Source organism: Alteromonas sp. CyTr2 (assembly GCF_947311905.1).
Classification (GTDB): Bacteria; Pseudomonadota; Gammaproteobacteria; order Enterobacterales; family Alteromonadaceae; genus Alteromonas; species Alteromonas macleodii.
The window spans coordinates 1-55053 of sequence record NZ_CAMZMZ010000029.1 but is presented as its reverse complement, the minus strand read 5'-3'; the positions used below and the strand labels follow the sequence as shown (position 1 = coordinate 55053).

General features: G+C 42.3%; 53 protein-coding genes and 1 pseudogene. 46 read left to right on the top strand and 8 right to left on the bottom strand.

Features of this window, described 5'->3' with window-relative positions:
* The 4 genes from QME20_RS14670 to QME20_RS14655 all read left to right on the top strand — a co-directional run.
* Window positions 1-681 (top strand): Tn3 family transposase (locus QME20_RS14670; protein ID WP_281716157.1); only part of this gene is annotated, 681 nt, incomplete at its 5' end.
* Between the two features lie 150 nt (window positions 682-831).
* On the top strand, window positions 832-2613 hold the full coding sequence (locus tag QME20_RS14665) for a TonB-dependent receptor (protein ID WP_281716156.1): 1782 nt from the start codon (window positions 832-834) through the stop codon (window positions 2611-2613).
* A 232-nt stretch (window positions 2614-2845) separates the two neighbouring features.
* Window positions 2846-3094 (top strand): ribbon-helix-helix protein, CopG family, encoded by a 249-nt coding sequence (locus tag QME20_RS14660; RefSeq protein WP_281716155.1) that lies wholly within the window; start codon window positions 2846-2848, stop codon window positions 3092-3094.
* The gene (locus QME20_RS14655) at window positions 3075-3371 is read left to right on the top strand and encodes a type II toxin-antitoxin system RelE/ParE family toxin (protein WP_076011161.1); all 297 of its coding nucleotides are present in this window, start codon (window positions 3075-3077) and stop codon (window positions 3369-3371) included. Before QME20_RS14660 ends, QME20_RS14655 begins: the two co-directional genes overlap by 20 nt.
* Window positions 3372-3496: 125 nt before the next feature.
* On the opposite strand, the gene QME20_RS14650 is transcribed toward QME20_RS14655, so the two are convergent.
* The gene (locus QME20_RS14650) at window positions 3497-5215 is read right to left on the bottom strand and encodes an alkaline phosphatase D family protein (protein WP_281716154.1); all 1719 of its coding nucleotides are present in this window, start codon (window positions 5213-5215) and stop codon (window positions 3497-3499) included.
* Window positions 5216-5522: 307 nt separating this feature from the next.
* On the opposite strand from QME20_RS14650, the gene rnr reads away from it, so the two are divergent.
* The 30 genes from rnr to QME20_RS14500 all read left to right on the top strand — a co-directional run bounded on the left by rnr (window position 5523) and on the right by QME20_RS14500 (window position 32639).
* Complete coding sequence (gene rnr, locus QME20_RS14645) at window positions 5523-7940, top strand: ribonuclease R (protein ID WP_281716153.1); 2418 nt, start codon at window positions 5523-5525, stop codon at window positions 7938-7940.
* The gene (gene rlmB / locus QME20_RS14640) at window positions 7941-8681 is read left to right on the top strand and encodes a 23S rRNA (guanosine(2251)-2'-O)-methyltransferase RlmB (protein ID WP_014950916.1); all 741 of its coding nucleotides are present in this window, start codon (window positions 7941-7943) and stop codon (window positions 8679-8681) included.
* A 512-nt stretch (window positions 8682-9193) separates the two neighbouring features.
* On the top strand, window positions 9194-10864 hold the full coding sequence (locus tag QME20_RS14635) for a S8 family serine peptidase (protein ID WP_281716152.1): 1671 nt from the start codon (window positions 9194-9196) through the stop codon (window positions 10862-10864).
* Window positions 10865-11175: 311 nt separating this feature from the next.
* A complete protein-coding gene (locus QME20_RS14630) occupies window positions 11176-12570 on the top strand; it encodes a DUF4397 domain-containing protein (protein ID WP_281716151.1) in 1395 nt (464 codons plus the stop codon).
* Window positions 12571-12702: 132 nt separating this feature from the next.
* Window positions 12703-13086, top strand: a complete 384-nt coding sequence (locus QME20_RS14625; RefSeq protein WP_281716150.1) for a response regulator — start codon at window positions 12703-12705, stop codon at window positions 13084-13086.
* A gap of 221 nt (window positions 13087-13307) precedes the next feature.
* The gene (gene rplN / locus QME20_RS14620) at window positions 13308-13676 is read left to right on the top strand and encodes a 50S ribosomal protein L14 (RefSeq protein ID WP_012519228.1); all 369 of its coding nucleotides are present in this window, start codon (window positions 13308-13310) and stop codon (window positions 13674-13676) included.
* Between the two features lie 12 nt (window positions 13677-13688).
* Entirely contained in the window at window positions 13689-14003 is a 315-nt protein-coding gene (gene rplX, locus QME20_RS14615) for a 50S ribosomal protein L24 (RefSeq protein WP_014950912.1), read from the top strand.
* 17 nt (window positions 14004-14020) lie between these two features.
* Window positions 14021-14560 (top strand): 50S ribosomal protein L5, encoded by a 540-nt coding sequence (gene rplE, locus QME20_RS14610; RefSeq protein ID WP_014950911.1) that lies wholly within the window; start codon window positions 14021-14023, stop codon window positions 14558-14560.
* A gap of 12 nt (window positions 14561-14572) precedes the next feature.
* Window positions 14573-14878: a 30S ribosomal protein S14 gene (rpsN, locus tag QME20_RS14605; RefSeq protein ID WP_014950910.1), complete on the top strand. Its 306-nt coding sequence runs from the start codon at window positions 14573-14575 to the stop codon at window positions 14876-14878.
* 13 nt (window positions 14879-14891) lie between these two features.
* Window positions 14892-15284: a 30S ribosomal protein S8 gene (rpsH, locus tag QME20_RS14600; protein WP_012519224.1), complete on the top strand. Its 393-nt coding sequence runs from the start codon at window positions 14892-14894 to the stop codon at window positions 15282-15284.
* 13 nt (window positions 15285-15297) lie between these two features.
* The gene (rplF, locus tag QME20_RS14595; protein WP_014950909.1) at window positions 15298-15831 is read left to right on the top strand and encodes a 50S ribosomal protein L6; all 534 of its coding nucleotides are present in this window, start codon (window positions 15298-15300) and stop codon (window positions 15829-15831) included.
* A 12-nt stretch (window positions 15832-15843) separates the two neighbouring features.
* Window positions 15844-16197, top strand: a complete 354-nt coding sequence (gene rplR / locus QME20_RS14590) for a 50S ribosomal protein L18 (RefSeq protein ID WP_014950908.1) — start codon at window positions 15844-15846, stop codon at window positions 16195-16197.
* 9 nt (window positions 16198-16206) lie between these two features.
* A complete protein-coding gene (rpsE, locus tag QME20_RS14585) occupies window positions 16207-16707 on the top strand; it encodes a 30S ribosomal protein S5 (RefSeq protein WP_012519221.1) in 501 nt (166 codons plus the stop codon).
* A gap of 6 nt (window positions 16708-16713) precedes the next feature.
* Window positions 16714-16893, top strand: coding sequence for a 50S ribosomal protein L30 (gene rpmD / locus QME20_RS14580; protein ID WP_014950907.1), 180 nt, complete (start codon window positions 16714-16716; stop codon window positions 16891-16893).
* Window positions 16894-16896: 3 nt separating this feature from the next.
* Window positions 16897-17331 carry a 50S ribosomal protein L15 gene (gene rplO / locus QME20_RS14575; RefSeq protein WP_281716149.1) on the top strand — a complete coding sequence of 145 codons (435 nt, stop codon included), beginning with the start codon at window positions 16897-16899 and terminating at the stop codon, window positions 17329-17331.
* Between the two features lie 5 nt (window positions 17332-17336).
* Entirely contained in the window at window positions 17337-18656 is a 1320-nt protein-coding gene (gene secY, locus QME20_RS14570; protein ID WP_014977524.1) for a preprotein translocase subunit SecY, read from the top strand.
* A gap of 38 nt (window positions 18657-18694) precedes the next feature.
* Complete coding sequence (gene rpmJ, locus QME20_RS14565; RefSeq protein WP_012519217.1) at window positions 18695-18811, top strand: 50S ribosomal protein L36; 117 nt, start codon at window positions 18695-18697, stop codon at window positions 18809-18811.
* Window positions 18812-18986: 175 nt separating this feature from the next.
* Window positions 18987-19343, top strand: coding sequence for a 30S ribosomal protein S13 (gene rpsM / locus QME20_RS14560; protein WP_012519216.1), 357 nt, complete (start codon window positions 18987-18989; stop codon window positions 19341-19343).
* Between the two features lie 14 nt (window positions 19344-19357).
* Window positions 19358-19750 (top strand): 30S ribosomal protein S11, encoded by a 393-nt coding sequence (gene rpsK, locus QME20_RS14555; RefSeq protein WP_012519215.1) that lies wholly within the window; start codon window positions 19358-19360, stop codon window positions 19748-19750.
* Between the two features lie 24 nt (window positions 19751-19774).
* A complete protein-coding gene (gene rpsD / locus QME20_RS14550; protein ID WP_012519214.1) occupies window positions 19775-20395 on the top strand; it encodes a 30S ribosomal protein S4 in 621 nt (206 codons plus the stop codon).
* A gap of 19 nt (window positions 20396-20414) precedes the next feature.
* The gene (rpoA, locus tag QME20_RS14545; protein WP_039226687.1) at window positions 20415-21404 is read left to right on the top strand and encodes a DNA-directed RNA polymerase subunit alpha; all 990 of its coding nucleotides are present in this window, start codon (window positions 20415-20417) and stop codon (window positions 21402-21404) included.
* A 41-nt stretch (window positions 21405-21445) separates the two neighbouring features.
* Window positions 21446-21847, top strand: coding sequence for a 50S ribosomal protein L17 (rplQ, locus tag QME20_RS14540; RefSeq protein ID WP_012519212.1), 402 nt, complete (start codon window positions 21446-21448; stop codon window positions 21845-21847).
* A 205-nt stretch (window positions 21848-22052) separates the two neighbouring features.
* Window positions 22053-23390, top strand: coding sequence for a flagellin (locus tag QME20_RS14535; protein ID WP_281716148.1), 1338 nt, complete (start codon window positions 22053-22055; stop codon window positions 23388-23390).
* Between the two features lie 176 nt (window positions 23391-23566).
* Window positions 23567-25318: a hypothetical protein gene (locus QME20_RS14530; protein WP_281716147.1), complete on the top strand. Its 1752-nt coding sequence runs from the start codon at window positions 23567-23569 to the stop codon at window positions 25316-25318.
* 6 nt (window positions 25319-25324) lie between these two features.
* A complete protein-coding gene (locus tag QME20_RS14525; protein ID WP_281716146.1) occupies window positions 25325-27067 on the top strand; it encodes a hypothetical protein in 1743 nt (580 codons plus the stop codon).
* On the top strand, window positions 27064-29067 hold the full coding sequence (locus QME20_RS14520) for a glycosyltransferase (protein WP_281716145.1): 2004 nt from the start codon (window positions 27064-27066) through the stop codon (window positions 29065-29067). Before QME20_RS14525 ends, QME20_RS14520 begins: the two co-directional genes overlap by 4 nt.
* On the top strand, window positions 29067-29960 hold the full coding sequence (locus tag QME20_RS14515; protein WP_281716144.1) for a glycosyltransferase family 2 protein: 894 nt from the start codon (window positions 29067-29069) through the stop codon (window positions 29958-29960). Before QME20_RS14520 ends, QME20_RS14515 begins: the two co-directional genes overlap by 1 nt.
* On the top strand, window positions 29957-30346 hold the full coding sequence (locus QME20_RS14510) for an HAD hydrolase family protein (RefSeq protein ID WP_281716143.1): 390 nt from the start codon (window positions 29957-29959) through the stop codon (window positions 30344-30346). Before QME20_RS14515 ends, QME20_RS14510 begins: the two co-directional genes overlap by 4 nt.
* Window positions 30343-31905, top strand: a complete 1563-nt coding sequence (locus tag QME20_RS14505) for a hypothetical protein (protein ID WP_281716142.1) — start codon at window positions 30343-30345, stop codon at window positions 31903-31905. Before QME20_RS14510 ends, QME20_RS14505 begins: the two co-directional genes overlap by 4 nt.
* Window positions 31906-31907: 2 nt before the next feature.
* Window positions 31908-32639 carry a glycosyltransferase family 2 protein gene (locus QME20_RS14500; RefSeq protein ID WP_281716141.1) on the top strand — a complete coding sequence of 244 codons (732 nt, stop codon included), beginning with the start codon at window positions 31908-31910 and terminating at the stop codon, window positions 32637-32639.
* A gap of 382 nt (window positions 32640-33021) precedes the next feature.
* Here the strand turns inward: QME20_RS14500 and QME20_RS14495 are convergent, their stop codons facing one another.
* The 3 genes from QME20_RS14495 to QME20_RS14485 all read right to left on the bottom strand — a co-directional run bounded on the left by QME20_RS14495 (window position 33022) and on the right by QME20_RS14485 (window position 35278).
* Entirely contained in the window at window positions 33022-34524 is a 1503-nt protein-coding gene (locus tag QME20_RS14495; protein ID WP_281716140.1) for an IS66 family transposase, read from the bottom strand.
* 86 nt (window positions 34525-34610) lie between these two features.
* On the bottom strand, window positions 34611-34961 hold the full coding sequence (gene tnpB, locus QME20_RS14490; RefSeq protein WP_281716139.1) for an IS66 family insertion sequence element accessory protein TnpB: 351 nt from the start codon (window positions 34959-34961) through the stop codon (window positions 34611-34613).
* Window positions 34958-35278 carry an IS66 family insertion sequence element accessory protein TnpB gene (locus QME20_RS14485; protein WP_281716138.1) on the bottom strand — a complete coding sequence of 107 codons (321 nt, stop codon included), beginning with the start codon at window positions 35276-35278 and terminating at the stop codon, window positions 34958-34960. Before QME20_RS14485 ends, tnpB begins: the two co-directional genes overlap by 4 nt.
* A gap of 77 nt (window positions 35279-35355) precedes the next feature.
* Here QME20_RS14485 and QME20_RS14480 point away from each other — a divergent pair.
* A pseudogene (locus tag QME20_RS14480) lies at window positions 35356-35595 on the top strand (integrase core domain-containing protein); the annotation flags it as partial.
* 103 nt (window positions 35596-35698) lie between these two features.
* Here the strand turns inward: QME20_RS14480 and QME20_RS14475 are convergent.
* From QME20_RS14475 to QME20_RS14460, 4 genes are all read right to left on the bottom strand, one after another.
* Window positions 35699-36382 (bottom strand): acyltransferase, encoded by a 684-nt coding sequence (locus tag QME20_RS14475; RefSeq protein ID WP_281716137.1) that lies wholly within the window; start codon window positions 36380-36382, stop codon window positions 35699-35701.
* 16 nt (window positions 36383-36398) lie between these two features.
* On the bottom strand, window positions 36399-37304 hold the full coding sequence (locus tag QME20_RS14470) for a glycosyltransferase (RefSeq protein WP_281716136.1): 906 nt from the start codon (window positions 37302-37304) through the stop codon (window positions 36399-36401).
* Between the two features lie 165 nt (window positions 37305-37469).
* Complete coding sequence (locus tag QME20_RS14465) at window positions 37470-38462, bottom strand: hypothetical protein (RefSeq protein ID WP_281716135.1); 993 nt, start codon at window positions 38460-38462, stop codon at window positions 37470-37472.
* Between the two features lie 53 nt (window positions 38463-38515).
* Complete coding sequence (locus tag QME20_RS14460; RefSeq protein WP_281716134.1) at window positions 38516-39622, bottom strand: alginate lyase family protein; 1107 nt, start codon at window positions 39620-39622, stop codon at window positions 38516-38518.
* 73 nt (window positions 39623-39695) lie between these two features.
* On the opposite strand from QME20_RS14460, the gene QME20_RS14455 reads away from it, so the two are divergent.
* The 11 genes from QME20_RS14455 to QME20_RS14405 all read left to right on the top strand — a co-directional run bounded on the left by QME20_RS14455 (window position 39696) and on the right by QME20_RS14405 (window position 54898).
* Window positions 39696-41759: a glycosyltransferase family 2 protein gene (locus QME20_RS14455; protein WP_281716133.1), complete on the top strand. Its 2064-nt coding sequence runs from the start codon at window positions 39696-39698 to the stop codon at window positions 41757-41759.
* 18 nt (window positions 41760-41777) lie between these two features.
* On the top strand, window positions 41778-44588 hold the full coding sequence (locus QME20_RS14450) for a glycosyltransferase (RefSeq protein ID WP_281716132.1): 2811 nt from the start codon (window positions 41778-41780) through the stop codon (window positions 44586-44588).
* 115 nt (window positions 44589-44703) lie between these two features.
* Window positions 44704-45423, top strand: coding sequence for a hypothetical protein (locus QME20_RS14445; protein ID WP_281716131.1), 720 nt, complete (start codon window positions 44704-44706; stop codon window positions 45421-45423).
* Window positions 45424-45444: 21 nt separating this feature from the next.
* Entirely contained in the window at window positions 45445-46761 is a 1317-nt protein-coding gene (locus tag QME20_RS14440; protein ID WP_281716130.1) for a hypothetical protein, read from the top strand.
* A gap of 139 nt (window positions 46762-46900) precedes the next feature.
* Complete coding sequence (gene glmM, locus QME20_RS14435) at window positions 46901-48241, top strand: phosphoglucosamine mutase (protein ID WP_281716129.1); 1341 nt, start codon at window positions 46901-46903, stop codon at window positions 48239-48241.
* 12 nt (window positions 48242-48253) lie between these two features.
* A complete protein-coding gene (gene rfbA, locus QME20_RS14430) occupies window positions 48254-49138 on the top strand; it encodes a glucose-1-phosphate thymidylyltransferase RfbA (protein WP_168479979.1) in 885 nt (294 codons plus the stop codon).
* A gap of 75 nt (window positions 49139-49213) precedes the next feature.
* Window positions 49214-49759: a dTDP-4-dehydrorhamnose 3,5-epimerase gene (gene rfbC / locus QME20_RS14425; protein ID WP_281716128.1), complete on the top strand. Its 546-nt coding sequence runs from the start codon at window positions 49214-49216 to the stop codon at window positions 49757-49759.
* 35 nt (window positions 49760-49794) lie between these two features.
* Window positions 49795-50664, top strand: coding sequence for a dTDP-4-dehydrorhamnose reductase (rfbD, locus tag QME20_RS14420; protein WP_281716127.1), 870 nt, complete (start codon window positions 49795-49797; stop codon window positions 50662-50664).
* A 37-nt stretch (window positions 50665-50701) separates the two neighbouring features.
* The gene (gene rfbB, locus QME20_RS14415) at window positions 50702-51784 is read left to right on the top strand and encodes a dTDP-glucose 4,6-dehydratase (protein ID WP_281716126.1); all 1083 of its coding nucleotides are present in this window, start codon (window positions 50702-50704) and stop codon (window positions 51782-51784) included.
* A gap of 101 nt (window positions 51785-51885) precedes the next feature.
* Complete coding sequence (locus QME20_RS14410; RefSeq protein WP_281716125.1) at window positions 51886-53547, top strand: glycosyltransferase; 1662 nt, start codon at window positions 51886-51888, stop codon at window positions 53545-53547.
* A gap of 163 nt (window positions 53548-53710) precedes the next feature.
* On the top strand, window positions 53711-54898 hold the full coding sequence (locus tag QME20_RS14405) for a nucleotide sugar dehydrogenase (RefSeq protein ID WP_281716124.1): 1188 nt from the start codon (window positions 53711-53713) through the stop codon (window positions 54896-54898).
* Window positions 54899-55053: the final 155 nt, after the last annotated feature.

Here is a 55053-nt window from a genome sequence, read left to right as displayed (position 1 = left end):
GCCTTACTGGATCTATGCGGTTACAGTTTTGCACCGCGATACGCGCAGTTCAGTAGTGTCATCAATGATCTGTTTGATGTGACTGAAAGTGAACAAGGCAGCACCATACTGGCGCTAAAGAAGCCTATCAGAACGAATGTTATTACAACGGGATGGCAAGATATCAGGCGTATTGTTCTGTCACTTCAGACAAAGCGGACGACACAAGCAATGCTGGTAAGAAAGTTGTCTGGTTACCCTTCTGGACACCCAATATTACAGGCTCTGACGGAGTATAATCGACTGGTTAAAGCGCAATATTTACTTGACTACATCGACGATGCCAGTTTGCGGCAGTATGTGCAACGTGCCCTGAACCGGGGAGAAGCATGGCACTTCCTTAGACGAGCCATTGCGTCGGTGAATGGTGATCAGTTCCGTGGCAAAAACGAGTCTGAAATCGCTATCTGGAATGAATGCGCAAGATTGCTTGCCAACGCGATCATCTACTTCAACTCCGCGATACTGAGTCATCTTCTGGGACACTTTGAAGCGAGAGGAGATGAAGAGAAAGCGGGTATCACTCGTGCTGTTTCGCCCGTTGCGTGGCAAAATATCAACTTAAGCGGAACGTATAACTTCACTAATACTGGGAAATTGCCCAATATTGGCGAAATAACAAGGCCGATAGTGGATGATTAGGCTCCAAGCTGAAAGTAAACCACCTCCGCAGCCATTTATTGGTGTGGTCTACAGAGGATTATGTCTTTTTAGAGGGGAAAATCCCTAGAACCCCAAGAAGGCAAGGTACAGGTTGGCTATAACTCAGAGCAAGGGCAAGAACTTGAATTCATGTATAACCAGCCTATTAACGACAACCACAGTTTTCGTATAGCAGGTCTTTATCGCGAAATGGACGGCATTGTAGAAAACAATGCCTGTAGCGCTGACTCCTATTACGGAAATGCAAATATGTACAACCATCTTGGTGAAGAAGTGCCGTGCAACAGCGAAGATCTTCAGGGTGTTTCAGTACAAGCACTACGTGCAACATGGCGAGCGAATTATGATCAGCTTGAAATCATTGCGCGCGCAGCCATGGAGTATAACGACCAGCCGGGCATTGTCTTCAAATCAGGCTCTATCGCCCCCAATGGCGGAGGTACTAGCCCTTTTACTGATGCCGAATTTAGTTTAGGCAGTGAACTAGGCATTGAACGAACGCTTCAAGCTTATGACTTAACCGTAAACTACGATTTCAACCAAATGCTCAGTCTGCATGCCGACGCATACTATAAAGATGTAGAGGTAAGCGAGGGATTTGACGCCGACGGTTCTGCTTTGCGTATTCAAGATGCCTATTTCGATAACGACGCTACGCTTAAAGGTGCGTCAATGCGTTTAGTGTATGACTCGGGTGATAAATTGGCCGCGTTTGTAGGTACGTCTATTACTCAAGACGATTCTATTTTGCCCTACTATGTGATGGTCGACCCATTTGTACGTGAAACCTTCGATGCGGTTAAAGCACAGCTTGAGGCCACCTCAAACATTCCGCTAAATCAGAATATCGCTACTGACGCATCGTTAGAAGAAATAGAAGCACTGCGTGCGATGTTAGTCTCGCAACTGTTTAATGAAGATGGCTCTCCTATTTCTAACCCTGCACTGCCGCCTATTCTGATACAAGGGCCGTTTATATTTGAAGCTGAACTTGATATAGCGTCTTATGTTGCTGAGGTGTCGTATTTTGTAACCGACGACATCAACATTACTGCTGGCATTCGCTATATCGACGAAACACGTTATACCCGTAATACTTATACTACTGCAGACGGTGCATTTACGTTCGATGCCGAGCGCGACTTTGACGATACCCTACCGCGATTTGCTGTAAGCTATGATGTTAATAACAACTGGAACGTATACGCGAACTACGCCAGGGGACGACGTTCACCAGTTGTGGATGCTAACGCAGGTGGCGTTAATGTGACTAAACCTGAAATAGTAGACAGTTACGATTTAGGTATTAAATACCAAAGCGCGAACTTCCTGTTCTCAGGTGCCATTTTCACCTACGAATACAGCGATTATCAGCAAAGCTTTACCGACGCAGAAACCTTACAGTCTATTACTGTAACGGTAGGCGACTCGACCATGTCGGGTATTGAAGGCATGGCGACCTATAACTACAGCGAGACGCTGACGCTAACAGCAAGCCTTGGTTTCCTTGACGCTGAATTTGCAGACAATACTGCTGATGGATCTGAGTTCCAATACGGTGGTAATAAGTTCCGCTTAGCGCCAGAAGTTAGCGGCGCGATAAACATCAACAAAGTATTCAATATGGACAGTTTTGACATTGATGTTAACTGGCTTACCAGTTTCCAGTCAGAAGTGTTTTTTGAAAGCAGCAATTACCCTGGTCTTTCTCAAGATACTTACTCACTGACTGATGTATCGCTGAAGCTGCTTCAAGACAACAGCAAGTTTGCCTATGAGCTTTACGTGAACAACCTGTTTGATAAAGAATTCTTGATTGATGCTGGTAATACGGGCGGTGGATTGGGTATACCTACCTTCGTACGCGGGATGCCACGCATTGCTGGTGTGCGTGTTTATTATGAGTTTTAGAAGTAAAGAATAAGAGAGTACCTATTCCCGTCAATATGCCCCTATCTTGATGGGAATAGGACGTAACTTAAATTGTATGGGTCACAAGAAGGAGTATCAGAGACTCTGATTTTATTCGGTGCGATTTAACTATAACGTCTTGCACTCTGTGGTTGGTGATGAAAAGCAAAAGAAGACATTTAATGCTAGTGCAGCTACAATAAAGATTCTCAAAGAACCTCGGAGAATCTACATGCCTTTAAAAGCTACCTCAGTAAGATTAGATGACGGAACACTTGCACGTGTAGGCGAAATGGCTAAGGCGATGGATAGACCTAGGGCGTGGCTGATGGCAGAAGCCATCAAGCAGTATGTTGCTCGCGAAGAGTGGTTTATCCAAGAGGTGGAAAAAGGAGTGAAAGCCGCTGATGAGGGACGTTTGACCGACCATACTGATGTCAAAGCCAAGTGGGAGGCTAAGCGTGCAGCTCAAATGGACTGATCTTGCAGGTACCGATTTAGAGAAAATTGAAGCTCATATTGCGCAAGAAAATAGCCCCTCTGTAGCTATCGACGTTGTCATGAACATTATTGATAGTTCGCACCTAGTCTTATCAGAACATCCTAGAGCAGGCCGTCATGGCCGATTGAAGAATACGCGTGAACTTGTAATTAATGGCCTGCCGTTTATCGTTATATATCGAGAAAACATCATTACAAATTGCATCGAAATACTACGTGTTCTTCATGATGCACAGCAATGGCCCAGCGCAGATTAAAAACACACTATTTGTGGAAAGCATTAAGCTCGTTGTCAGACTTGTAAGGTAGCGTTTGTAGCCTTTAACTTTATAAATAACGTGCATAGGCTAGAGCCTATACACGCTTATAAACTTGTAGAACGCTATGCCTTAATCTCATAGCTATGCGTGTTAACTACTTTTCCAGCTTTGGTTAAAATTGCATCCACATAGTGCCACGTGGCTTTTGCGCTGTCTTCGCTGACGGTCAATGTCATAAAGCCGCGCTGGTGGAGATTACAGTACTGCAAATCTTCAATTAGAAGCGGAAGATCGTTGGCAAGCGTTTCTGCCATGTCATCATCCATACTTAGGTAATGTTCCATACCGGGTGACGTCACGCCTGGTGTGGCAAGTTCAACCCCTACCTCTGTACCATCTTTAAGGGTTAATTTGTTGTGCCAAGCATTATGTGTATCACCTGCAAGGGCAATAACTGGCTTGGCGATGGACTTAAGCTGCATCAGCACCTGTTCCCGCTCAACAGGGTAGCCATCCCATGCGTCTAAGTTGTAAGGCATTACGGTATTGATAAGCGCAAGCTCTTGCTCACTAAGTGCGCCACCTTGCATTTGTTTGCGTTTAATATTCGCAAGTTTGTGTACATGGGCAGGTATTGCTTTGCGTTCAACGCCATTAAAAATAGATACAGGGAAAAGCATGCGGCCTATTAATAGCTGTTGCCCTAACACCTGCCATTTAGCCTGGCTTTGCTGCATAGATGAATGTAGCCAGTTGCGTTGGGTTTCACCGAGTAAACCGCGGTTCGGGTTGCCGATGTCTTTCATAAAGCGTGCTTGGTCAAACGTTTTAGTTTCAGCATCGCGATAGTTGGCGTATTCAAGCTGTTTGTCGCGTGCAAGAACGCGGGTGTCGAGCATGTATAAGTCAAGAAGTTTACCAAAAGTAAACTGACGATAAATTTCTAAGCGCTCGGTGCCAAAAGGTGGGCGAATGGGTAGCCACTCATAATAAGCTTGAACGGCAGCCGCACGACGTTCATAAAAATCACCTTCATCCTCTTGGTGATTTTCGGCACCATCTTTATAGGTGTCATTAGTAATTTCATGGTCATCCCACACAACTATAAAAGGCTTATTTTGATGTAGCGACAATAAGCCACTGTCTGTGCGGTATAGCGCATAGCGATTGCGATAGTCGGTTAGCGTATAAAGCTCGGTATCGTTATCAGGCGCATAGGTTCGGCCAATCTCTTTTGCGTGCTCAGTTGCGTATCCCTTTCCATCGTACTCATAAATGTAGTCACCAAGGTGCAATACATAATCGATGTTATCGTTTTTCGCTGCCTCCATGTATGGCGTGAAAAAGCCAGCAGGGTAGTTAGAACAGGAAAATATGCCGAACGTAACGTCAGACACATCGGCTTCAGGCAGCGTACGGGTTTCGCCCACAGGGCTTATATTATTGGCACTTTTAAAACGGTAAAAATAACGGTTAGCCGGACTAAGGCCTTTTACGTCTACCTTTACAGTAAAATCATGAGTGGCTTTCGCTTCAACAATACCGCTACTTATCACATTGGCAAAATCAGCATCGCTTGCCATTTCCCATAAAATATCGGCCTTGGCTAAACCTGATTTTGAGCCCGAGCCTGAGCCTAAATTTGCTGTGGGCACGGCGCGCGTCCAAATAATCACGGCGTCTTTTAATGGGTCTCCACTCGCCACACCATGGGTAAAGGTTGCGTCGGTTTGCGGTTGTCTGTTTGCTGAAGTGCTAACGGTACAGCCTGCTAGCCCTGTAGACACTGCTACGCTCGCGCCTGCGAGTGACGACAGCTTTATAAACGATCTTCTATCCATATGCCTGCTCTTTATAAGGTTTGTAAGGTATCCGGTGATGTCATTGTTTTGTTGAACGCTCATGCAACAAAAACGAAAACCCATTTTTATACTGAGTGTTTGTGACATAGAGATGTCAGGCTGAGAATCCATAATAACAGTCAATGTTTTACTGCAAATACTGTTATACTGTGCAGCAAATAACCACATGAACCAAAAATGGTTTGTGTGTCTAAACAATCATATTTATGTTTTCTACAGGGCTTTGAAGAACTAAGCCACAAACGAAAACACGTTGAACAAAATACGAAAGGTAAATTTAAAATACATGAGTGATGATCCGCATTATCAGCGCGAGAAAGAGAAGTACGAAAATCCGGTAGCCAGCCGCGAATATTTAATGAGTTTATTAAAAGAGCACGACAAGCCGTTGTCGTTTCTTGATATCTGTAACTTGGTGAACGCCTTCGACGAAGAAGCGCGAATTGGAATTCAGCGCCGACTACGTGCCATGGAGCGCGAAGGTCAGGTGCAATTTACCAAGCAGAAAAAATACATTCTCCAAAACCGTGATGAACTCATTAAAGGCAGAATTATTGGTCACCGTGATGGCTACGGCTTTTTGCGTCCTGAAGATAAAAGCGGTGATTTATTTATCAGTGCTGGGCAAATGAACCTGTTCCTTCACGACGATGTGGTAGAAGCACGTATTAGTGGTACCGATCGCCGTGGAAGAAAAGAAGCGTTTGTTACGCAAGTCATTGAGCCACGCAGCGAGCCAATAGTTGGCCGCTATTTTGTTGAGCAAGGTTTTGGCATGGTCGTGCCAGATGACAGTCGGTTGCAGCACGAAATTGTCATTCCACCAGAGAGCACACACGGTGCTCGAATGGGGCAGGTGGTTGTGGTAGAGCTTACCCAGCGTCCACGCCGTAAAATGAGTCCGGTGGGCAAAATTGTTGAAGTACTTGGTGAACATATGGCGCCAGGTATGGAAATAGAAATGGCACTTCGCACGTTTGATATTCCGCACCAGTGGCCAAATGGCGTAACCAAACAAGTGGAAAAGCTTACCGATCAGGTGCCCGATGAAGCCAAAAAAGGTCGCATCGATTTACGCCAGCTTCCGCTGGTCACCATCGATGGTGAAGACGCCCGCGACTTCGATGACGCAGTATATTGTGAACCGCTAGACGATGGCGGCTGGCAGCTGTGGGTAGCCATTGCCGATGTAAGTCACTATGTAAGAACAGGCTCAGCCCTTGATGATGAAGCGCAGCAGCGCGGTAACTCGGTTTACTTCCCTGACCAAGTAATTCCTATGCTACCGGAAGTGCTGTCAAACGGCTTGTGTTCATTAAACCCTGAAGTCGACCGCCTATGTATGGTGTGTGAAATGACCATCAGTGCAAATGGCAAACTAGAAGAATTCCAGTTTTACGAAGCGGTCATGAACTCGCACGCCCGTTTAACCTACACTAAAGTGTGGAATATTCTTCAGGGTGACAAAGAACTTCATCAGCGTTACGAGCCTCATGTACCTCATTTGCGCAATCTTCACGACTTGTACCGCGCGCTTAAAAAAGCCCGTGCTAAGCGTGGGGCGATTGAATTTGAAACCCAAGAAGTGAAGTTTGTTTTCAACGCCCAGCGCAAGATTGAAAATATTGTGCCGCTGGTGCGTAACGACGCGCACAAGCTAATTGAAGAGTGCATGATCATGGCAAACGTGAGTGCGGCTCTTATGCTTGAAAAGCATGAGGCGCCAGCGCTATACCGTGTGCACGACAAACCAGACGCCGACAGGCTTACCGCATTTACCAGTTACTTAAGTGAAATCGGTATTCCTCATCGCATAGTTGAAGACGCGGAGCCTGCCGCATTTACCGATGTGGTGCTTAAAACCCGCGGTCGAGTGGACGAAGAACTAATTCAAACCATGCTGCTGCGCTCAATGAAGCAAGCGGTTTACGACGGTGACAACGTAGGTCACTTTGGGTTGGCGCTAGAAGCTTACGCGCACTTCACGTCACCTATCCGTCGCTACCCAGACTTGGTCGTTCACCGTGCGCTAAAAGGCATTATTGCTAAACAGCAGGGCAAAAAAGCAGTCAGTGGCGCGAAAAACTACACCGTTGATGAAATTGAACAGTTAGGCGAGCAGTGTTCAATGACAGAGCGCCGCGCCGATGATGCCACCCGTGACGTGGCTGACTGGCTTAAGTGCGAGTTTATGCTCGACCACGTCGGCGACACTTTTGAAGGTGTGGTCAGCTCGGTTACAAACTTTGGCTTATTTATTCGTCTTACCGAATACCACATCGACGGCCTAGTACACATTACATCGCTAGATGATGACTATTATCACTATGACGACGTAAAACAAGCGCTGGTTGGTGAGTCGGGCCACCGCCAGTTCAGATTGGGTGATACGGTTGAAGTAACCGTAGCAGCGGTCAACCTTGATGAAAGAAAGATTGATTTATTACTCGATAAGTCTATGCTGCGCGGCACTAAGGGTAAGAAGGTAAAAGTGAGGTCTGCGAAAAAGGCTTCAGATAAACCTACTCGTTTTGATAACAAATCACGCTCTGATAAAGGCTCGCGTTCTGATAAAAAAGGGAACAAAGGCAAAGGCGGCTCAAGCTCGTCTAGTCGTAGCGGTGGAAAATCGTCAAGTCGCGGCAGCGCCAAAGGCGGTAGTAGCGGCAAAACACTGTCATTGAATAAAAGAGGTAAGCGTTAAATGGCGCAGCAAGAATGGTTATACGGTTTACATGCCATGCAGTCGGTACTTGAAAAAGAACCCGAGCGTGTAATGGAGGTGTTAGTGTTAAAAGGTCGCAATGACGAGCGCCTAACCAACATTGTTAACCAAGCCCGTCGTTTCGGTATTTCAGTTCAGTTTTGTCAGCGCAAAGCGCTAGATGACAAAGTAAGCGGTGAGCAACACCAAGGCGTGGTAGCAAGAGCGAAACCAGCCCGCGTGCTAGATGAAGCTGACTTAGACAAAATTTTAGAAAGCGAAGCGCAGCCCTTAATCTTGGTATTAGACGGTGTTACCGACCCGCATAATCTAGGTGCGTGCCTGCGTACTGCAGATGGAGCAGGGGTGCACGCGGTAGTAGTACCGAAAGATAAATCAGCAAGCTTAAACGGCACAGTAAGAAAAGTGGCCTGTGGTGCAGCTGAAGTGGTTCCACTTATTCAAATCACGAACCTGGCCAGAACCTTGAAGCACCTTCAAGATAAGGGCCTTTGGATTGTTGGCACAGCCGGTGAAACCGATAAGACCCTTTATGATGTAGACCTGAAAGGCCCAACTGCATTAGTAATGGGGGCTGAAGGTAAGGGCATGCGTAGGCTTACCAAAGAAACGTGCGATGAGTTAGTGAAGCTTCCTATGGCTGGCAGTGTGACAAGTTTAAATGTGTCGGTAGCAACCGGCGTGTGCTTATACGAGATCGTAAGACAGCGCAGTTTATGAGACTAAGTTGCTAGAATTGAGCCTCTAATGAGTTTTCAATTGGTTTTTAAAAAAGCGTGTACCTTTGGGTACACGCTTTTTTTATATTTAAGTAAAACTTATAAAGAGTTTAATATTTTGTTACATTTAAAATTGTAAAATTAATGTTAATTATAGTTTTTTATTCCTACCATGAATCTGCTCGTAATACACATTTGGCGCGCTCTTCATAAGTTGTGTTGTTTTTTTGTGCATTTTTAAAGGTATTAAAAATGCACACCAGGGTTAAGGCAACATACTCAACAGCCTGATTCGCCGCCTAATATGAGCTCTGTAAATAATTGGTAATACCGTTTATTTGCATACCTGACAAACGGGTAGGTCGTTGCAACGCAGTTGCGTCGGTTGTCATGGATGAGCTTTTCGTATGAGGTAATGGTTATACCTGTATGTCATTTAATAACAAATAGCTTCCAAAGCACGGAATAAAACAGTGTTGAAGTTAATAAGACAGATAAAACAGGAAATAAATTTTGAACTCAAAATTAAATAAGAAACACACATGTCTAACAGCAGCTGCTCTAGCTGTATCACTTGGCTTAATGGGTAATTCTGCAATGGCAGCAGGCGAAGGTCTGGTAAAAGTTAAAGAAAAGCCTCAAACCCTAAAACAAGCACTAGGTAAGCGATTGACTGTCGATCGTCTTGTCACCACTGACCAAGAGCGTTACATCATCAAGTTCAAAGATGAGATGACCAGTGAAACGGTTGAAGTGAGTGCATTAAAAGGTAAAGGTCAAATCTCAAGTGCCAAAGTAAAAGGTAAAAAGCCTTTCGATATCGCGTCTGCTAAATCAGAAGTTAGAAAAGCAGGTGGTGCAATTAAGAAAGAGCTTAAGAAGCATAAAATGGTAGCGGCTACGATGAGTAAGTCAGCGCTGAACAAGCTTCGTAAAAATCCAAACGTAGAAAGTATTGAAGTGGACGTTCGTCGTAAGCCTATGGCGCAGACCACGCCTTACGGCTACACCATGGTTCAGGCTAATCAATTTGCACAGTCAGATACTACGGCTCGCAAAGTATGTATCATCGATACAGGTTACAACCTGGGTCACCCAGATTTGCCTGGAACAAACGATGGCGTTACAGGTCAGGCAAACAATAGTGCTGTAGGTAACTGGTATAACGATGGTAACGGTCACGGTACCCACGTAGCGGGCACCATTGCAGCATACGATAATAACGAAGGTGTAGTTGGTGTGTATCCTGGCGTGGATATGCATATCGTTAAAATCTTTAACGACAACGGCCAATGGACTTACGCATCTGACCTTATCGATGCTATCACCCAATGTCAGGATGCCGGCTCGAACGTTGTTAACATGAGCTTAGGTGGCGGCAGTTCGTCAACTACCGAGCGAAATGCAATGCAGAGCTTCACAGATGCAGGCATGTTGTTAGTTGCGGCGGCAGGTAACGATGGTAACAGTGCGAAGTCTTACCCAGCGTCATATGATGCAGTAATGTCAGTTGCGGCAGTAGACTCAAACGAAAACCGTGCAAGCTACAGCCAATATAACGATCAGGTTGAAATTGCCGCGCCAGGTAGTGCAGTACAGTCTACCTATCCAACAAATACCTACGCTTCACTCAGCGGTACATCTATGGCGACGCCACACGTAGCTGGTGGTGCAGCATTAGTATGGAGTTATTTCCCGCAGTGTTCAAACAACCAAATTCGTAATGCACTTAATGCAACGGCAGAAGATAAAGGCAGTGCGGGTCGTGATAACTTCTACGGTTATGGTTTAATGCAGCTTGCTGACGCCTACAACTACCTTAATACCAACGGTTGTGCCGGTGGCGGTACTGGTGGCGGTGGCGGCTCTGAGCCTGGCGTAGAACCAGTATCAGGTCAGCTAACCGGCCTTTCTGGTACGCGCAGAAACTGGGACCGCTACACTTGGACGATTCCTGAAGGTGTAACGCAGATGACTATTCGTACCTCTGGTGGTTCAGGCGATGCCGATCTATACGTGAAGTTTGGCTCACAGCCAGAAACGAATAGCTATGATTGTCGTCCTTATCAAAATGGCAACAGCGAAGTATGTACATTCGATGCGCCTGCGTCAGGCACATGGCACATTGGTATTCGCGCTTACTCTTCATACAGCGGTGTGACACTATCATACTCATATGAGTAAGTAATCCCGTCTCCCTAAGACACAGTTAAAGCCTGCTTATGCAGGCTTTTTTTTGTTTCAGTTTTGTGCGCGGTTTGCTTACGTTTATTCGCACATCTATGCCTTTTAACAGCATTTTTAGAAGCTTGAATGTCAAGTTTCCATAAAGAAAGGTCAGCTTTGCAAAGTTGACGTAAAGCTGCGAACTAAGCCCTATTCACATAGCCATATCGCTGTATTGTGCGTGCCAAGATCAGCACTCTCTACATGTGCCTATTTGCTTTTACGCAGGCTTTATCCAACCAAGAACAACTTCAAAGGACATTCAATTTATGCAATTGACCTCTCAATCTTTGCTTCGTGGAACATGGTTCCAAACAGTGGCAATTGGGCTTATTGCACTGCTTGGGCTTACCGCTTGTGGTGGCTCAGGCAGCAGTAGCTCAGATTATTCGTATGCTTACATTCAGTTTTACAACGCTTCTCCTAACGGTGCCAATGTAGAAATGCGTGAAGTTGATGGCGATAGCTTTGGCTCTGCTCAATTTGGTGATACTACGTCAATGTACTCTATGGATGATGGAGAATTAGAACTCGAGTTCATTCGAACTGATTCAGACGACCAAGAAGTATTTATTGACGAGATTACCGTTAACTTAAAAACCGGTTATAAGACCATTGTTGTTATGAGTGGTGACTTTAGTAACCCCGTTTTTACCACCTATTCCTATAAGCGCGAAACATTGGAAGATCACTTCCGCCTATTCGCTTTGTCGGTAGCAGTAGATGAATCTTCTTATGATTTCTACATGAGTGAGTCTGGCGACCCGTTTGAAGCAGCCAACTTCCTTGGCACGGTTACAACGGGCGACATGATTGAATTTGACTTCTGGGATGCAGATGATGACAGTGAATACTTTGATGAGGGCGAGTACACGATTTATTTGACCGAACCAGGAAGTGACGATGTTGTCTTTGAATCACAAACCATCGATTTTGTATACGAAACTGAGTATCTAATGACACTGCGCGATGTCAGTGGCGCCATTCAAGAAGGGCTAGTTGTAGACACTATTCTTAACTCTTCATCAGTTACGGCGCTTACAGATGTAGAAGCAGATTCACAGTATCGTATTTACAACTCTACGAATCTGGATGCAGAGCTTCAGGTTACCTTTGGTGGAAACACTGATGAAGAGGACGTTAGTTTTACACTTGCGGCGGGCGAGTTGTCTGAGTTTAGTACTATCCGCTATGGCGATTATCGCGTTACCGTAACCGACCCATCAGGTACAGTGACGTCACTGAGCAACAAGCTAATTACGCTTAATCAGGGTGAGAGTAAGGCTATTCTTATCTACAACACCAACAATAAATTAGGCGCAGCAACCTTTGTAGAAAGTGGTTTGCCTCAGGCCTACGATAAGACAGTAAACTTCATCAACTTAGTTAGCGACTTTGATGACGTAGACTTCTACTTGGTAAGAAATGACGAAACCATTGATACTGCTGAGTACGATATACAGAATCTTGAATTTGCTGAAAGTACCAGTGAAGTGCTGCCGTCAGACTACTATGAAGTGATTGCCGTATACGAAGATGACAACGAGGAGCAGGTGCTGCTTGATAGAACCGCGCTGTTTGGCTTTACAGAGGAAGAAAACTACATAGTTACTGTTGAGTCAGCGGATACACCAACGGGATATGAAATTAACGTGCTTTATTAATCGGTTAGTACATTTATTATACTAATTGATAAGGGTGAAAACTTTCATCTGCGTGTATTTCACGTAAGTTTAAAAGGTCAACACTAAAAACGTTGGCCTTTTTACTTGCTGTCCGGAAGGGCCTAAATCCTCATGAGTATCATTAAAGAGCAACTAAAAGAGATAGGTATTACCGCCGATTTAGCAGAAAACGGTGAAGAGGCAGTAGAAAAAGTTAAAGGCGCATTAAAAGGAAAGTCACCCTACACAATCATTTTGATGGACTGCCATATGCCTGTAATGGATGGATTAGAGGCGACGAAGCTAATTAGGTCAATGGGAGACCAGGCACGGGACATCCCAATAATTGCATTAACCGCAAATGCGTTAACCGGCGACAAAGAAAAATGCTTGAAATCCGGCATGGATGACTTCATATCAAAACCTGTTGGTGTAAGCCGGTTGAAAGAGTGCCTTTACAGGCACTTGAGTAAGCAGCTTGTAAGTAATGAAAATCGCCTAAAAGATCCTGCTTGATAACCTATGACGTGGTTATCAGCCCCGACTTTTAGTCGGGGCTTTTTTATTGCTCACATAGTTTAAAAATAATTCAATTTACCGCTATCACTTCCAAATGTTTTCTGTTATTATTTCGCGCCCTTTTTATGGGGGTATGTACATAAAAGCAACGACATCCAGTTGTTTTTAGCAGCACTAACGACTCGGGAGAGTCTTAATTTTAAGAGCGGAGCACTAACATGATCCAAATGCAAACTAACCTGGACGTTGCAGACAACAGCGGCGCTCGCAGGGTTCAGTGTATTAAGGTTCTTGGTGGCTCGCATCGCCGTTATGCAGGTATCGGTGACATCATCAAAGTTACTGTTAAGGAAGCAATTCCTCGCGGTAAAGTTAAAAAAGGTGACGTACTGAATGCAGTGGTGGTGCGTACTAGAAAAGGCGTTCGTCGTGCAGATGGTTCTACCATCCGTTTTGACGGTAACGCGGCTGTTATGCTTAATGCAAACAAGCAACCAATTGGTACGCGTATCTTTGGCCCGGTTACCCGTGAGTTGAGAAGTGAAAACTTCATGAAAATCATCTCATTGGCCCCAGAGGTACTATAAGGAGTCACGATAATGGCTAATAAAATTCGTCGTGATGATGAAGTAGTCGTATTAGCGGGTAAAGACAAAGGCAAACAAGGCAAAGTCCTTAAAGTGCTTATTGCTGATAACCGTGTAATTGTAGAAGGTGTAAATCTTGTCAAGAAGCACACTAAGCCAAACCCACAATTGGGTGTAGCTGGTGGCATCGTTGAGAAAGAAGCTTCTATTCACGTTTCTAATGTTGCGATTGTTAACCCGGCAACGGGCAAAGCAGATCGCGTTGGTTTCCGTTTCGAAGATGAGAAGAAAGTACGTTTCTTCAAGTCTAACGGCGAACTTGTTTAATTATATTGGAGAGTACGATGGCGAAACTGCATGATTTCTATAAAGAAACAGTAGTAGCTGAACTTGCTAAGCAGTTCGGATACAAAAGCGTCATGCAAGTCCCTCGGATTGAAAAAATCACTCTAAACATGGGTTTAGGTGAAGCAGTTGCTGACAAAAAGGTACTTGAGAATGCTCAAGCTGACATGACGGCTATCGCCGGTCAGAAGCCTGTTGTTACAGTTGCTAGAAAATCAGTAGCGGGTTTTAAAATCCGTGAAGGTTATCCGATTGGCTGTAAAGTAACCCTACGCGGCGAGCGTATGTGGGAATTCCTAGAGCGTTTGATTTCAATCGCTATCCCACGTGTTCGCGACTTCCGTGGTTTGAATCCTAAATCATTCGACGGACGTGGTAACTACAGCATGGGCGTGCGTGAGCAAATCATTTTCCCTGAAATCGATTTCGATAAAGTGGATAAGGTTCGCGGTATGGATATCACTATCACTACCAGTGCGAATACAAATGAAGAAGCACGTGCTCTGCTGGACGCGTTTAACTTCCCATTCAAAAAGTAGGGGTGTAGGGTTATGGCAAAAGAATCAATGAAGGCACGTGAAGCTAAGCGTACTAAGCTAGTAGCTAAGTATGCTGAAAAGCGCGCCGCACTTAAAGCGATTATCAGCGATGTTAACGCTTCTGAAGATGAGCGTTGGGACGCTGTTCTGAAGCTACAACAACTGCCACGTGACTCTAGTAAGTCTCGTCAACGTAACCGTTGTCGTGTTACTGGTCGTCCACATGGTTACCTACGCAAATTCGGTCTTAGCCGTATTAAGCTTCGCGAAGCAGCGATGCGCGGTGAAGTCCCTGGCCTTAAGAAAGCCAGCTGGTAAGGAGTAGCTGATAATGAGCATGCAAGATCCTATCGCGGATATGTTTACCCGCATCCGTAACGGCCAGATGGCACAGAAAGTTTCTGTAACTATGCCTTCTTCAAAACTTCGCGTTGCAATCTGTGAAGTATTGAAAGCTGAAGGTTATATTACTGACTTCGCTGCTTCTGGTGACGTTAAGCCTGTTTTAGAAGTTACGCTTAAGTACTTCGAAGGCAAGCAAGTAATTGACACTATCGAACGTGTAAGCCGTCCTGGTCTGCGCATCTATAAGAAAAAAGATGAGCTTCCAAAGGTTATGGGTGGTTTAGGCGTAGCTATCGTGTCGACTTCTAAAGGTGTGATGACTGACCGTGCAGCGCGTAACGCTGGCATGGGCGGTGAGATCATCGGTTATGTAGCATAACGGAGGAGTTGAAATGTCACGTATAGCAAAAGCCCCAGTAGACGTTGTATCAGGTGTAGAAGTTTCTATCTCTGGTCAAGAAGTTACTGTTAAAGGTAGTAAAGGCACTTTGACCCGCGTTTTCAACGACGCTGTAGAAGTTGCACAGGAAGAGAACCAACTTAAAGCACTTCCACGTGAAGGCTTTGTTGACGGTTGGGCACAGGCTGGTACTGCGCGCTCTATCCTTAACGCAATGGTTCAAGGTGTTTCAGAAGGTTTTGAGAAAAAACTTCAGTTGTTAGGTGTTGGTTACCGTGCACAAGCACAAGGTAACAAACTAAACCTTACACTAGGTTTCTCTCACCCTGTAGCATACGAAATGCCTGAAGGCATTACGGTTGAAACTCCTAGCCAAACTGAAATCGTCGTTAAAGGCGCCGATAAGCAAGTGGTTGGTCAGGTTGCGGCGAACATTCGTGGTTACCGTCCACCAGAGCCTTACAAAGGTAAAGGTGTACGTTATGCTGACGAACACGTACGTCGTAAAGAAGCTAAGAAAAAGTAGGTGGGTGATACGATGGATAAGAAAACAGCTCGCATTCGTCGCGCAACTCGCGCACGAGCAAAAATTCGTGAACTGGCCGCGCATCGCTTGGTAGTTAACCGTACACCTCGCCACATCTACGCTCAGCTAATCGCTCCATGCGGTTCTGAAGTGTTGGCAGCGGCTTCAACTGTTGAGAAAGATCTTGCAAAAGATCTTAAGTCTACAGGTAACGCTGAAGCAGCGACGGTAGTCGGTAAAGCAATCGCAGAGCGCGCGCTTGAGAAAGGCATTAAAACAGTGGCTTTCGATCGCAGTGGTTTCCAATACCACGGTCGCGTTAAAGCATTAGCTGATGCAGCTCGCGAAGCTGGTCTTCAGTTCTAGGAGTTTATAATGGCTAAACAAGACGTTCAAAATGGTGAATTTCTAGAGAAATTGATCGCCGTAAACCGCGTATCTAAAGTGGTTAAAGGTGGTCGTATCTTTAGTTTCACTGCATTGACAGTAGTGGGTGACGGTAACGGTCGCGTTGGTTTTGGTTACGGTAAGGCACGTGAAGTACCTGCTGCAATCCAAAAAGCAATGGAAAAGGCACGTCGCAACATGGTTGACGTAGACCTTAACGGTCACACGTTACAGCACCCGATTAAAGGTCGTCACTCTGGCTCTAAAGTTTACATGCAGCCAGCATCTGAAGGTACCGGTATTATTGCCGGTGGTGCGATGCGTGCAGTACTTGAAGTAGCTGGTGTACAAAACGTACTTTCAAAATGTTACGGCTCTACAAACCCAATCAACGTTGTACGTGCAACAATCAACGCGCTGACAGAAATGAACAGCCCGGCGAAAGTTGCTGCGAAGCGTGGATTATCTGTAGAAGAAATTTTGGGGTAATCAGACATGGCAACGATTAAAGTAAAGCAAACTAAAAGTGCAATTGGCCGTCTGCCAAAGCACAAAGCTACGCTTAAAGGTTTAGGCCTTCGTAAAATCAACCATGTTCGTGAACTGGAAGATACCCCAGCCGTTCGTGGCATGATCAACCGTGTATATTACATGGTTGAGATAGTGGAGGAGTAAGACATGCGTTTAAATACAATTTCTCCAGCCGAAGGTTCAAAGCCTACTGGTAAGCGTTCTGGTCGTGGTATCGGCTCAGGTCTTGGTAAAACAGGTGGCGTAGGTCACAAAGGTCAAAAAAGCCGTTCAGGTGGCCGTGTTAAGCCAGGATTCGAAGGTGGTCAGATGCCTATCCAGCGTCGTCTTCCTAAGTTCGGTTTCACTTCACGCAAGAGCTTTGTTACTGATCAAGTAACTCTTGCTGAAATCGCGAAGATTGATGGTGATACTGCGTCTCTTGAGACTTTAAAAGCAGCTGGTATCGTTAAGAAAGAAATCCAGTTCGTTAAAGTTGTTAAGAGCGGTGAAGTTTCACGCGCTGTTACAGTAAGCGGGTTAAAGGTTACTAAAGGCGCTAAAGAAGCGATTGAAGCTGCTGGCGGTAAAGTAGAGGAATAAGCTAGATGGCTAAACCAGGATTGGATTCAGGCGCTAAAAGCGGCTTGAGTGAGCTTAAGGCAAGATTGTTGTTCGTACTTGGTGCGATTGTTGTATTCAGACTAGGTTCTTATGTTCCTATCCCTGGCATCGATCCAGCTGTACTTGCTGACTTGTTCGAGCAACAAAAAGGCACCATTGTAGAAATGTTTAACATGTTCTCTGGTGGTGCGCTTGAGCGTGCATCCGTTCTGGCTTTGGGCATTATGCCATACATTACTGCATCCATTATCATGCAGTTGCTCTCGGTGGTTCACCCACCGATGGTGGAGCTTAAAAAAGAAGGCGAAGCAGGCCGTCGTAAAATTAGTCAGTACACGCGTTATCTAACGCTTGTATTGGCTATCTTCCAATCAATTGGAATTTCGACTGGTTTGCCTAACCTGATTAATGGATTGGTGATAAACCCTGGCTTCGGATTCTACTTTACGGCAGTAGTGAGCCTAGTCACAGGAACTATGTTCCTTATGTGGTTGGGTGAGCAAATTACCGAACGAGGTATTGGTAACGGTATCTCTATATTGATTTTTGCTGGTATTGTTGCCGGTCTGCCAACAGCGATAGGTCAGACTGCGGAACAAGCAAGGCAGGGCGACATTAACTTGTTGTTCCTACTGTTGATTGGCGTGATTGTTATCGCTCTTACATACCTAGTTGTATTTGTAGAGCGCGGACAGCGCAGAATTGTGGTAAACTACGCAAAACGTCAGCAAGGCCGTCAGGTTTTTGCTGCGCAAAGCACCCATTTACCGCTGAAAGTCAACATTGCTGGTGTAATCCCACCAATCTTTGCTTCTAGCATTATTCTGTTCCCGGGTACCATCGCAGGATGGTTCGGACAGAATGAATCAACAGCGTGGTTGCAAGATGTAGCGCTTATGCTATCTCCTGGTCAACCGCTGTACGTGATGTTATACGCAGCTGCGATTATCTTCTTCTGCTTCTTCTACACGGCGTTGGTTTTCAACCCGCGTGATACAGCAGATAACTTGAAGAAGTCTGGCGCGTTCATCCCAGGCATCCGCCCGGGTGAGCAAACGTCACGATACATTGACAAGGTAATGACTCGCCTTACACTGGCTGGCGCACTGTACATAACCTTTATTTGTTTAGTGCCTGAATTCATGCTAATTGCTTGGAATGTGCCGTTCTACTTCGGTGGTACGTCGCTTCTCATTATCGTAGTAGTTATCATGGACTTTATGGCACAAGTACAGACACATTTGATGTCTAGTCAATATGAGTCTGTGCTGAAGAAAGCTAACCTTAAAGGCTACGGCCGATAAGTTAGCCCCTTAATATTGATAGAAAGGGGAAAGATGTAATGAAAGTTCGTGCATCAGTAAAAAAGATTTGCCGTAACTGTAAAGTTATCAAGCGCAACGGTGTTGTGCGTGTAATTTGCAGTTCTGACCCAAAGCATAAGCAGCGTCAGGGCTAATCTAAGCGGAACAAGATATTCGCAAAGCTAAGTAAGCAGAACCTAGATAGTACTTGTCTGGTTCTGCTAGTTTTGTTTTAAAGTATTTTGAACCTTAATTTGCAATTTAGTCGACGGGTAAGTATCCTATCGGGCTTTTTAGGTCGTCGACAAATAAACAAGAGGAGTGCTGTTAATGGCCCGTATCGCTGGCATTAACATTCCTGAGCACAAGCATGCTGTAATCGCTATCCAAGCGATCTATGGCGTTGGTCCCACACGTGCGAAAAGCATTTGTGCGGGTGCTGGTGTTGCAGAAAATACAAAAATCAAAGAGCTAGACGAAGCTACTATTGATAAGCTTCGTGACGAAGTGGCTAAATTCACCGTTGAAGGTGACCTACGCCGTGAAGTCTCTATGAGCATCAAACGTTTGATGGACCTGGGTTGCTTCCGTGGTATTCGCCACCGTCGTAGCTTGCCTCTACGTGGTCAGCGCACTAAAACTAATGCGCGTACCCGTAAAGGTCCTCGTAAGCCAATTAAGAAGTAAACGGGGAGTAAGTTATGGCTAAAGCACCAGCTCGTAGCACGCGTAAGCGCGCTAAACGTCAGGTTGCAGACGGTATGGCTCATATCCATGCGTCTTTCAACAACACAATTGTGACTATTACAGACCGTTCAGGCAATGCACTAGCATGGGCGACATCTGGTGGTTCAGGTTTCCGTGGTTCACGTAAATCTACCCCATTTGCTGCACAGGTAGCTGCTGAGCGTGCAGGTGTTGCTGCACAAGAATACGGTCTTAAGAACCTTGAAGTTTTCGTTAAAGGTCCAGGTCCAGGCCGTGAGTCTGCGATCCGTGCTCTTAACGCTACAGGTTATAAGATCACAAACATTACCGATGTGACCCCTATTCCTCACAACGGTTGTCGTCCACCGAAAAAACGTCGCGTTTAATCGACGGACAGTTGGAGAAAGATCATGGCAAGATATTTGGGTCCAAAACTCAAACTTAGCCGTCGCGAAGGAACAGACCTGTTCCTAAAAAGCGGCGTTCGCGCAATCGATTCTAAATGTAAAATCGATACAGCGCCTGGTCAGCACGGTGCCCGTCGTGGCCGTCTGTCTGACTACGGTGTTCAGCTGCGTGAAAAACAAAAAGTTCGTCGTATGTACGGCGTTCTGGAAAAGCAATTCCGCAACTACTATAAAGAAGCTGCACGTCTAAAAGGCAACACAGGTGAAAACTTGCTACAGCTTTTAGAACAGCGTCTTGATAACGTAGTTTACCGTATGGGTTTCGCTAGCACTCGTGCAGAAGCACGTCAGCTAGTTAGCCACAAGGCGATCATGGTAAATGGTCAAGTTGTGAACATCCCATCGTTTAACGTTTCTGCCGAAGACGTGGTTTCTGTTCGTGAAAAGGCTAAGAAGCAAGCGCGTATCGTTGCTGCTTTGGAACTGGCTGACCAACGTGAGAAGCCAACCTGGATTGAAGTAGACAGCAGCAAAATGGAAGGCACTTTCAAGCGCGTTCCTGAAAGAACTGACCTGTCTGCGGAAATTAACGAACAGTTGATCGTCGAACTTTACTCTAAGTAAAGCTAACTAAAGAGGAAGCATTGTGGGTTCTGTGACTGAATTCCTAAAACCGAGATTAGTTGAGATCGAAAACGTTTCTCCTACTCGTGCCAAAGTAACTTTGGAACCACTAGAGCGCGGCTTTGGCCATACTCTAGGTAACGCCCTACGTCGTATTTTACTGTCATCTATGCCAGGATGTGCAGTTACCGAGGTAGAAATTGACGGCGTTCTTCACGAGTACAGCACCAAAGAAGGTGTTCAGGAAGACGTAATTGAAATCTTGCTAAATCTTAAAGGTTTAGCGGTTCGCCTTGAAGGTAAAACTGAGGCAACCCTAACTCTAGTGAAATCTGGCGCTGGCCCTGTTGTTGCTGGTGATATTCAGCATGATGGCGACGTAGAAATTACAAACCCTGACCACGTTATTTGTACTTTAACTGGCGAAGCTGAAATCAGCATGCGCATTAAAGTAGAAATGGGTCGCGGTTATGTACCAGCTTCTACCCGTCGCTCCTCTGAAGAAGATGATCGTCCAATTGGTCGTTTGTTAGTAGACGCTTCATACAGCCCAGTTGAACGTATTGCTTACAGTGTAGAGTCTGCTCGTGTTGAACAACGCACAGACCTAGACAAACTAATCATCGACATGGAGACGAACGGTACTTTGGATCCTGAAGAAGCGATCCGCCGTTCTGCTACTATCCTAGCTGAACAGCTAGATGCATTCGTAGACCTACGTGATGTGTCTGAGCCAGAAGCGAAAGAAGAGAAGCCAGAATTCGATCCGATTCTGCTTCGTCCAGTAGATGACCTAGAGCTGACAGTACGTTCTGCAAACTGTTTGAAAGCAGAAGCTATCCAGTACATTGGTGACCTGGTACAGCGCACTGAGGTTGAGCTACTTAAAACGCCAAACCTTGGTAAGAAATCGCTAACTGAAATCAAAGATGTTCTAGCATCTCGTGGTCTTTCTCTAGGTATGCGCCTAGAAAACTGGCCGCCAGAGAGCATCGCTGAAAAAGATTAATCAGGTTTTTATCAAACTGATTTGTAGAGAAGGATAAAACTATGCGCCATCGTAAGAGTGGTCGTCAGTTGAATCGCAACAGCAGCCATCGTCAAGCTATGTTCAAAAACATGGCCGGTTCTTTGGTCAAGCACGAAGTGATCAAAACTACGTTACCAAAAGCGAAAGAATTACGTCGCGTAATCGAGCCTCTAATCACTATGGCAAAAGAAGACAGCGTTGCAAACCGCCGTCTAGCTTTCGCCCGCACTGGTGACAAAGAGGTTGTAGGTAAACTATTCAACGAGCTTGGTCCTCGTTACGAAGCTCGTCCAGGCGGTTACACTCGCATTCTTAAATGCGGTTTCCGTGCTGGCGACAATGCCCCAATGGCATATGTTGAGCTAGTTGACCGTCCAGTTGTAGAAGCTGAAGAAGAAGCAGTAGAAGCAACTGAAGAGTAATTAATACTCGATTAGAAAAAGGGGCATGAGTGAAAACTCAGGCCCCTTTTTTTGTGTCTGTTGTTTTGTTCTCAATATTATCTATTCGTACCGTAATCATCATTTATTTGGCATGCTTATTGTAAACATTTACTTAGGGCAAGAACTTATTCAAAGCTAAGTTTATATCTGTATTAAACAAGGCGAAGAGCGTTAAGGAAAAAACGTGCTATCGGTTACAGGAAACTACCAGTCTTTAGGTCTTTCAACTTTACAAAATACAGCGCTATCAACGCGTCTAGAGCGTTTGAGCTCGGGGTTAAGAATAAACAGCGCTGCCGACGACAGTGCTGGCCTTCAAATATCCAATAGACTTGCCTCAGAGAAAAGAGCCTATACGCAACTTAACCGTAACTTGAATGACGGTATAAGCTATGCACAAATTGCAGAGGGTGGACTGCAAGAATCTGCCGCTATACTGCAACGAATGCGGCAGCTGGCAATACAATCGCAAAACGGCGTAAATGCGGTAAATGACCGTGCAGCCCTGGACAAAGAATTCCAACAACTTAAAAATGCACTTAATGGCATTGCCTACAACACGGAAGCTTTTAACCACCTGCCGCTGGTAGGTGACACTGATTTGCTTTCAGCGAACGTACCCTCAATTAGTGACACGTTTACTAACGGTGTGGCTCAAAGTATGACAAGTGGACTGCGATCTATTGCATACATACCGGCTGGCTCTTCAAACATTCAAATAGATTTACATGACAATGGCGCTAACGACGATATTCAGGTGTTTACTGTAGACGGAAAGCACCTAGCGGGTACGCCGCTTTCGGCAGCAACGTGGGGGGCTTACGGCGTAGTGAATTCATCAGCCATTGAGGGGACATTCTTTCTTCCGACAAACGGCTATAGCCCTTCGGCATCCTACGACGATAGTGATTTATTAACAGTCGGAAGCGCTACTATAGATGGCAATACCATTTCATTCACTGGGGATCAGAACGCCAGCGGTAACCTGAATGAAAACCTAACAATTACGAGCAATGCACAACCGCTCATTATTTCTGTTATCGGCACAGGCTCTTTTAGTGTAACAGCCTCGTGGACATCGCTTGGGGACGGAGACAGTCAAAATTTCAGCTTAGGGCCCGTTGATATTACTTCAACCAATCAATTAGGTGTTGGTACTGACTTCATTGAACTTACCAAAACCCCCGCTACATTAACGGACCTCGGGCTAGACGGCACTTCGTTGCAAAGTGAAAGTGAAGCTGAAAACGCGCTAACACAAATAGATAGTGCGCTTGAGATAGTCGGAGAAAGTAGAGCTTTCTACGGTGCTAAAATTAATCAGATGTCATCCGCTATTAGAAACAACGCAATTGGCCTTGAGAATATAAGCAACGCTCACTCTCAAATAACTGACGCTGACTTCGCTTCAGAAACTGCATTACTTACTCAAGCACAAATAGTTGAACAGGCGAGCATTTCTGTTCGAGCTCAAGCTAAGTCTAGTGATGAGCAGGTATTGGGGTTGTTGGATGCAATTTAAGATTAACTGCTAGGTTTATCTCTTCCATAACGAAACTACCTGTAACAGAAATTGCCTGTATAGGGTGTAAATAAGAGGCAAATCCAAATATAATTAAACATCCATAACTTACATACCAAACTCCTCACATTTGACTATTTGTGATAGGGAATCTTTATCAAGGACACTTCTTTAGTATGGCTATTATATGTACTGTAGAGAATAATGAAATTTGGAGCTATATCTTAAATGCTTTAGATAGCAAGCGACCTAAAGCCATAGCGGCAAGTCAGACAGGAAGTCATAATTACACTATTTTAACTACTCCTCTACGAACTTCAGAACTATTAGACTTGTGCTCTTCCGATGAAGATAAAGACATTTATGCTCTTTTCTCACCTCCGAGTTTAGTCATTTCTTCTGATAACTTTACAAGATTAGAGCTAGAGAAAGTTATCATAGAACGTACAAACGTATCTGAAGAGTTATTAGATTTATATTATAAGTTTAAGCATAAGCTTAAGTTAATTAATTCAACGTTTGCATTCGATAATTCAAATCGAGATATAGGGTTAAATGATAACTCATTCGATTTGGGAAGCGTAACGTTTCCAATTGGTCATAGAGATTTATTTTCGTACTTAGCTTTCAACAATCAAATAGAAAAAGCTCATAAAATAGAGAAGTTACTGAATGATGTAAGTCATGTGGCAGGGGCTGAGATAGATTCGCTTGTGAGTTTAGCTAGCGACAAGCTTGAGCTAGAAGCAGAGCGAGTCCAAGCTGAGTTGGCAAAGAGTAAGGAAGAAACTACTAGGTTAGTTGAAGAGTTGACTAGTAAATCCAATAGCTTTGACGCCGCTAGCGAAGAGTTATCGGATATTCGCAACAAATATAAAATATTAGAAAGAGAAAGGGCTCTTGAAAAAGACCGGCTGGAATTTACAGTATATAGTTTACAGACTAGTTTAGAAGAAAACACTAAAAGGCATAAAGCAGAGGTACTAGCAAATACTGAAAAGAATAGGAAGAGTTTGGAAGAAGCAGCTTTGGTTTACGAAGGAAAAATTAATGTATTAGAGGAAAAGGTTGCCTTTCTTTCAGGTGAATTGTCCGGCAGAAATGACTTATGTGATACTTATAAAAAGAAAAATATAGAATTAGAAAATGAAAATTTAAAGCTAGAAGAGTCACTATTTGTTACGCAAAAAACACTTGAGAACCATGTGCGGAAGTATGAAGCTAAGATCCAAATACTTAGTGATGAAATTCAAAAGCTTTTAACGCTGAATGAGCAGGAAGTATATAAAAGGGAGCAAGTTGAATCTCAATCACTCAAAATAAAAAATGACTACGATGAGCGATTGAAGTCAGTAAAAACTGATAAGCTTGAGTTAGCAAAAAGTGCAGAGCTTCAAGTTTCTGCGAAAAATAAAGAATTGGTAACGCTAAAGGTGACTAGCGAAAGAGCAATAGATAGGTTAGAGCGGGAAAACAAAAGTTTGCAAAAAGAATTAAAATCCTACCAAGCTCTTTACTATCAAATAAAAAATGACTTTGATGCGGTCAAAGAATCTACTACATGGAAGACGCTTAGTCCGGTCTTAAAGGTTAAAGATAAAGTCTTAGGGAAAAGTCAGAAACTTGACCAAGATGAGCTTATTTCAAATATCGGTTTGTTGTATACGAGTGATTTATTTGATGCTGATTGGTACTTGGCGACTTATAAAGATGTCGCTGAAAAAGGTTTAGACCCCGCAAAGCATTATTTATTACATGGGTTTAAGGAGGGAAGGCGTCCAAGCCTTAACTTCGACGGTAATTGGTATTTTAATTACTATAAGGATGTAAAGGCCGCTGGATTTAATCCTCTCGTACATTTCATTAAATATGGGAAAGCTGAAGGGCGTAAGACATCTCATAATCTTCTAATGAATTTAGATAGGTAAAGATATATGGATGAAAAACGTAAAGTTCTTTTATGGCTAGGTGGTTGTCAAGTAACAGAATTTAACATCAACTTTGAGAAATATGACGAAGTAGTTTTTATTGATGCACTCAAATATATTTGCTGGGAAGTAGAATCTTTTTTTTCACAAAAAGACATTAATGGGTTTGCTATAAACGCTGCAATTTCAGAAAACGCAATTACAGCAACTTTTAATGAAGCTTCTGATAGCGATTACTCATTTCTTGAAGGATATGAGGTAAAAAGGCCGAACAATATTAGCGTGGTCAATTCTTCCACAGTTCAAACTATGGGTTTTTCAGATGTGCTATCACTAGTTGACTTAGCCAGTTCTAGCCTATCTATTGTATGTGCTATTTCTAGTCTCTCTAGTATTCTCTGTGAGCATGTCTTATCCAACACTGATGATGGGAGTGTGGATGAATTCTATTTGTTGCAAAAAGATTATCAAACTAATGTTGCACTAGACGATGCGCTTTTTAAGCTGATGAGAAGCCGTTTTTACGTTCCGAAAGCACCTTTAAAATGCTCTAGCGGTAAGTATTTTTCCCATTACTTGTTTTCGAGCATTAAACTAAAAGCTGCGTTAAGAGATAAAGTTGAAGAAGCTCTCAAATTTGAAAACGAATCTCTAAAGAGCAAGCTCTCTCAAAAAGAAAAAGAGTATGAAATTCTGTCGACCAACTTTGAAAACTTTAAAAGTAAATTGACCTTGCAAATGGAGCGACTTCTTCAGCAAGCAGAGGTTATGCAAAGCACACAAGTCGATATTTTAACTAAGCTATCGGAAGAGTTTATTGAAAAAACTTCTTCTCTTGAGAGTCAAATCAATAAATTAGTTAAAGAGTCTAATACCTGCACTGAAGCAGCTATCGATGAGTTTATGACTAAAGTGTTAGAAAGGGTCGAGGTTGTGACGACGCAATTTAGCGACAATGTGATAAAGGCAGTAGATACTGCATCTTCACAATTGATAGACAAGCTAGATTCGACAGAAAAGAGAACAAAAGCATTAGTTAGCTCATCACATACTAATACAATTAAACAAATTGAAGATTATTCTTCTGTACGTAATTTTATCGATAGTGGCCAAAAACCTCTCAATTTTCATGGATGGCCTATTAGTCCTGATATAGCCGTTCGAATTGTGACAATGCTTTCCACAGCCCAGTATCATGGTGTTCTCGAGTTCGGAAGTGGTACCTCTACTGCCCTCATAGGACGAATTATAAAAAGACTGATACAGGACGGCGTTTATGAAAAAGCTATTCCGTTTTTCTCTTTCGACCACAATGAAATGTACTTTGAAAGAACAAAAGAGTTACTTAGGGCACATGAAGTTATGAAGTTCGTTACGCTCAATCACTGCGAGTTAGTTAAAGAGAAGTTTAATGATACGGATTTTCTTTACTACGATTGTCGTGACGTTATTAATAACTTTGGGCAATTGTTCAATAACATGAAGCCCAAATTATTAGTTTTGGTTGATGGGCCGCCAGGCTCAACAGATCCGCATGCAAGGTATCCAGCGTTCCCAATGATTTTACAGGAAATTAATCATAATGAATTTGACTTAGACTTTTTGGTCGACGATTACAACAGAAGAGAAGAGAAAGAAGTAGTCGAGAAATGGAAGCGGGATGCTGCGAATGCAGGGCTTAGTTCTGAAAATGAAGTGGTTACAAGTGAAAAAGGTTTTTCAATTTTTAGTGTTAGGTGTAAGAAATGAGTATTTTTAGTGAAGCAAGGAAGTTCTTTGAAAAAGGAGACTACACTAAAGCTTTAGAGCTATACGAAGAAGCGGGTAAAAGTTTTGGCAAAGAAGTTGTCAGCTATCATGTCCAAAGATGCAGAGAGCTGTTAGGCGACTCATATGGGCTAGATAAAATAACTCAAATACTTCTTTCTAACTCTGACAGCGACAAAAAAACATCTGATGAGCTTTTGGCCTTTTATAATGAGTTAACAAAACAAAAGTCGGAAGATGCGCAGGTTAAAACGGTAAAGCCTATTCCTGCTGCATGGCCAAGTGATTTATCTCTTGCTCCTTTGCCAGAATCAACGAATGACTTCGAATGGTATGGTGCAAAAAAAAATCATAATAGATATAAAGATGAAGACTACGGTCTTAGTATTATCATTCCTACTTTTAACAGGGCAAAGTTGCTAGACGTTACATTAGCTTGTTTAGTTAACCAAAAAACAAATTTTAATTTTGAAGTTATAGTCGCTGATGACGGAAGTAAAGAAGATCTTATTCCAACAATCAAGAACTTTGAAAGTCGCCTTCAAATAAAGTATGTACGTCAGCCAGACTATGGCTATCAGCTATGTGCCATTCGAAACCTAGGACTTCGTGCAGCGAAATATAAGTTCGTATCTATTTTAGATTGCGATATGGCACCAGATGTTACATGGGTCGAATCGTATCTGACAGAGTTAAAAAAGAACGATAATGTAGCGTTAATCGGGCCCAGGAAATATGTTGATACTTCGCATTTATCTTCTGAAGATATTTTAAATAACCCAACGCTAGTTGGTAGCCTACCAGAAGTTCTTACAACAGAAACATTAGGCCGTTCGAACACAGGTGAAAAATCTATAGATTGGCGACTTACTCACTTTGAAAAAACTGATTCTCTCAGGCTTTGTGACTCCCCATTTCGTTACTTTAGTGGTGGAAACGTTGCTTTTGCAAAGAAATGGTTAGATAAAGCTGGATGGTTTGATGAAGAGTTCACCCATTGGGGCGGAGAAGACAACGAATTTGGCTATAGACTCTACAGAGCTGGGTGCTTCTTTAAATCAGTAGATGGCGCACTAGCTTATCATCAAGAACCTCCTGGTGCTGAAAATGAAACGGATAGGGCTGCTGGAAAAGAAGTAACCATTAAAATAGTTCATCAAAAGGTGCCTTATTTCTATAGAAAATTGGAGCCTATTGAAAATGCAGTAATTAAACGAGTTCCTTTAGTTTCAATATACGTACCTGCCTATAATTGTGAAGACTCTATAGAACGATGTGTAAATAGTGCATTGAATCAAACTGTTACTGATCTAGAAGTTTGTATTTGTGATGACGGCTCGACAGACGGTACTTTAAATCTAATCCAAGAAAAATACGGTAAGAATCCGAGAGTTAGGTTTGTTACCCAGTCAAATGGTGGGATAGGTAAGGCCTCAAACACTGCGGTAAACTTGTGTAGGGGATACTATATTGGACAGCTTGACTCTGACGATTATTTGGAGCCCGATGCAGTTGAATTGTGTCTAACTGAGTTTTTCAAAAATAGGCAACTCGCGTGTGTTTACACTACTAACAGAAATGTAAACCCAGATGGCTCCTTAATACAAAATGGCTATAATTGGCCTGAGTACTCGCGAGAAATGTTAACAACAGCAATGATTTGCCATCATTTTAGAATGTTTACCATGAGAGCTTGGAATTTAGCTGGCGGGTTTGACGAGAAAATACTTAATGCGGTTGATTATGATATGTATCTAAAGTTAAGTGAAGTTGGACCGTTCAAGCATGTCAATAAAATTTCGTATAATCGCGTTCTCCATGGAGAAAATACTTCGATAAAAAAATTGAAAGAACAGAAGGAAAATCATTTTAAAGTCGTGAATAGCTCCTTATTTAGGCAAGGCATTGTTAGTCTTGAATACAAGGCTGCCGACAATGACGATTCTTCGAGAAAATATACGTTTATTAGAAAGGAAAAGTGATGGCTCTTAAATTTAGCGCAGTTATTAATTGTTTCAATGAAGAGGATTTCATTGAGTATGCAATCACCTCTATCAGTGAGCACTGCGATGAAATAGTCGTAGTTGACAATTGTTCAAAAGATAACACTGTCCTAAAAATTAAATCTTTATGTAAAAAAAATAAGAACATTAATGAAAAAGTTCAGCTGTTCGCCCTTAATAAGCCTAAACAACTTGCAGATGCGAGAAATTTCGGTATCGAACAAGCCACTAACGATTGGATTATTAAGTGGGATGGTGACTTTTGCGCCTACTCAGACTCAGATTCTATAAATGAAAAGATTAAACCATTTTCTGAGTTAATAAATTTGATAGAAAGAACCTACGAAAATTATGATATTTATCTGCTTCACTCACTAAATATATGTGGCGATTTATATCATTTTGATAAAACACGTAAATATTTAGGTTTGAGTGGTGATTCTTTCATTGGACGAAAAGACTGTATGTCTTATGGAGTAAACGAAAAATACGGAGATGTAGGAATTTTACGAAGGCCAGATGGCAGAACCCCAAGGTTCTTTAGACTTAACGATCCAGAGCGTGATCCAATGTTTTTCTTACATATTTATGGCGTCAAAAATGACGAATATCTTTTATATAGAAGGTTTTTGTCTGAATTCCAAGTATGGGTAGCTAATAACGCTCACATCGATTTTTGGGAATGGATGCGAGAGGTTAAAGATTACGATAAAGAATCAGGTGTAATCTACGTTCAAAAACAACTTCTTAGCAATATGGAAAAGCACGATTTACCACTCCCTAGTGTACTTGAACCTGCTATAGAATCTCCTAAGTATTTGATTGAGTATGATAACGGTATACCGGTCAATCGTCAGAGGTACATAAAGTGAGTAAACGTCTTATATTGGATATCGATGACACAATTTCATTTACCGCCTCTGGTGATTACAAAAATGCGTCTTTAAACCAAGAAATAGTTAATGTCATCAAACGCTATAAATCGCTTGGGTTCGAAATTGTATTCAGTACCGCCAGAAACATGCGTACATATAAAGGAAATGTAGGTAAAATAAATGCTAATACTCTACCGATAATAATTGACTGGCTAGAGGAAAATGGTATTCCCTACGATGAGGTTTACACAGGGAAGCCATGGTGCGGTTTTGAAGGCTTTTATGTAGATGATAAAGCAATTAGACCAAAAGAGTTTATTACAAATTCTTATGAAGAAATTATGGAATTACTTGAAAAGGATAAGTTGGAGCCAACCACGTGATTTTGATTAGTTCTGCGGCTTACGTCGAACAAGACTTAAGCGTTGAGGTTGGAAGGATACCTCCAGCTTTTTTACCAATAGGTAACAAGCGTCTTTATGAGTACCAGGTGGATTTACTTAAAAAATATGACTCAGAAATTTATTTGTCCCTGCCTGACACGTTTGAATTAGCAGCACATGATAAAAATGAACTAGAAGCTCTAGGTGTTCATTTAATTTTTGTACCAGAGGGGCTAACACTTGGTAATTCGATCGCTTTTAGTTGGTCATCCTCTGGCCGACAGTTTGATAACTTTACAATACTTCACGGCGACACTTTGTATCTTGAGCACAAACTACAACCTCTGGATTGTATTTTAGTTCATGAAAATGAAGGCGCTTACAGAAGAGGACAGGTCCAATTTGAAACTGCTTATGCTAACGAACATTATTCAAGCGATTTTGTTGATAATGAGAAGCTAGTTATTTCTGGTTTCTTTAGATTTAGCAATCCACCGAAGTTGATTCAAGGAATACTCGAAAACTCTGGTGATTTTGTGAAAGGCGTTCAGTCATATCACTCTACTGTCGGCTTAACGGACATTACTGACGGAGAGTGGCTCGATTTCGGCCATTTAAATAGCTTTTTCAACAGCCGCTCAAAAATGACTACACAGAGGTCTTTTAACGCTCTCCGTATTGATCCTAGGTGCGTGACTAAGCTTAGCGAAGATAAAGCTAAGATGCGGGCAGAATCAAATTGGTTTAACACTATTCCCATGCCAATGAGATTACATACGCCAGCTTTGATCTCTGACTATGAGGAAAAAAATGGCGTTGGACGCTATTCACTTGAATATTTGTATCTATTGCCGCTAAACGACTTAATGGTCTTCGGGCAACTACCTAATTCCACCTGGCGTAAAATAATAGAGTCTGCTGGCAAAATTATTGAGGACTTTTCGAATTATAAAACTTCTGAAATTAAACTAGAAGATCTCGATAATCTATATTTCGCCAAAACGAAGCAGCGTCTCACAGAAATTAATAGTTGGTCTTTTGTTAAGGTAAAGCCTGAACATTTTAACTTTGATAGTTCATTAGCTTTAGCAGAGCGAGCATCTTCATTCATTTCAAAGGTTAGTAGAAAGCAGGTGTGTATTGTTCATGGAGATTTTTGTTTTAGTAATTTGCTATATGATAGCCGTATACAATCTTTAAAATTAATCGATCCTAGAGGCTTAACTTTTGACCGGAAGTTGAGTATATACGGTGATAGAAGATATGATGTAGCGAAGTTTTTTCACTCTTTAGTTGCCAATTACGACTACATAATAGCGGGGAGATATGATCTTCAAGACGCAGAGTTAGTTTTTTTCAAAAATGAAAAGTCTGTATTTTTATATGAAGAATTCGAGCGTGTATTTTCTACAGAACTCGGTTTTGATATGAAGGAAATCATAGCAATAAATATTCACTTGTTTCTCTCAATGCTACCACTTCACTCAGATAGACCGGATAGACAGTGGGCGATGTTGTTAAATGCACATAGATTAGAAAAGCTTTATTTGAAGGATTAAAAATGATTGTTATACCTATGGCAGGGCTGTCCTCTCGATTTCGTAAAGCAGGCTTCGATAAACCAAAATACATGCTAGAAGCAAAAGGAATGACTCTTTTTGAGCATGCGCTTTTAAGCTTTAAGGAGTATTTTAAAAGCGAACCTTTTCTTTTTATCTTACTCGATGTTGAAGGTACCTTAGATTTCGTAAAGGCAAAAGCCAATTCTCTTGGGATTGGCAACATTGAAATTGTCACATTGGAAGCGCCAACAAGAGGACAGGCGGAAACGGTCTATCTGGGTCTCCAAGGCATAGAGATACTTGATGATTTATCTATTACAATTTTCAATATTGATACGTTTAGACCGGGATTTAAATATCCTACGTCGTTTAATACGAGCCAAGTTGATGGCTATCTAGAAACTTTTGTTGGCGAAGGAGCAAACTGGAGTAACGTACTTCCGGTGGAAGGTAGCACCGATAGAGTTGCACTGACTGCCGAAAAACAAGAGATCTCTCAATATTGCTGCACAGGTTTGTATTATTTTAAAAGCGCAGCCAAGTATATAAATCTTTTCGAAAAATATATCCAGCGTGATGTTGAAGAGTTGCAAGGTGGGGAGTTCTATATAGCGCCTATGTACAATGATTTGATTAATGCTGGTTTGGACATCAGATTCTCAGTTATTGATAAATCGGATGTTATATTTTGCGGTGTTCCTGATGAATATTATCAATTTATTGAATCTTAAATCATGAACGATAGAGAATATTGGTTCACTATTGCGAAAAATATAGTTGGTATACCATTTAATTCTTAAAAAAATGGATCATTCCTAGAGGGCTTACCCAGCATAAGTGAGCCCTCCGTTGAACGCTATAAAAGGACAACCTATTTAGAGTGTATTAGCCGAACTTTGGCGGTAGTTGCACCTTTAATTGAAGCTGGAAAATTTGAAGTTCTAGGTTTCAATAGCCATGCGCTAATCCAATCATTCAAAGCTCAATTCAACCCCATTTCTACGCTATACCTAAACTTCACAGAAGGTAATCAACCATAAGTTGACTATGCTTTTCTCCCCATGGCTTTTTTACGCGTCACCGCAAACGAACGTAAGCGTCCGCTAATCCCACCTAACGCTTAGCAAACTGCCATGGTAACAGTTGTTCGATGTTCGGTTCCGGTTTACTGAGTTCATTAAGGCAAGACATCACATACTCGAACACATTGAGGTCGTTGGCCTTTGCCGTTTCGATGATGCTATAGAGCACTGCACTGGCGCTTGCGCCCGTGGCGGTTTGACTAAACAGCCAGTTTTTTCTGCCTATGACGAACGGTTTAATCGCGCGCTCAGCGCGATTGTTATCGATACTTAGTTGGCCGTCGAGTGTATAGCTCTCGAGCTTTTCCCATTGGTTCAAGCAATATTGTATCGCTTCACCTAATTTGGTTTTCGGTAGCACTTGTTGTACTGATTTCATTAGCCATACGTGAAGCTGATTGAGCAACGGCAGGCTCTTTTCTTGTCTGGTAAGGTAGCGCACCTCCACCGTTTTATCTTTTAATTGAGTTTCGATGCGGTATAGCTTTTGGATATGGTTGAGCGCCCAATCCGCTTTGCCACTGCCTTTTTTACCTGCGCCTTTTTTGGCTTCCATGAACTTACGACGTGCATGTGCCCAACAACCAATGAGTGTCGCTTGCGTTTGCTCATAGCCTTGATAGCCATCTACTTGCAGGTAGCCGTTATAGCCTTGCAGGAACTCCACCGCACATTTCCCAGCCCGACTATTGTGATAGTCGTACAGCACGATATTAGGTATCTCTGCATCGGGTATATTACCGTTAGGAGAGTCTGCGCCACTGGCGTACAGCCACATATAGCTGTTCGCTTTTTCAGACTCAACCACTTTTAGCGTGGTTTCATCCGCCGCTAAAACAGGTTGCTTTAACAGGTGTTGATGAAGCTGCTCGTAAAGCGGTTTAAATAACTCAGCGCAGCGAATTATCCAATCAGCCATTGTCTTACGGCTTAATTCAATACCATGCTGTTTAAACATAGCCTCTTGACGATAAAGCGGTAAGCCATACTGATATTTGCTGGTAATGATTTGACTTAATAAGCTTGGCGTCGCATAACCTTTTGGGATAATGCTGTGAGGTACGGGCGCTTGTTTAATCGTGTTGCTGATACCGTCCTTTTCACAGGTACGGCACGCATATTTAGGGCGAATATGCTCAATCACTTTAACCTGGGCTGGGATAAACTGAAGCTTCTCTGACTTATCTTCACCTATGCGATGTAACTCACTGGCACAACAGTCACAGACTTTCTCTTCGTCGCTGATATCGTGAACAATAACTTCGCGAGGCAGGTCTTTCGGTAGCGGTTTACGTACAGGCTTTTTACGAGTGTAGCTAATCGCTTCTTCAGCTGTTTCAGTTTCAGCCTCAACAACCAGTTCTTCCGCTTCATTGAACAACTCACCTTGCCCAGGGTGGCCTTCGGTGCTTTTACCGAACTGCTTGTGCTGGGCAACGCGGAACTGTTCTTCTAAATAGGCTATCCGCGCGCTCTTCTCTTCAAGAAGCGCTTCAAGTTCAGCGATGCGGGATTGATATTCTTTCTCGTTCATACCATTATTATCCCGTATTAAGCCGCTGATTACCTTACATTATCAAGACTATTTCGTGATCGTTAATCGCTACTTATGATCACAGGTTATAAGCCCGATGCATTGTAGTGCAAGGGTTGATGACCTATAACATCGTAGCCCGATAACAGCCATTGTAGCTGTTGCTCACTAACGTGCAGCTGTTGCAATTCCGTTTCAACAGGCCACTTAAACCGATGCTTCTCGAGGCGCTTGTACCACAGTGCGAAGCCCGTTTTATCCCAATAGAGTATTTTGACCTTATCGCGCTTTTTGTTGCAGAAGACGAACAGTGCATCGCGAAACGGATTCAGGCCCATATCCTGCTCAACAACGACAATTAAACCATTAATCGATTTGCGGAAGTCGACGATATCCATGTACAGGTAAATGTCGGCAGGCTCTACGAACATTTTCATTCGGCCAATGCCTTTATCACAGTAGCAACCCAGTGAGGGTTAATAGTTGTTGGCACGGTAAGTTGAGCATTTCCAAGTTTCAGGAGAAGTTCGCCATCCATGGCTTCGGTGTACGATTCAACCTTCGTGACTTCACGTTTCACCTGAACGAACTTGCTACTTGTTCGCTGTAACCGAATATCACGACGCCTGGTGTAGTAAGTTTGAACATTAATCTGCTGTTGGCGACAAAACGCCACCGCGGTGAGTCCACTTTGCTTTTGTTGTTCAAATAGTTTGAGCCAGTCTTGGACGTCTCTTCGTTGATGTTGCTGCATGGTCATTCTCCTTAGCAAAAAAGAACACCATGCCGTAGCTAACTTATGAATTGAACGTGGGGATTACCGGACGGACACAAACGAACGGTATATGCGAGCGCTTCCACAAAACGATATTGAATGAGTTCTACCAAATTACGTTCCGTAAAAAGCTGTACACTTAGCTAGAAGAGCTTCAAAAAGATCTGGACGTGTGGATGGGTTACTACAACAATGAAAAGACTCATCAGGGTAAAATGTGATGTGGCTGAACGCCACTAGAAACATTAATCGATGGTAATCAGACTTGGGCGGATAAGAATCTAGCTCAAACCTAATCTGACAGCGGCACCTTGAAAATCGCGTAACTGTCATATCAAGTCTGAGCTAGTATATACCTTTGAAAATCACACTACTAAGCATTTTGAGCGCGTTCGTTTGTCAAACTAGAAGTGCAGAACTATACTCATCTAAATCGTTTTTTTCCCGACTCCAAGTTACATTAGTTCTGATGATTCGGGCCGGTGAGCCAACAACAACAACACTTTCTGGTATTACACCAGAAACAACGGAAGCTGTACCTGCTATAGATCCGTTGGCTATTTTGGTGCCAGCAACAAGGGTGCTACGTCGTCCCAACCAAACATGATCGCCAAGAGTCACTTCACTATAGTCTTGATTGATAATTTCGCCAGTGGTGAGATCAATAATTCCATGCTGGTCAGATGTTTGAATCAATACTTCACTAGAAAACATACAGTCCTTTCCACAGCTAAAGCCCGTATCATGAGTATAGATAGTAGTGCCATTTGAAGTGGTATTTTCACCAATTAAGATACTACTCTTACCCGTCATCCTTAGCACGTAGTGCCCTTTTGAGCCATCACCAAATTTGAGAGCTTGGTCATTACCGCCGCTAGAGATGTTTAATTCGCCTGATGTGGCGCCTATATAGGCACTGAACCTTTTTCGTGGTCGCCCTTTTCCATGTACCTTTAGCTTCACTATTAATGAGTTGTTTTCAATTGCTGATATCGCAGCCTCACTAAACTCAATGTAAGAGTCTTCGCAAAACTCACCTTTAACTCTTACAAACTTTTTGGCATTTTTTATGGTCAGTCTCATTCAAAACTTCTCTTGGTTATAGAATCTTTGCGGCAAGGTTTTTGTAATGGTGCCAAATTTTTATACTTGAAAGATTTTCGACTGGCTTTGAAGTTTCTAACCAAGGTTTTACTCCACCAGCATAGTGGATGATTGAGATATCTGCCAAGATATCTTTATATACTGAATCGCTTGCAAGACGGAGATAACTGTCTTGATAATTGTAACGAGATGAAGCCATACCAAGCATACTTTTGTTACTGGCAAAGTACTCACTTAATAACCCTTGTTCGTGAATTGAGACTCTCTCCGATGCGAACTTTGTAATTTCATCAAAAAACTCATCGTCTAGTAAATCGTTATTTACAAGCATCACGCCGGAGTTAATACGGTTCTTATGTTTATTATCGAACTCACCGTTAAGCATGTTTAGCAGTTGGGCATCGGTATTTTCAGTGCGAATAGATTGTTGAAATTGAGGGCATGTAACTAGAGATTTATCTGGAAACGCTTTTAAAAGGCCGTCCAGCGAATTCAGTGTTAGCATGTCTACATCTAAGAAAAGAAGTTTGCTCGTTTCTTGTTTTTCAAAAATGCACCACTTAAGAAACGTTCCTCTATTCCAGTCAGCCCGCTCTGGACGTTTAACATTGTCCTTAGCTAAAGTATAAAGACGACTCTTTCTTTCTCCTGAAAGTACACTAATTTTATCTGCAGCGGCTGCGATTATAGGGTCGTGTGTTAACTGTTCGTCGTCAGTGTAGATAACAATAGGGTTTTTACAGAGGACTCCGTTTTCAGCCATGCTAGCTAGCATAACTTTAAAACATTCCGCATAGCCACTGTCAAATGCAAAAGCAAGTGTTAGATCAGGTGAGACCGTTGAATGGCTTGTGTCCTTTATATCGAGAAGGCCTTTCTCCTGAAGGGAATTTATTGACATACTGTCCTACTTTTAAAATTATGGTTAGATGCGCCCTCAGCCCTATACGTTAAAGGACTGTATTGAGGGGATATTGCTCGCAATTTACCACTATAAGAGGTAATTTTCCAACTTAAGAGGCACGAATTAAATAGTTCCTTAAATAAGTTACTTTAACTAATAATTCTATTGTGAATCCCCCTTACTGAAAAGCTCGTCTACTTTACTTGCTAGAACCTCTGGAATAGTGGTTACAAAGCTTTCAGCAACTTGTTTAGCACGAGGAAATTTTTTTTCACCCGAAACTATATTAGCAACGTTGTAAAACTCTTCGAGTGGAAAATTCTCTATAAAAGAGTTTTTCTGCTCTGCACTATCCCATAATGATGGATGCCCTTCATCGAATGCAGCATCAATAAATTCCCTGTTGATTTTTAACCAGCTTTTAAAGTTTTCGTTTTCCGTTCTACCACTAATATATTTATTGGCGTAATTTTTTACTATAATTTGCGATACAGAAAGGCTTTGCCGTACTTTTTCTTCGTCAAAGCTAGCCTCTATATTAAAACCCATTTGTGTGAAAAAGTTCTGCACGAAGTTATCGCTATCGCGCAAGTTTTCATAGGTCAACACAATGACTGAACCAAAAACTTCTTTATAACGGAGTAAGTTCTCCGTGTACTTTAAATGGAATTTGGTTTTCGCCCAGTCAGTTAGATGCGGGAGTTGAGGAGCGGGTTTAGCAACAGTTTCTTTATAAAGGGACTCTATAAAGCTATCAGGTCTGCGAAAGACCAAAACTGGTATAATTTCAAAACCTTCAAAAAGGTTCTTAATACGTTGCAAATAGAGCTTTCTAGGGTCAGTTTCTTTTGATTTAATAAAGTGCCTGAAAATAGACTCGGCGCTGAATAGTATGTCGCAGTTCTTTCGTAGAGCGTCATCATGCCATTTTGATGATAATTTTTTACATTCATCAAAAGTTAATTGAGAATCTTTTCCTGCGACCGCATGAGTGAATTGCATGTGGCCATTTATTTTCATTTCCGCAAAAGGTTCATAGTTTGGGTAATATAACCGATGACTTTCCAAGATTTCTTTGTTATTTTTTGCCCATTTTTGAATGGCAGATGTCCCAGTTTTGTGCATACCTGCATGTAAATAAATCCGTGGTTGCATTTTTGTCCTTAAAACATTGTTTTTAACTGACGGTGAAAGCATATAGTAAATTACTAATCGCCATCTATCACTGCCTGTGAGTGCGTAACTCTATCCCACATCATAAATAGTGGTGATGTTTTGCTTGGGTTCCAATTGTCTTGGAACGAATTTGTCCACGCTTCATTGCTTTTCTGCTTCCCGTAATAAGATAACGCAATTTGGTAGCTTTGCTTATTGTTATGCGCGCCCTTGTAGTTCCCTTTTTTCAGTCCTTTAGGGTTATCTATTTCGCCTAAAAATAAACTTTTAAAGTGAAGTAAAATTGCTTCTAGTCTAGGCATACTTTCGTCATCAATTATAACGTCAAAGAGTATGTCTCCCTGATTTGAAGCTATTTCAGCCGTTTGGATGAGTCCAATTATTGTATATTGTGGATGCCAAGGGTCTGACAAGTAGTCTGCGTTCAAAGAGCCATCTTTATTTGACAAGGTTTTTAGATAGTAGGTGAAGTTTTGGACTTGTTGTTCATAAAGAGTTTCATTTTTAAGATACACCGCTAAAGACATTTCTGCCAGCATTGCAGATGTGCCCCAATTGTTATCTCTGTGAGCTTCTTTAGCATACGAATGAAGTTTTTTAATGAAACGCCTAAACTCACGTTCATCTGCAGATGTCCAATCTGTAAGGTCAATCTGAATCATATCTAAAGCGGAAATCCATATTGGTAAGATCCAAGCGCTCTCTAGGTACATCTGCGGTTTGTAACCTTTGACTACCTTAAAGTCTTCAAACGTTGAAGCCCAAGCCTTTATAATCTCAGCGCTCTTTTGTTTGTGGGCATCGTTGCGCGTAATGTGCCACATAAGAGCATGCGCTCTTGCTGCGTGAGCATCTCCCTTGAATTGCTCTTCGTGTAGGGTGCTTTCTCGCGCTGCGATTTCCACAATTTTATAAGCTTTAAATTTGCGTTCAAAACTTACATATTCAGAAGAAATAAGCTGATTTAGTGCTTTTTGTGTCGAGGCAGTTGTAGCCCTAGTTGTTCTATGCAAATGACGAAGCTCATCGCCTGTATTCATGATTGACGGACTGATGAAATTTTTGGCATCAGACTCGGTGGCGACGGTTAACGCAGCAATGGCCCATATCGCTAAAAATAGAAAAAATAAGTTCTTCATAATTTATTGAACATGTAGAGTCATAACGGGTAACTTGTTAGTATTACAAAAAATTAGTAAATGATATAGATAAATGGCACTTCACACATTTCTCGGAACGTTGAAACAAAAGTTTAGTTCGAACAGGCAATTAAAAAAGCATGAGCTTTTAATCCGTCGTAGTGGTAAATTCGATGAGAGCTTTTACATAAAAAGTTATCCACAAATTGGAAGTGAAGGCATCAAAAATCCAGTTAGGCATTACCTCATTGAGGGAGCTTCTCTTGGATATAACCCTACAACGTGGTTTAACTCTTCTTGGTATGTAGAGCAGTACGAAGACGTTAAAGAGCATCAGTTTAACCCTCTTGTGCACTATATAATGCATGGAAGACGTGAAGGCCGAAAACCAAACCCCAATCAGTTTGAATCAACATTAGAAAAGAAGATTGACCAATTAAAAAATGGCGTTGTAGAAAATTTGTGGGGCGGGTACTCGTCACCGGCTCTTGAAGAGCTATCGTCTATTTACACGAATTCATCTGCTGATGTTGATTTAAGATTTTTTGCCGCATGGCATGCTGCAAGGTGGTATTACTTTGTAGCGGACTATGTTAAGGCTCTGAGTATTTCTGAGTTGGTAAGGGATCTTAGTCCTGAATATCATTTAGATAAAACTGCAGTGTTGATGCACTCATTTTGTTTAATGAAATTAGGAGAAACTGAAAAGGCTAAACTACATCTTTACGAATATTTAGAAACTGTGCCAGATGACGCCGATGTACTCTTGTCGATGTCTAACATATGCAAGGAGCCTAGCGAGCGCTTGGCGTGGATAAATGAAGCATATGAACGTAACGGTTTTATGCCGATTGATTTTAACGAAGTAGAATTAACGCTTAGTTTTGAAAGTCTAATCGGGCAGGCCCCTTCTGTTGTAGACGAACGTTTGGTAAGCATTATCATCCCCACTTTTAATGCCGGAACTAGGTTAGCTGTAGCGATAAAATCCCTTTTGAATCAAAGCTGGCAAAATATTGAAGTAATAGTAGTTGACGACTGCAGCACGGATGAAACACCAGAGCTTGTCAAAGAATTGGCTACTGAAGATAGCAGGGTCAAATTAGTTCAACAGAAAGAAAATGGCGGCGCCTATAGAGCTAGAAATGCAGGTTTGCAGGTTGCTAAAGGTGACTTTATCACTACACATGATGGCGATGATTGGTCTCACCCTCAAAAAATTGAATCACAAATTGCTTACCTAGATTCAAAACCTACAGTGATGGGAGTTTCAACACATTGGATAAGAGCTACTAATGAGCTTCACTTTCAGCATAATTGGCGATTGAACCCAAGGCTGATTCATTGGTCGCACTCTTCTTTCTTATTCAGAAGAGAGGTGTTGGACGATTTAGGCTCCTGGGATAACGTGATTGCAGGCGGTGATACAGAGTTTATTTGGCGTGTTCAAGCGAAATATGGCAAGTGGGCTTTCAAAAAAATTCACAAAGAAGTACCTATGGCATTTGCGTTGGATGATGACGGTTCTCTTACTAGAAACAAAGCCACGCATATAAAAACAATGCACAACGGACTTCGTCATATTTATCGAAGTGCATGTCAGTGGTGGCACAAAACTAATCCAGATAATTTATTTAATGAGAACGGATTAGACAGGAATTTTCCTGCGCCGAAATCAATGGTCGTTCGTGGTGATAATTCCGCTAAGGCTGAGTTAATTTTTATTTCGGACTTCAGCCAGAAACGCTTCAAGCCTAGTGAAGTCGAAATAATTAAAATGCTGATAGCAGAAGGTCATCAGGTTGTGCTTTATCATATCCCTGAGTATGGGAAAATTACTCGCCCCATTTGTGATCAATTCTTTGAGTTGCTGATGAATGAGAATGTCACTGTCTGCGTTTACGGTATGGAAGTAACAGCTAAATATGCTGTAATCCTAAATCAAAGCTTACTTAAACACGTGCCAGATCAACTAGCCGAGATCAATGTTGAAAGTGTTTTTATAAAAAAGAACGGTAATAATGAGCCCATTCTAACGAACGTTGACTTTTTTGTTACCAGAGAACCAACTACGAAAGTTACTACCGTTAATAAGCTAGATTTACTTTCAACTATTACTAGTCTTTTCTTCAAATAAATTGACTAGCGAATTGAAGTGAGAAAATTAAAGTACTTTGACCCCTCTTGGTATCTTAGCCAATATCCAGATGTAGCGGCTGCGGGTATTGATCCTCGAGAGCATTTTGAAAAGCACGGTCGGCAAGAAGGAAGGTTGCCATGCTTTCTACCATCAATAGCAATAGAGAAGTCGTTGTGGGCAAGTGCTCATCGGCCATCTGTTTTCTTAAAAGCGTTAAATTGTGCTGTTAAACAGGGTGGATTTAATGGAGTTTATGCATCGAAAGTATTAGCAGACTTTCATTTATTTGAAGGCGCATATGATAAAGCTATTAGAGCCATAGACTATTTAATAGAGCATCAAACTAGTGCAGAAGAACTTTTCGACATAAATGAACTATTATTACTCCAATTCTCATCTTTTTTTTGGAACGATGATATAGCTAGCGCTTCCTCTCTTCTAGCGGACAAACGATGGCTAGAAAACTCCTCTAAACTCCTAGCTATGGATATGTTATCTGAGAAGTCAAACCGACTTATGGCTTTGAACCGTCTATTCAAAGTTAACGGACTTTCGCAGATAACTTTAAACAATCGAAATTCACTTCTAGATTCGTTGTGCGCCTCAAGGCCGAAAATTAAATTGACAGCTAGAGTTATTTCCCTCCTAAAGCCTACTACTGTGTCTGTTATCGTACCCTGCTACAACGCGGAAAGAACGATTGCTACTTGCCTAAAATCACTGAAGGACCAGACTTGGCCTTACATTGAAATTATCGTGGTGGATGATGGCTCTTCTGATAACTCGTTGATTGAATTAACTCGTTTAAAAGCCGATATGTGCAGGTTAAAAGTTGTTTCAAATAAATCTAATCGCGGCGCATATGCCACAAGAAATTTAGGAATATCCTTAGCTCGAGGTGACTTTCTTACCGTTATGGATGCCGATGATTGGGCTCATCCTCAGAAAATCGAAAAGCAAGTAACTCCGTTGCTCTTCAGTCATTCTTTAAAAGGGACAGTTTCTCACTGGGTTAGATGCACGGAGGACCTTAAATTTTCGAGGTTAAGGGCTGGTAACTCTTGGGTGCATAGAAATGTATCTTCTTTACTCGTTCGAAAAGATGTTGTTGCCGCTCTGGGTGATTGGGACGAGGTCAAAGTAAATGCTGATACTGAGTTTTATGAAAGGTGTATTGCTAAATTTGGGCAAGCCGCGATAAAAGAGGTGATGCCCGATGTTCCACTGTCTTTTGGAAGAACACATGCATCATCTCTTACGCAGAATGCAGAGACTCATTTGATCACTCAATATGGTGGCGTGCGAAAGCAGTACATGGATTGCGCTCGAGCATGGCACAAGAATAGCCCTAGTTTGAAGCTTTTAAGAAATGAACCGCGTCCTTTTCCTGTTCCTCCAAGTATGTTGTTGGCTTCTTCTAAACCTTCATTGGTAAAAGAAAACGCAGCGAGTTTTCACAAATGGAGAAAAGCACTCGACGAAAATTGGTACGCGCAAGTTTACGACGACGTGAGTTCTATGGGGCTAGATATCCATGATCATTTCTGGGATAAAGGGGAAAAGGAGGGACGGTACCCATCGCCTTTATTTAATCCCCAAGCGTATGCGTACGAGTTTCAATTACCAAACACGATATCACCTACATGGCATGCGCTAAATAACGATAGTTGGGACTTTTCTGCGCCTATATCAATCACAGGGTTTGCAAAGTGTAAAGGAATAATTCATGTCGCTCTCTTTGGGCATGCTGTCTCTGAAACAGTTTTCGGTGCAGAAAGAAGTCTAGTTGATATGGCTAAAGCAATGCACAGGGCGGATATAACGATAACATTATTTTTACCTACCTGTTCTAATATTGCTTATGTAGAGGAACTAAAACAATTCGTTAACAAGATAGTCTTTTTGCCTTTACCGTGGGCAAATGGGAGGGAAGAGCCGATAGAACCCATAGCGGAATATCTGGAATCAGATTTCCTACGCTTTGGATATAATTGTGTTTATGTGAACACAATTACACTAATAGAGCCTTTTAGTGCGGCCAAGAAGGCTAGTATCCCAACGGTTATGCATGTGCGAGAACTCGTTGAGTTTGATAATGATTTAGCGGAATTACTTCGAGAGTCACCGCGACAAACTCACGCAAGAATCATAGCTAGTAGCGACTATTTTATTGCCAACTCTGAAGAAACCGCTCGTTGGATAAATGAACCAGAGCGAACTACTGTTATATATAATTGTGTTGATTCCTCCCCTTCTCAAAATTCTATGCCTTCGGGCTCATTAAAAATATGCATGCTAAGTAGTAATGTTAAGAAAAAAGGTGTTGAAGACTTTTTTGAGGTAGCAAGCTTGTGTAAGGAGGCTAGTAATATCCAGTTTACGATTTACGGGCCAATTACTAATGAAGTTATCATGGCAGCGAAGCGATTTGGAGACGCAAATATTACTATTGCAGGCTATGTGGAAAAACCGAAAGAGGCCATGGCTGAACATAATATTGTGCTAGCGCTTTCTCACTTCAAAGAATCTTTTGGAAGAACTGTGGCGGAAGCTATGTCATTGGGACGAGTTGTAATTGGATACGATTGGGGGGCGGTTAGTGAACTTGTCGACAAGCAATCCGGTGTTTTAGTCGACTATAAAAGCACTACAAGCGTTGTAGATGCGATACTTGACTTGAATCGTAACCCTGAACTAGTGGCGTCAATGGGCAACTTTGCTGCTAAAAGAGCTTGCGAACTTTTCTCTCGCGATACCTTTGGTAAAAAGCTGGCAAGCCAGATAGTTAAGATTTCAAAGAAATCTGCTACACTTGTGCGCTTTTAGCTGGCAGCTTTTTGTGTTGTGTAAGCGTGTTGAACATTTCAGTTTGCTATCCTACATTTGACTTTTACATAAGTTAACGTGGAATAGCAGATTCAGTTGTAGAAGATTAGTCCCTATGTCATATAAAACCCATCCGTTTTGGCGTGTGGAGAAACTATTATCGCCGGACAAGAATTCCAAAAGCCGGCCCCATCCTAATGTTGCTGTTCTGTCTCACCACATTCCAAAAACTGCTGGAAGTTCTCTCAGGGTTGCATTTGAACAGGCTCTTGGTGCTAGGAGTGTTTACGGTGTTTACGCAAACACCGGGGCGAGTGCTATGTCGAAAGGTGATGAGATATGGTTACCATCGAAGGCTAGAGTACTTCATGGGCATTTCAAGCCGCATGCAAATCATACTCAAACCTTCCCAAATGCTATCAAGGCTGTTTGGGTTCGTGACCCACTAGAACGAATATGGTCTTTAGTAGGCCATCTTTTAGCGCTTAAAGAAAAGCATCCGCACTATATTTTATTGAAAGAAAAGTTGCCAGAATCTAGCTTAAAGTCACAAGAAAGCATAGTTAAGGAACTGCTTCTTAATAATACGATTGAGGCGTTTACAAATACCTATAGTAGGTTTTTCAATTCTGTGTCTATTGACGAATTTGGCTTTGTTGGATCGAAGCACAAATATGAAGAGCATTTACAGCAATTGTCAGATTTGACCGGGATACAGTTAAAAACGTTGCAGGTAAACAGGCGAACTAGCCAAACATATCAGCTACCAAGTAGTATTAAGCAGCTTGAATCACATATTCATCATGAATATGAAATTGTAGGCGACTTTTTATAAAGCCGTAAGAAAGGAACTTTAGTGGCAGTTTATTCAATAATTACCCAGCGAGTAGATAGCTCGAATGTTAGCGTCCCCCGTTGGCACTTGGACTATCCTAGTAATGGAAAAAGTGTCGACAATGCCGAACTTTCCAGAGACGGACTGTTATTTCAAGGTTGGGTGTTGAACGAAGAAAGCTCATCAGCTTCGTTAGTTATTCTAAATGGTAACGAAGTACTGCAAATACCAATTAGTCGGTCTCGCCCTGATGTTGTAAAAAGGGTATTAAAGGAAGAGCCAGAAAATCACCCTTTGCTTCACTGTGGATTTTCTGAGCGAGTTAAGCTCAAACATTCAGAGTTCACGTTAGGCCTGATTCAAGATGGCAAATTCGTAGAGTTAATGAATGGAAGTATCGAAGGTAAATTTCAGATCTTAGAGGGAAAAGATGGCTGGCTTTTTCTAGATAACGACACCAACAAGAGTATTGAGCAATATACTGGGAAACTAAAACTATCCCGCACAGCTCAAGCTGAATGGAAAGAATACTTGGTATCGCTAGATGGCTTTTCCCTCTCGTCTGGCACACCAGTCTGCTTACTTGTCGCGCCTTCTAAAGAAATGGTATACGAAGAGTATTATCCTTATAGTTTTTCAAAGAAAGCGCCGATTCAAAAGCTTAAAGAGTTGATACCCAAGTCGCTCAATTTTATTTTGCCCATAGAAGAACTTAGAAATTTAGAGCAACGCTCATTTAGAGTGTGCGATACTCACTGGACTCTTCATGGTGCAAGGCTCGCAGCGCAGTTGGTTGCAAGTAAATTGTCGTTTAAAAGTATCGGCGAGCTTGATGTTTTCGCTAATGATATTTACCAAAACAGGGCGGTAAGTGGAGACCTTGGTTCGAAGTTATTTCCCCCACAACGTCACGAGGAGGACAACCTTACGAATTTCAATTACAGACGTTGTGTGGTTTTTGACAATAACATTGATAACTTTGGTCGTATAATAGTTATGTACCACCAACATGCTGTTATTGATGAGACCTTGCTAGTATTCGGTTCATCTTCCTCATATACCATGTTTCACTACCTTTGCCGGTTGTATACTTCCGTCGTTTTTATACATACGGCTGGTAACGTTGATCATAAGGTTATTGATGTAGTAAAACCAAACTGCATTTGTGTTCAAACTAATGCACGGTTTGTCGTAAAAGCCCCAAAGTTTAATGACACAGTCGTTAACTATATCGAGAAGAAAAAAGAACAAGGAAGACTAGATGCGCCGTTTACAGCTGAGGCACTACCTAGCGGAATTGCTAGATACATCGAGTACTTTAAGAAAATCTCGGTTTAACAAAAGATAAGCGCTGCTCTGCATGGCTATCAGTTTTTGGTTGTTAATAGCCAAATCAGTTACAGTAGAATAGCGCTAATGTCTTGATATTTGGCCATGGCTTTTTAAGTTGTGGCCTTTCGTTTTTTAGGAAGTAAGAATGTCTCAAAAATATTTTGGCACAGATGGAATTCGCGGGAAAGTTGGCGAGTTCCCAATGACATCAGATTTCGTTATGAAGCTAGGCTGGGCTGCAGGTGTAGTCTTGGCGGCAGACGGTACAAAAGAGGTACTAGTAGGAAAAGATACACGCGCCAGTGGGTACATGCTGGAATCTGCATTGGAAGCTGGTTTGTCGGCTGCTGGCGTAAACATTGCTCTAGCTGGGCCTATTCCTACTCCAGCAGTAGCCTATTTAGCTTCGACTTTTAGAGCTGATGCTGGCGTAGTCATAAGCGCATCTCACAACCCATATTACGACAACGGGATTAAATTTTTTGGCCGTAGCGGGGCTAAACTAGGCAGTGAACAGCAGCAGGCAATTGAAGAAAAACTCCAGTATGCACTAGAAAATGGTATCGATTGTGTTGACTCAGAACGTTTAGGCAAAGCACGAAGAGTTGAAGATGCCGCTGGTCGTTATATCGAGTTTTGTAAAGGTACCTTTTCGAGCGAGCTTAGTTTAGAAGGACTCACAATTGTTGTCGATAGTGCCAACGGAGCAGCATATAAAGTCGCACCTAGTGTATTTGAAGAACTGGGCGCAAAAGTAATTAAAATCGCCAATACGCCGAATGGCATAAATATTAATAATGATTGCGGTGCAACTTCCCTCAACTCGTTGAGTAAAGCAGTCACGACAAATAAAGCTGATCTAGGCATAGCCGTTGATGGCGACGCCGATAGAATCATGTTTGTCGACTCTCAAGGTGAAGTGGTTGATGGAGATGAGATTCTCTTTTTAATGGCTCGTGAAGCTAAGCAAGCTGGCTATAAAGGCGGTATTGTCGGCACACTAATGAGCAACCTAGGCCTTGAAATAGCGTTAAAAGAACTTGATATCCCGTTTGTTAGAACAAAAGTTGGGGATAGATATGTCGTCGAGAAACTTAAGGAAACTGGTTGGCGAATTGGGGGGGAAACCTCAGGGCATATTCTTAACTTAGATTATGCATTTACTGGAGACGCCATTATCGCTGCGCTACAAATTTTAACCGTAGTAGTAAAAAGTGAATACTCCTTAAGTGAACTAAAAGCAGGGATGACAAAGCTTCCTCAGTGTATGGTGAACGTTCGTCATAACGATCTAGATTCAGTGCTTGAATTAAATGTAGTAAAAGATGAGGTCAGTCGCGTAGAAGAGGCTTTAGGTAAGAATGGGCGACTTGTTCTTAGAAAGTCTGGAACAGAACCATTAATTCGTGTGATGATAGAAGCTAAAGACAGGGGGCTTGCTTCTGAGTTAGCCAATAGCTTGGCTGAAGTCATCAGAGAAAACTAAAAAGGAATAACTATGAAACGGAAGGGTATAATTTTAGCAGGTGGTTCTGGCACTCGATTGCACCCATTGACAAAAGTCGTGAGCAAGCAACTGATGCCGGTTTACGATAAACCGATGATATATTATCCCCTAGCTACGCTTATGATGTCTGGGATAAGGGATATTTTGATTATCACCACACCAGAAGAGCAAAGTCGTTTCATTGAGCTTATTGGCGATGGAAGTGAACTGGGAATTAATGTTCAATACGCAGTTCAGCCTTCACCCGATGGCTTGGCCCAAGCATTTCTTATAGGTGATAGTTTTATTGGTAATGATTGTTGCACGCTTATTCTTGGTGACAATATCTATTACGGACATGATTTAAAGCGCTCTCTGCAGAGCGCCTATAACCAGGAGCAGGGCGCTACTGTATTCGGTTACCATGTTAATGACCCAGAACGCTATGGTGTAGTTAGCTTCGATGATGATTGGAACGCGCTTTCTATTGAAGAGAAGCCTGCTGTTCCCAAATCTAATTACGCAGTTACAGGGCTCTACTACTACGACAACAGAGTTGTTGATTTCGCGAAAGAGGTAAAACCATCACCTCGTGGTGAGCTTGAGATTACCGATTTGAACAATCTTTATCTAAAAGATGGCTCTCTTAAGGTTGAGTTAATGGGACGGGGCTCAGCCTGGCTTGATACGGGCACTCTAGACTCTCTACTTGATGCAGCGAACTTTGTGGGCGCTATAGAGAAACGTCAGGGCTTAAAAGTATGTTGTCCGGAAGAAGTTGCGTTCAGAATGGGGTATATCAACGCTGAGCAGCTAGAAAAGCTGGCGGCTCCACTTAAGAAGAGCGGTTATGGTGATTACCTATTGAAAGTTCTTAAAGACAGAGTAAAAGTTTAACCTATATTCAAGTTATAGAAGGTGGCATTGCCACCTTTCTTCTTATATTCATTTGCACGTTAGGACGGAAAGTAAATGCAAGTAATCAAGACAGATATCCCTGACGTTAAAATTATTGAGCCGAAAGTGTTTGGCGATGAGCGCGGCTTCTTTCTAGAAACCTTTCGTACCGATTGGTTTAAAAAAGAATGCGCAGATGTAGAATTTGTTCAAGATAACCATTCTAAATCTCGCCAAGGTATTCTTCGTGGCCTTCATTACCAGATGGAGCAAACCCAAGGTAAGTTAGTACGAGTAGTGAGCGGCGAAGTGTACGATGTAGCCGTAGATATGCGTAAAGACTCACCAACTTATGGCAAGTGGGTTGGGGTAGTACTTTCTGCCGAAAACAAGCGCCAGCTTTGGGTGCCTGCCGGATTTGCTCATGGCTTTTATGTCACCAGTGAATCAGCAGAGTTCGTGTACAAGTGTACTGATTACTACCACCCAGAGTCTGAGGTGTCGGTTAAGTATGACGATCCTACATTAAATATCGCTTGGCCGTTGGTAAACGGCGAGAAACCTTCGCTCTCTGGTAAAGACGAAGCGGGTTTAGCATTTGTAGACGCTCCCACATTCTAATTGTTATTGGGGCTTTTTTGGGGTAATAGCAATTAATGAATATTGTAATTATAGGCAAGTCTGGTCAGCTAGCATTTGAGCTTTCTCGTGAACTAAAAAATAGCGATCATGAAGTTACACTGTTGGGGCGCGATGATATTGATATTACAAATAGCGATATCATTGAAACTTCATTAGCCCCTCTATCTCCCGATGTTTTGATTAACGCGTCAGCGTACACCGCTGTTGATAAAGCTGAAGAAGACACCGAAGCGTGTAATGCCATTAATAGCATTGCCGTTAAGAATTTGGCGAATTTCTGCAAATCACATGGCGCTTTTATGGTGCATGTATCTACCGACTATGTGTTTAACGGTCAAAAAGGTTCGCCTTATTTAACAGACGACCCTATTGAACCTCAGGGTGCTTATGGCAAATCAAAAGCAGAAGGCGAAAAAGCGCTGCTTGAAATACTGCCAGATGCTAGTTGTCTAATTCGCACAGCTTGGGTTTACTCGTCTCATGGTAATAACTTTGTGAAAACCATGCTGCGTTTGATGGCAGATAAACCTCAGTTGGGCGTAATAGATGATCAAATTGGAACGCCTACCTGGGCTAAAGGTTTAGCTGAAGTTTGTGTTACTGCCGCATTGAATAAAACCAGTGGTGTGTATCACTGGACTGATGAAGGCGTAGCAAGTTGGTACGACTTTGCTATAGCTATTCAAGAGCTTGGAATTGAAAAAGGGTTACTCAGTAGTGCTATTCCAGTATTACCAATTCCCTCTAGCCAGTACCCAACTCCAGCGAAGCGCCCACATTATAGTGTGTTGGATAAACAAACTGCGCGCGAAGCATTTACTTCGTGCAAGCCCACTCACTGGCGAAAGCAGTTGTCCGATATGCTTGATGAATTGAAAGCCTAGATGGTCTAAATAGAATTATATTTTTGGTTAAAAGAAAATGAGTAAAACAATTTTAGTAACAGGTGGTGCAGGCTTTATTGGCTCAGCCGTGGTTCGCCACCTTATAAACGATTCAGACCATACTGTAGTCAATTTGGATAAATTGACCTATGCGGGCAATTTAGAGTCATTAACATCAGTTTCAAATAGCGACCGCTATAGCTTTGAGCAAGTTGATATTTGTGATGCTGAAGAAGTAAAGCGCGTGTTCAATACGCACAAGCCCGATATTATTATGCACCTAGCGGCCGAGTCACATGTAGACCGTTCTATCGACGGGCCAGGCGAATTTATTCAGACCAATGTAGTTGGAACATACACTTTACTTGAGCAAGCAAGAGCGTATTGGTCTGCACTAGAAGGCGATAAAAAAGCAGGCTTTAAGTTCCATCATATTTCTACTGACGAAGTATACGGTGACCTGCCTCACCCAGATGAGGTTGAGCCAGGCACAGAGCTGCCATTATTTACTGAAACAACCCCATATGCGCCAAGCTCGCCTTATTCAGCAAGTAAAGCAAGCTCAGATCAGCTAGTGCGTTCGTGGCTTCGTACCTATAAGCTGCCTACGCTTGTTACCAATTGCTCTAACAATTATGGCCCTTACCACTTCCCAGAAAAGCTGATCCCGCTGGTTATTTTAAACGCGTTAGCTGGAAAGCCGCTGCCCGTATATGGCAAGGGTAACCAAATTCGTGATTGGTTATACGTAGAAGATCACGCACGAGCATTGGTGGTGGTGGCACTTAACGGCGAGATTGGCGAAACCTATAATATTGGTGGCCACAACGAAAAGCAGAACATTGAAGTGGTGCAAACCATTTGCGCTATCTTGGATGAGGTTAAGCCAAAAGATAGCAAGTACGCTGAGCAAATCACTTACGTTCAAGATCGCCCAGGCCACGACATGCGCTATGCAATTGACGCAAGCAAAATAGAGCGCGAACTTGGTTGGAAGCCGCAAGAAACGTTTGAAAGCGGTATTCGTAAAACCGTCGAATGGTATTTAGCGAATGAAGGCTGGTGGAAAGCGGTTCTTGACGGTAGTTACCAAGGCGAGCGTTTAGGTACCGGAAGCTGATACCCATACAAACCTACAAGTGTTAGACTAGAAAGCCGCTTTAAATAAAGCGGCTTTCTTTATTTTTGAGGCTCTAAATCGTCTACATGAAAAAAATAGTAATGCGGTCTGTTCGCGCCGCCCTTCAATTAATTCCCAAAACTCTGAAAGACAAGCTTAAACAAAACGAGCGTTTAACTGGTTTGTATGTAAGGTCGGTAAGAAAATCTGGGCTATTTTTTGATGCACCAACACCTAAGCAAACGCAGGCGCTATATAATCACTGGCTTGAAGTGAACGAATCTGCTTTCTCAAATTCGATAACTAATATTGGCGAGTGGCAAGCAGTAATATTTGGCACCGACAACCAGGGCGTGACAGAGGGAAACATTAAAACTCTTGGTGCGAAAGCTTGCTTAATAACGGGCGAATTGGCGCTGGGTGCAATAGAAAGGAAAATCTCACTGTTAGACGACAGGTTACCTACATTGTTGCTAAATGGTGGTGACCTATTAGAAAGCACTGCTATTTACCATCTTGTTGAAGCGTTAAAAGGTAATGATTTAGTCTATTGTGATACTGACGAACTTAGCAGTACTGGGACTAAAACGTCACCAAGGTTCTTACCAAGTTGGAACCCTGAGCTTCAATATTCTACGGGATATATCAATAGCGGGGTAATGATCAAAACTTCGCGGTTAAAGTCGCTACATATTTCTAATCAAACAACGATTGCTGAAGTAATTACTGAGCTTTCCTTATCCATCGATGACTTAGTGGTTAATCATATGCCGTTACCCTTGGTGCATCTTTCAGTCACAGAAAATAATGAAGCAAAATCGCTAGAGCGCGTTAAAACAGTGATAGAAAAACATACAAATGCGAAAGTCGAACTAGACGAGCAATTTAGCGTAAACCGCGTGTGCTGGCCCAATAGTAAACCCTTGGTAAGCTTGATCATTCCCACGAAAAACGGGAAAGCTTTGGTGAAAGCATGCATCGAGTCAATTCTAGAGAAAACTACCTACCAAAATTACGAAATATTGCTGATTGATAATGGCTCTGATGAACGGGAGAGTATTGAGTACTTTAGCTATTTAGACACATTGGAAAAAGTAAGAGTTATTCGTTATCCAGCGCCATTTAATTATTCGGCAATTAATAATTTCGGTGTTGAACATGCAAAAGGCTCCATCCTTGGGTTAGTTAATAACGATATCGAGGTTATATCGCCGGATTGGCTTACTTATATGGTTGGCCACGTAGAGCGCACAGATGTTGGCTGTGTTGGTGCAAAGTTGCTTTATTCTGATACACGGGTACAACACGCTGGCGTTGTTTTAGGCTACGGTGGTGGCGCTGGCCATGCTCATAAGAACTTTCCTCGCTTTCATACTGGTTACTTAAACAGGATCGTTGCTACAAACAACTATAGCGCCGTAACCGCAGCGTGTTTACTAGTTAAACGCACGCATTTTAATGCTGTAAACGGTTTAAATGAAAAGGACCTTTCCGTTGCCTTTAATGATGTAGATTTTTGTTTAAAGGTTAAAGGCTTGGGCGTTAATAACGTTTACTGTGCAGAAGCAGAGCTTTTCCATCATGAATCGGTCAGCAGAGGCTTAGACATTTCACCTGAAAAAGCGGCGCGTTTTAATCGCGAATTAGCTTACCTTCAAACAACGTGGAGTGACTTCATAGCAAACGACCCCGCTTATAATCCAAATCTTACTTTAAAGCGCGAGAACTTTTCGATTAGAAGCGCAGTAGAATTGAAAGAGTGACGCATGAGGCATAATTGATGCATAGTGCATCAAACAGAGCTTTGATACACTATTTAAAAAATTAGGCGAGTTAGCCGTAGTATTCATCATTGTTTAAAATTACTATGCAATGATAGTAATGAAGCTTTCGTAAATTATTTGTATAAAACTGGAGAGAATTTAAATGGATAGTACTATGCAGAAGCTTAAAATAGCTGTAGCAGGCACAGGCTATGTAGGGCTTTCAAATGCAGTGCTACTTGCACAACACAATGAAGTGAAAGCGGTCGACCTAGTCCCAGAAAAAGTCGAGATGCTTAATAATAAGAAGTCTCCAATTGAAGACAAAGAAATAGCCGAATATCTAACAACGAAAGAGTTGAACCTAGTTGCAACGCTGGACGCGCAAGAAGCGTATAAAGATGCTGACTATGTTGTAATCGCAACACCAACAGATTACGACCCGCAAACGAACTACTTTAATACAGGTAGTGTAGAAGCGGTTATCAAAACAGTAATGGAAATTAATCCTAGTGCGGTAATGATTGTTAAATCTACGGTTCCTGTTGGCTTCACCCGAGATGCAAAGGAGCGTTTCGGGTCAGAGAACATCATCTTTTCACCCGAATTTTTGCGTGAAGGTAAAGCGCTTTACGACAACCTTTATCCTAGTCGTATCATCGTTGGTGAGCGAACTGAGCGAGCTGAAATTTTTGCGAAGTTACTTCAGCAAGGTGCAATTAAAGAAGAAATTGATGTGTTGTTTACCGACAGCACTGAAGCTGAAGCCATTAAGCTTTTTGCTAATACCTATTTGGCAATGCGCGTTGCTTACTTCAATGAATTAGACAGCTATGCTGAAAGCCATGGGTTAGACTCAAAACAAATCATTGAAGGTGTAAGCTTAGACCCTCGCATCGGCAGCCACTACAATAACCCAAGCTTTGGCTATGGCGGTTACTGTCTTCCTAAAGATACTAAGCAACTTCTAGCTAATTACAGCGATGTACCTAATAACATGATTCAAGCGATTGTTGATGCGAATCGTACACGCAAAGACTTCATTGCCGACTCAATTGTTAGCCGCCAGCCGAAAATCGTAGGTATTTATCGCCTTATCATGAAGTCTGGTTCAGACAACTTCCGCGCAAGTGCAATTCAAGGCATCATGAAGCGCATCAAGGCGAAAGGTATCGAGGTGGTAGTTTACGAGCCAGTGCTTAAGGAAGAAGATTTCTTTAATTCACGCGTAGTAAACGACTTAAAAGAATTTAAGAAAATCTCTGACGTAATCGTAGCGAACCGTGTTACGGGCGATATCGAAGATGTACTAGATAAAGTATACAGCCGCGACTTGTTCAACGCTGATTAACCCAAGTTCGGGGTCAGAGTACATTTTTCCGTGTAAATTAAAAAAGCCAGGTTCATAACCTGGCTTTTCTTAGTTAGATGTCCCGTCCTAAAATACGTTGACATAAAGAGGATTTCTTTATGACAACTTCAAGTAATCAAAGGCCTAAGCGCACA

Coding starts and splice junctions, on each gene's coding strand:
- QME20_RS14665 (WP_281716156.1), top strand. CDS start 832: ATGTATAACCAGCCTATTAACGACAACCACAGTTTTCGTATAGCAGGT.
- QME20_RS14660 (WP_281716155.1), top strand. CDS start 2,846: ATGCCTTTAAAAGCTACCTCAGTAAGATTAGATGACGGAACACTTGCA.
- QME20_RS14650 (WP_281716154.1), bottom strand. CDS start 5,215: ATGGATAGAAGATCGTTTATAAAGCTGTCGTCACTCGCAGGCGCGAGC.
- rnr (WP_281716153.1), top strand. CDS start 5,523: ATGAGTGATGATCCGCATTATCAGCGCGAGAAAGAGAAGTACGAAAAT.
- rlmB (WP_014950916.1), top strand. CDS start 7,941: ATGGCGCAGCAAGAATGGTTATACGGTTTACATGCCATGCAGTCGGTA.
- QME20_RS14630 (WP_281716151.1), top strand. CDS start 11,176: ATGCAATTGACCTCTCAATCTTTGCTTCGTGGAACATGGTTCCAAACA.
- QME20_RS14625 (WP_281716150.1), top strand. CDS start 12,703: ATGAGTATCATTAAAGAGCAACTAAAAGAGATAGGTATTACCGCCGAT.
- rplN (WP_012519228.1), top strand. CDS start 13,308: ATGATCCAAATGCAAACTAACCTGGACGTTGCAGACAACAGCGGCGCT.
- rplX (WP_014950912.1), top strand. CDS start 13,689: ATGGCTAATAAAATTCGTCGTGATGATGAAGTAGTCGTATTAGCGGGT.
- rplE (WP_014950911.1), top strand. CDS start 14,021: ATGGCGAAACTGCATGATTTCTATAAAGAAACAGTAGTAGCTGAACTT.
- rpsN (WP_014950910.1), top strand. CDS start 14,573: ATGGCAAAAGAATCAATGAAGGCACGTGAAGCTAAGCGTACTAAGCTA.
- rpsH (WP_012519224.1), top strand. CDS start 14,892: ATGAGCATGCAAGATCCTATCGCGGATATGTTTACCCGCATCCGTAAC.
- rplF (WP_014950909.1), top strand. CDS start 15,298: ATGTCACGTATAGCAAAAGCCCCAGTAGACGTTGTATCAGGTGTAGAA.
- rplR (WP_014950908.1), top strand. CDS start 15,844: ATGGATAAGAAAACAGCTCGCATTCGTCGCGCAACTCGCGCACGAGCA.
- rpsE (WP_012519221.1), top strand. CDS start 16,207: ATGGCTAAACAAGACGTTCAAAATGGTGAATTTCTAGAGAAATTGATC.
- rpmD (WP_014950907.1), top strand. CDS start 16,714: ATGGCAACGATTAAAGTAAAGCAAACTAAAAGTGCAATTGGCCGTCTG.
- rplO (WP_281716149.1), top strand. CDS start 16,897: ATGCGTTTAAATACAATTTCTCCAGCCGAAGGTTCAAAGCCTACTGGT.
- secY (WP_014977524.1), top strand. CDS start 17,337: ATGGCTAAACCAGGATTGGATTCAGGCGCTAAAAGCGGCTTGAGTGAG.
- rpmJ (WP_012519217.1), top strand. CDS start 18,695: ATGAAAGTTCGTGCATCAGTAAAAAAGATTTGCCGTAACTGTAAAGTT.
- rpsM (WP_012519216.1), top strand. CDS start 18,987: ATGGCCCGTATCGCTGGCATTAACATTCCTGAGCACAAGCATGCTGTA.
- rpsK (WP_012519215.1), top strand. CDS start 19,358: ATGGCTAAAGCACCAGCTCGTAGCACGCGTAAGCGCGCTAAACGTCAG.
- rpsD (WP_012519214.1), top strand. CDS start 19,775: ATGGCAAGATATTTGGGTCCAAAACTCAAACTTAGCCGTCGCGAAGGA.
- rplQ (WP_012519212.1), top strand. CDS start 21,446: ATGCGCCATCGTAAGAGTGGTCGTCAGTTGAATCGCAACAGCAGCCAT.
- QME20_RS14530 (WP_281716147.1), top strand. CDS start 23,567: ATGGCTATTATATGTACTGTAGAGAATAATGAAATTTGGAGCTATATC.
- QME20_RS14525 (WP_281716146.1), top strand. CDS start 25,325: ATGGATGAAAAACGTAAAGTTCTTTTATGGCTAGGTGGTTGTCAAGTA.
- QME20_RS14520 (WP_281716145.1), top strand. CDS start 27,064: ATGAGTATTTTTAGTGAAGCAAGGAAGTTCTTTGAAAAAGGAGACTAC.
- QME20_RS14515 (WP_281716144.1), top strand. CDS start 29,067: ATGGCTCTTAAATTTAGCGCAGTTATTAATTGTTTCAATGAAGAGGAT.
- QME20_RS14500 (WP_281716141.1), top strand. CDS start 31,908: ATGATTGTTATACCTATGGCAGGGCTGTCCTCTCGATTTCGTAAAGCA.
- QME20_RS14495 (WP_281716140.1), bottom strand. CDS start 34,524: ATGAACGAGAAAGAATATCAATCCCGCATCGCTGAACTTGAAGCGCTT.
- tnpB (WP_281716139.1), bottom strand. CDS start 34,961: ATGAAAATGTTCGTAGAGCCTGCCGACATTTACCTGTACATGGATATC.
- QME20_RS14485 (WP_281716138.1), bottom strand. CDS start 35,278: ATGCAGCAACATCAACGAAGAGACGTCCAAGACTGGCTCAAACTATTT.
- QME20_RS14475 (WP_281716137.1), bottom strand. CDS start 36,382: ATGAGACTGACCATAAAAAATGCCAAAAAGTTTGTAAGAGTTAAAGGT.
- QME20_RS14470 (WP_281716136.1), bottom strand. CDS start 37,304: ATGTCAATAAATTCCCTTCAGGAGAAAGGCCTTCTCGATATAAAGGAC.
- QME20_RS14465 (WP_281716135.1), bottom strand. CDS start 38,462: ATGCAACCACGGATTTATTTACATGCAGGTATGCACAAAACTGGGACA.
- QME20_RS14460 (WP_281716134.1), bottom strand. CDS start 39,622: ATGAAGAACTTATTTTTTCTATTTTTAGCGATATGGGCCATTGCTGCG.
- QME20_RS14455 (WP_281716133.1), top strand. CDS start 39,696: ATGGCACTTCACACATTTCTCGGAACGTTGAAACAAAAGTTTAGTTCG.
- QME20_RS14445 (WP_281716131.1), top strand. CDS start 44,704: ATGTCATATAAAACCCATCCGTTTTGGCGTGTGGAGAAACTATTATCG.
- glmM (WP_281716129.1), top strand. CDS start 46,901: ATGTCTCAAAAATATTTTGGCACAGATGGAATTCGCGGGAAAGTTGGC.
- rfbA (WP_168479979.1), top strand. CDS start 48,254: ATGAAACGGAAGGGTATAATTTTAGCAGGTGGTTCTGGCACTCGATTG.
- rfbC (WP_281716128.1), top strand. CDS start 49,214: ATGCAAGTAATCAAGACAGATATCCCTGACGTTAAAATTATTGAGCCG.
- rfbD (WP_281716127.1), top strand. CDS start 49,795: ATGAATATTGTAATTATAGGCAAGTCTGGTCAGCTAGCATTTGAGCTT.
- rfbB (WP_281716126.1), top strand. CDS start 50,702: ATGAGTAAAACAATTTTAGTAACAGGTGGTGCAGGCTTTATTGGCTCA.
- QME20_RS14410 (WP_281716125.1), top strand. CDS start 51,886: ATGCGGTCTGTTCGCGCCGCCCTTCAATTAATTCCCAAAACTCTGAAA.
- QME20_RS14405 (WP_281716124.1), top strand. CDS start 53,711: ATGGATAGTACTATGCAGAAGCTTAAAATAGCTGTAGCAGGCACAGGC.